Origin of the sequence: Coleofasciculus sp. F4-SAH-05, from assembly GCF_040222985.1 — a bacterium.
Taxonomy (GTDB): Bacteria; Cyanobacteriota; Cyanobacteriia; order Cyanobacteriales; family Coleofasciculaceae; genus Coleofasciculus; species Coleofasciculus chthonoplastes.
Map to the genome: position 1 here is coordinate 1 of NZ_JAVKBY010000037.1, position 57,671 is coordinate 57,671.

The window sequence follows — 57,671 nt, forward strand, 5'->3', positions numbered from 1 at the left end:
GCCTGATACCAAAACCCAAACCCCTGTAATCCTCATGTAGGGGCGAGCCGCTTGGCTTAATTAACAACACGACTCCATTTAATCCGATCGGCTCGCCCTGTTCTAGCGATCGCACCCTCGGTTATCGGGGTTGAATGGATATGCGATCGCGTCTGATTGCTGATAACCTTTAGGCAAAACCCGCCCTGACTCCGTTTTGATTTTTGCCCACAATTGCGGTGTGACACAGCTAAAATTGTGGAATAGATTTGACGATTAAATCGGGCGCAAGCATGAAAGCCCCTACGGTTTCTCTACATAAGCGGTAAAGCCAGACGCTGATGTCCCAACAAACACCTGGAATCACTCGCTACGTCTTGCCCAACCGGTTAAGCGCCAGACACTGATAAACAACGCCGCAGAAACCAAAGCGCCCAAATTCCACTTCACCGAATTCTCCAGCAACCGCAAAAACTGAGACTTCTTCTGGGATTGAGCTTGCTCCTGCATCCGAGTCTCACCCTCTTCCAAAAATGTCGAAAGCTGCTCCTTCACCTCAGCTAACTGCTCAGTGCCTTGAATCTGTGGTGTGCGCCCTTGACTATCCAATTGACTAATCAGAAACTGCATCTGTTCTACAGTCGTCGCTTGTCCAAGTGCCTCTTTAACCTGTTGAATCTGCTCTTGGCGCTGTTCAACTTGCCGAGTAATTTGATCCGTGTTCCGCGTTTCCAGTCGGATTGTGTTCACCACACCCAAGGGAACCAGTAAAAAGAACAAAACTCCCACTAGCAAAGCCAGCCAGGACAAAATATTCAGAACCAGAGGTTCCCATCGGGTGCGTTGATCTCGTTCGCCTAGAAACACCAGCGCCAATCCCAGCAACGGTACAGGAACCCGTTCCACCAATTGCCCGATTGTCTGAAACTCCCAAGCGGGATTCATCAAAACCGGAGGTACAAATATTTCCACGACATCGAAAAATGCCAAAACTAATAACCCATAGCCTACCCACCGCACTACTCCAATGGATTTGGATAAACCGGCACTAAACTTCCAGAGTTGGTCAATGGCGGGAACAAATTTATCTTTTTCTTCTGATTGCGTCATGGTTTTAATTATCGGTCATTTGTCATTTGTCATTTGTCATTTGTCCTTTGCTGGTTCCGACTCATGACATTTGACGTTCTATAGATTATCTTTTTTTCCCACCTCTGGGAACCAATTCTCTCATTTATGAGTGGTAAAAATGTAAAGAGGCGTCCTGGTGTGTCTCTACCGACGGCAGTAATGCTAACGACTCCAGCCTGGGAAGCCTAGCTGCTGACTTTCCTTGCCCTTTCTCAGCCAGGGTTGCCAGAATAACTTTCAGCAACACCACGAGAACAGCACCAAAAATCAGCGCTAACACAAAAATCCGCACCTGTTTCCAGGACATTACGCCTCCTCAGTCTCCGGAGAACTTGCATCCTCCAGCCGCAGTAGCAACCAGTAAAACACGCCGAAAACCATCACAGAAATCATCCCGAAGACTAGAGAACCTTCGCCTTCATGCCAGTATTTAAACGCTTCCATGTTTTGGGCATTTGCCAGCACCGCCATCAATGCCACTCGGAAGCTATTGACGACAAATCCGACAACCAACGCCATAATTGGCACGAAATACTGCTTGCGGCGCCCAATGGGAAACATGATCAGACAAATCACCGATAGTCCCAGCACATAGGTCATTGCTTCCATACCGGAACAGCCATGATACACCTTAACGCCACCATCAGGTAGGTTAATAAAGACCTTATCGTAGAGATAAACCTGAAAGCCCATATACCACAGCATGAACGCCGAAAATTTAGCTGTAATCGGCGAAATATCAGGTATAAATGAGGCAATTGTCGCCGGTCCACCGAGAAAAAAGAGGATGGTTACTTCTTGCCAGTATTGTTTGAATCCTTTAAACCCAGAGGCAAGTAAAGCTACACCGACGGCAGAAATAAAGGGAAGCAGCCGCAGTAGCGGTGCTAACTTCTGCACATTTTCGTTAATTAGCTTCAACCCACTGATGTGGGCGCTATAGGAGAGGACAAAGGCAATAAGTAGCGCCCCAGCAATACTGGGGACAACTCCACTTTCCAGATTTAACTCATGGCGTTTGCCCCACAGTAGGGAACCAACCGCTAGCCAAAACAAGACACTCATGCCGAGTTGGGCTTCATCTCCGGCTTTCCAACTGAGTGTCATATAGATGGCAACTAAGCCAGCCGCGATCGCAAGTAGCCAATAGGGGGGAATTTTTAATCGTTGCAGGGGTGTGAGGGATGTCGCTTTCATGGTGCTTTATGGGTAGAAACGATTAGAGAGAAAATTAGCCAAACTGAATGCCGATCATTACATCATTAAAGTCGATATCATTATCGTTTGTCAGGTCTTCCCAGGCAAATTCATTCGGGGACAGTCGCCAGAAGTTATCTATCCCATTGGGGTTAGCGGCAATTAATGAGAAAAAGGCTAAAGGCGAATTCCCCAGTAAATTGTCGGGGTTTTCCCGTAAAAACTGTTCCGTTGTGCCGTTTTGGATCAGATACCATCCTAAAATGCGATCGCTCTCCACATTCAGTGTTCGTTGCCCATTCCCCATCTCTCCCGGTGTAAGGATCACCTGGCGATTTAGCTGAGACAGGGCAGCCTTAGCATATCCTGGATCACCAGGGAATAAATTACCGATTTGTCCATTGGGCTGATCAAACAAAAATAAACCCAGTTCATGATTAATCAGGCGATCTTGTGCCATCCAGTTGACAATCAGGGCTCTCATCTCACCCGAATCCCCTGGCACCGTCCAATCCGCGTTACCTACGTTGAAGATAACATCATTAAAATCTTGATCGCCGCCACCGGTGAGATCTTCCCAAGCCAGTTGCACCATTCCATCCCCCAACTCGGTGCGTTGAACATGGTTAAACTGATCAGGATTTGCCGCCGTGACGGAGAAAAAGGCAATGGTTTCGCCATCTAGACGATTATCCGGGTTCTCGGCTAGCCAGTCTGCCCTGGTACTATCCTGAATTAAATAAAACACCCAATAGTCTCCCCCCTGGAGGCTCAAATCCACACCCTTACCTACAGCCTCACCCTGGGCAAATAATACCTGGCGTTCGGCGCTGGTTAAGGCTTGTTGGGCATATCCCGGATCACCTGGGCGCACGCCATTCACCGTCCCCATGGCATCATCGACTCGTAAAACACCAACTTCATTTTTAAACTGGGCTTCTCGGAATGTCCAGTCGAACTGTAAGCGCACCGCCTCTCCGGGAGTTCCGCCCACTTGAAAAACGCCCTGAGTTGAACCAATTTGTGCCAGATCCACTAAACCAACGGGTAGAGTGGGTGTAGGCATAGGTGTCGGGGTATCATCAACATCCGCGATCGCAATCTCAAAGCTCTCTTCAAAAGAGAAGCCATCGGCATCGGTACTGCGGACAGTAATCTGATGACTCCTGTTAGTCTCAAAGTCTAGTTTAGACCCATCAGCGACTCGTAACTGATTTTGTGCGATCGCAAACCGTCCTTCGGCATCATCAACTAACCTGTAGGTATGGCGATCATCCGTATCTGGGTCAAGCGTCGTAAGCTCACCCACAACCGTCCCCTCTGATGTATTTTCAGCAACCGTTTGATTATCTAAACGAATCGCTGTGGGCGGATTGCCAATCGGGGCAGATGGACTTTGCCAAACCGAGAAAAAGGCATCCTGATTCCCAGCAGAGGTTCCTTGAAGCGGATTAACCGTAATCATATTCGTACCAGCATTTGTGGACACCATTGCCCGGATATCTCCAAACACCGCCACCCCATTCACCTCAGAACCCGATGGATTACCTCCCGACCAAAGTCCCACCAGTTCCCGTTGCTGAAAATCCTTACTTACGGCAATGACTGCGCCCTCAAAGCCACTGTAGTCTCCCACAGTAGTCCCATTAATTCGCAACTGAGAACGATTCGGTAATAAAGCTGCCGCTTGACCCCCAATATAAACTCGGCCATTGGCATCCGCCGTAATCGCATTAACCGTAAACGAATTCCCTTTACCATCTGAGGAACGGCGGGTGAGGAAAATCTGACCTTGATCTAAATTCCCTGTCCCCGGATTCAATCGGGCAAAATAGGCAAATTTCCCACTATTGCTGTTCGAGGTGTTTGTGTAGTTGTCGATATTAACATTGCCAGCCGATTGGGTGATGAGTTGGGGATCGCGTTGAAAAACACTATTCCCTCCATCCAAGCTACCCGCAAAGTAAAGCTGATTATCTCGTCCAATTGCCACCCGTAACCCGCGAGTATCTGCGCCTAGCTTTTCTGTTGCGGCTTCATTGGCAGAAAAATTGTAATTTTCCCAGTTAATCTGACCCGTGTAACTGTAACTGCGGAGTAGGGGAAGCTGTAAATTGGTACTCACCTGTCGATATCCGGTGACAAATACCGATGAAGTATTATTGTCAATTGCCACATCTGCAATCTGGGTTCCAGCTACAGTAAAGTTACCGATGGGAGTCCCTTGGGGATTATAAACCGTCACCTGCTTATCTGCGAGGACAGCAACTTGACCCTGCCCCGCCACGGCGACTCGTTGGGCGCTACCGGGATTGGCACTCCAGAGAACCTGACTGGCGTCACTATTGAGGGTTTTAACGCCAAAGTCACCGACAACGGTGATGTTGCCATTGTTGCGATTGAGATCCAAGTCATCCACATCAGCACCCACCTGAGTTACTGAGAGTCTCGTTTGTCCCGTAGCATCCAAACGGATGACTGCCCCCTGTCCTGCTGCTAAACTCTGAGTCGGTGTTAGATCAAAATTCCCGCCAATCACAATGGTTCTGTCTGGGGCAATTTCCACCGCATTGCCACTGTCATCTCCATTTCCCCCCAAAAAACTGGCACTATTGACCGTGAGATTATTATCTACCGCATCCAGTACCGCCTGATACGCCGACTGCGCCCACTTATGCAACGCTACATCGGATTCAATCGTTCCCTGAGATACCTCCAACTCCCAATCCCCGCCCAAAGCAGCATTCCCCGTGCGATCGCTAGAAGCGGCTACATCTGCCCCTGTCAACTGACTCACCTGTTCGATGAACTGCTTTCCTGACGCAGTTGCTGCCAGATTACAGCCATAGAAGAGGATATCAGCCTCTGATGTTAACGCCCCTGCCCAAGTTTGCAACTGACTGGTATAAGTATTCAGCGTATCCAGGTTCAACTCTCCTGTACCCAATTGCAAACCAGCCGACACGCCATGGGAGATAATCTGAACACTGGATAATCCTTGACGTTGTGTTAATACCTGAGTTATTTGGCGAACCCCATCTTGATCCGGTGTCAGCATGACTACCTCAGCCCCAGGTAAAACCCCAGCCACTAAGGTTTCAGCGTCTGCAATCCCAGCGTCTACGAAGACCAAAGTACCACCGTTGGCGTTCCCCAGATCTAGCCCGGTGAGGATATCTCGCCCTGTTACTTCCTCTGAGTCAGCGTTTAATGTCTCTGGGGTTTCTTGCCGATATAGATGGCGTTCTCGGAATGTAATGTTTTGTTCAAAATCAATAACTGGACTATCTGGAAATGCCTGTAACTCGGGGATATACCCCTCACCGACGGGATCGCGGTTGGGGAAGCCATTGACTCCCTCGATTTGATTAAACCCTAGTCCCTCTGAGTATCCCGATAAAATGTCCGCCTCAGCGGATACTCCCAATCCTGTTCTTGGTTCGATCAGTTCCATCTGCACTCTCTCATCGCCATTGCCACTCCAATCTAGCCTGAGAAATCCGGGAATAAAAGAGTGTTGAGAGTATTGAGATGCTTCACAAGCGCGTCTGTCGGGGCGGGTTTCACGATGATCATTTTTATTTCCTGTTCCCTGTTCCCTGTTCCCTGTTCCCTGTTCCCTGTTCCCTATCTAATGACAACTTAAAGAAACGCAACATTAAAGAGAGTGCTTCGTAAGAATATTTTACATTTTTTTGCGGCAATCTTGGTTAAGCTGAAAATAACAGAGGAATTCAAGGAAAAATTATGAATGCTGTTTTTGGGAATAGCACAAAGCAACCCACCTGGCAAACGATTGCTCTGTTTGTCTTGGGTCTGTGGTTAAGTAGTAGCTTTATTCTAGACTTCGTGATCATGCCCACGCTGGGAACGGCTGGAATGTTGAACGACGCCAGTTTTGCCAGTGCGGGTTATTCGATTTTCTGGATGTTTAATCGGATCGAGTTACTCTGTGCCGCTTTAGTTCTAACCAGCCTTTTGGCAATACGTGGCACATCTAATCTCTATCATCATGTTCGACGCTGGTCGATCCTATTATCTGGGCTTCTGTTAGCAATTGCTCTCATTAATACCTACATCATGACGCCCCAGATGAGCGCTCTAGCGATGCAACTGAATCTGTTTGAGCCAGCAACAGGTATGGCAAGCGGAATGGTTGAGATGCATGAAGGGTATTGGTTGCTAGAAGCGATTAAATTAATTGTCGGTGCGACTGTATTGGCTTGGTGTTATCATGATTCGCGAGAAATCGCTTAATAGGTTTTACTGTTGAACCGAAATTTGTAGGGGCACGACACCGAAATTTGTAGGGGCACGACATGTCGTGCCCCTACTGGTGTGGTACAGCTAAAATTGTGGAATAAATTTGACCATTGAATCGGGCGCAAGCCTTGATTGAATCGGGCGCAAGCCTTGCGCCCCTACTACCGATATTATTCAACGTTCGACAATCGACAACGTTGAACGGCTCCGGCTGACTCTCCCCTGATTCGTCGGATAGCGACTTCCAATTCACTTAAGTCTTCTTGTAAACCACAATATTGAACTTGCAGAGTCTGTAATGTGTTAGCTTCCACTGTCTTGCGCTCTTCTAACTGACGCAGTTCAGTTCGAACCGTCGCGATTCGTTGTTCTGTGGTTTGGATTTCCGCTTGCAGTGTACTTAAACGCTGTTGTACGCTGCCGAATTCACGGCGAGAGACTTCCAGGCGTTCTTGAGCGGTTTCGATTTCCTCCCGTACCGCTACCCGTTGGGCTTCTAAGCTTTGGCGTTCACTTTGGAGTGATTCAACTCTGGCTTCGGCGGTGCTAACCTCTTGTCGAACTTCAACTAACCGTTGTTGAGATTGACGTACAGACACTTGAGAGGCTTCCAGGCGTTCTTGAGATGTTTCAATTTCCTCCCGTACCGCTACCAGTTGGACTTCTAAGGTTTGGCGTTCACTCTGTAGGGATGTCAGTTGGGCTTGAGCGCTGGTAACCTCTTGTCGCACTTCAACTAACCGTTGTTGAGAGCTTCGTACAGACACTTGAGAGGCTTCCAGGCGTTCTTGAGCGGTTTCGATTTCGCCCCGTACCGCTACCAGTTGGACTTCTAAGCTTTGGCGTTCACTCTGTAGGGATGTCAGTTGGGCTTGGGCGCTGGTAATCTCCTCTCGCACTTCGACTAACCGTTGTTGAGAGCTTCGCACAGACACTTGAGAGGCTTCCAGGCGTTCTTGAGACGCCTCAATTTCCTCCTGTATCGTTACCAGTCTCGCCTCTCGACTTTGGCGTTCACGTTGGAGTGATGTCAATTCAACTTGGGCGGTGTTAATTTCTTGTCGCACTTCAACTAACCGTTGTTGAGATTGACGTACAGACACTTGAGAGGCTTCGAGGCGTTCTATATATGTTTCAATTTCCTCCCGTACCGCCACCAGTTGGACTTCTAAGCTTTGGCGTTCACTTTGGAGTGATGTCAGTTGGGCTTGGGCGCTACTAACTTCCTCTCGCACTTCGACTAACCGTTGTTGAGATTGTCGCACCGCCGCTTGAGCGGATGAGAGTTGGGCTTGGGTGGTTTCAATTTCTTCTCGAATGGCGACTAACTGTTGTCGAGATTCCCGGATTTCGACTTGGGAGGATTGGAGTTGAGTTTGGGCGGTTTGAATTTCTTCGCCCAGGGCGACTAATCGCTGTTGCGATTGACGCATCGTGGATTGGGAGGATTCAAATTGGGCGGTGACGGTTTGGCGTTCATTCCGCAACGTCTCTAATCGGGCTTCGGCGGTGCGAATTTCGGCTTGCAGCGCTACAAGTCGCTGTTGGGCGCCACGAACTTCGGTGGTAGATTCGCCAGAGGTGGTAAGAATAGAGAGTAAGGTGGTTACTTCTAAATCTGTGCCGTTAAAACTCGCCGCTCGTTCTAAAGACGCGATCGCTTGTTCGTAACGTTCTAATTGATATAGTGCTAATCCCCGTCGTTTCCAGGCGAGAGCGTTTCGCGGTTCAAGTTCTAAGGCTTGATCACAACTGGCTACGGCGTCTTGATACCGTTCGAGTTTATACAGGGCGGCGGCGCGATCTACCCAAACTGATGCTATCTGCTCATCAATTTGCAAAAGTTGATCATAGATGGAGAGCGCCTGATTATACTGTCGCAACTCATAAGACAGCACTTGGGCAATTTGCTTGGGTATGACTGTAGTAATTAAGGTTTGTTCATACTCCGATTCGGCGTTTAAGCGTAAGGTTTGTTGCCAAGTTGTCACCGCCGCCTGATAGCGTTGGAGTTCGTATAAGGCTTGTCCTTTCTTATACTGAGCTAAAAGATAACTGGGTTGAAGTCGAAGCGCTTCATCGTAGGATGCGATCGCACTTTCGTACTGTCCCCAACTACTGAATATCTCGCCGCGCCAATACCACGCCAAGAACGCCTCTGGCTGAATCTGCACAATTCGTTCTAGGATGGCTATTGCTTCACGATATTTACCCACACCCCGTAACTGGCTCACCTGTTGCCACAATTGATCTAGTAATTGAGCTTGCGCGATCGGCATCGTGGTGGGGGTGCGATCGAACTTTAGAGGTTCAATCGGTGTTTGCACCGTCGCACTGGCGATACCACCAGTCATTAATGTAGCTAAGGCTACGCCTATCTGAACCGGGATTTTCGACATACTGACTCCTCAAACCTTAAGATCCCATCAACGAGAATAACTCTGTTGATAGCTTAAATAATGTATAACATTATCAAGTTCTTTGTTTATATACTACTTTGGCTTAATAAATCCGTAATATCTTAGCAGAAGTTTAAGAAGTAGTTATCCCTAAAGACGTAGACTGTTTTTTCAACAACGCAACCAGCATCATTTTTTATTGGCTCCTATTGACAGGCAAACGCAATTCCCCCCAACGCGATCGCTCCTGGTTAAGCTGTCACGCATTTAAATTGGGAATGGGTAGTAAGCTGGCTGGCTCGCATTACAACGATTTGGCAGTTGTTGACATTAAGGTTTAAATGCCGAACACCTTAATCAAGTCAGCATCCTACCTGTGCTACAGTAGTATTATGTCAGATTTGACATAATTAATGAAATTATTAGGAACGGAAAACAGGTATGTGGTATTTAAAGCATGAATTATCCCAGCGAGAGCAAGGTTGTTGTTTGGCTCAGAGTCTTTCAAAAGATTACCCAAAAAACGCCTAAGCGTGTGATTGAGAATTGTAAGAGACGGCTAAAATTGTATGATGAAATCTCAGGGATGACATAATGGAGAGCTAATGATGGATGCAGTTAAGCGTCAACGTTTAGAAGCAGCGGGTTGGCGAGTTGGCAATGCAGAGGATTTTCTAGGACTTTCACCGGAGGAGGTAGCTTTTATTGAAATGAAGCTGTCTCTGAGTAAACGATTGAGGGAGCTTCGTCTGAGTCAGAAGCTCTCTCAGGAGAGTTTGGCGAACAGAATTAATTCGAGTCAGTCGCGGGTAGCAAAGATGGAAACAAGTGATCCATCAGTGTCTCTTGATTTGATCGTGCGGACGTTATTGGCAATGGGAGCAACTCGTGAAGATGTGGCAGGAGCGATCGCCTCTTCCTCTTCCAGTTTATTACTCTAATTCCCAATAAGGAGTGACAGTGGAAATGCTTGAACTTTACCAGCGCGTCGTTCTATCTCGCCACCTTCCAGAACATCATATGCAAAAAGGTGATGTTCTCACCCTAATTGATTATGTGCCTCACTCTAGTGGCGGCGAAGATGGCTATATTTTGGAACTTTTTAATGCTGTAGGTGAATCCATTAATGTAATTGCTGTGCAGATTTCCGCTGTACAAACTTTGAAAAATAATAAAATACTTACCGTTCGGAGGTTTGGACAAAGGAGTGACAGTAGAAATGTTTAAACTTTACCAGCGCGTCGGCTCTCACGTACTTGTGGTGATAACGCAAGCTTATAATCTAGCAATATCAAAGTTTTCAACCTTTATTTATCCAGTAATATGTATAATATGCTACTTCTTAAACCAAGCATTCGGAGAGCCTAAAATGCCTTATTGTTGATTTGCTTGATAACATTAGAAGGCACTTCATTTTCAGAAACAGGATATCCATGAAAGCCATCCATATTGTCTGATTGAAATTCATAAAATTGCCCTTTAAAATATCCATAAATTTGTCTACCACTGACAATTCCTGTATCCAAAACTTGTTGTGCTTCTTCATCCGTTAAATCCATGAGCGTACCCCAACCACCTGGAGCGTGCTTAGGACTGGTTATATATTGCGGTCGTAGCTTCTTTGCTTGGGTTACATTAGTTAGGTTAAGAATTTCTCTATCTTCACTTACATCGCTATCTATACTAAACTTTACATAAATGTACTCAACTAAAAAATCAGATGCCTTTTGTAGGCTTATTAAAGTTCCTTTCAGATAAGCTGCTCCTGCCAATGAACTCCCCAAAACATCTTGATTATTAAACTTGCATTCGTAATATTCCACTTTTTCGTCTAAAATTTCATCGATAAAAGGGCCATTATTCATTAATTTAATAAATAACAATCGACTATTTTCTTGTTCTTCCCCTATAGAGGATTTGGCTTTTTTATATAACCAGCCACTGACACTAATGGTTGCAGATATATTACACCCAAAAAAACAACTATGAGTGAGTATAGGCTCTTTACCTCGAATGGGTTCTAGTTCCTTGATGATTTCAAGTAATACATTCATGAGTTTGTCAGCATCTTCATCATAGTTCGCCTGCCCAATAAAAGAGCATTCATTGATCAGGAAGCGCATTCAAATTAACTCCATCAAATCTTTCTCCATTTGATCGAAAAAGCCATCGGGCCATTGATCAATTCTTCCATTAGCTCGAATCTTGGGGGAAACTACTTCTATAAAATCGTACCCTTCTTTTTCTTGACGCTGAAAATAGTGAAGTTGTACATTTTGATAATCTAGTTTTCCACCATGAACAGCTAGACGAATCCCATTTAAAACATGGTCACTATGAGTTTCTATGACAACTTGAACACCACAACTAGCAGCAAGTGCTAATAATTCACCCATTTTTGATTGCCCTTTAGGATGAAGATGGGCTTCTGGATTTTCTAGTAAAATTAATGTGCCTGGAGGAGATGAAAGTACGGCGACAATAATGGGTAGGGTGTAGGTAATTCCAAAACCAACATTGGTAGCACGGTAGGGATTGCTGAGTCCGTAAGAATATTGAAAATTCACTAAATCCATATCTTGGTTTGACTTGATTTCAATTCGTGTACCTGGACTAACTTCTCCCATCCATGCCTCGACCTGATCTTTCAGATTAAGTGACTTTGCCTCTGGATGGCTCAAATTACTGTTAGGAATATCTTTATCTCTATAAGTTGAGAGAAAATGTGCTGTGTATTCCCCCCTAGTGCCAATTTGCTCATGTTGTCGTACTTGAAAATCCGATATCTCGAAGTATGTCCGGGGACCAATCCGTTCTGCTTGAAGATAGTGGAACTTATCGCTGAAAAGACTTGATTTATAGACCTCAGGAGCAGTTTTTGGTGAGGAAAGAGCTATTACATCTGCCTCGCGGTTGTAGTCGAAACGCCATCTTCCCTGTGTGTCATCTTCCAAGAGAAGATCAAAACCGATCACATCATCTTTTGCTGCCTCAAAAAGTGCATCTTGAGCTGTACCAATACAAACCAAGTCACCATTCAAAGCTAAACCTATGTCTGGTAATAAACTTTGTTGGTAGGATTGACGTAGCAAAAGAAGTGCTTGAATTACTGAGGATTTCCCGGTGCTGTTAAGACCAGAAAGCAAAGTTAGATGTCTAAACTTAAGTTGCTCAAACTCAAATGGTTTAAAGTTTTTCAAGACCAGTGAACGAATCATGTCAGCATTTCCTTTATTAACTTTTCAATAGCACTAAATCGATGTTTTACTTGATTGATTTTACCAGTTCCCTGAGAAATAGAGCCGACAAATTCTTGATCAGTTTCGATGATGTCAATAAAATTTTTATTTAGGTCGTTTTTTCTTTGTTTTAGTAAATTTAATTCTTTCGGACTAAGTTGAGCAAGATTGACTGACCAAGATTCAAATAAAGCCTTATTAATTGGATATTTCCTTTTTAGATTAGCTTTAGACCGCTTCCGAAAAGCATATTTGCCAAAAATATCATTTGCTGCATTCATTGCTCTTATAAATTCATACTCAAGACTATTTAATTGTTCATCACTCATCTTGTTTAATTTGAGCATTGTTTCGTTAAGAAATTCATCTAATATTTTAAAGTTATAATTGTTGTAACTATTAATCATAAAAGCTAAAAACCTCAAGACAAACTCATGATCTTCCATGCGGATTTTACTTCTTCTTGTAATTCCTGTCGTTTTTTTAAACTCTGTACAATCAGCTAACTTAGCCAAAAAAATTGTTGATTTTCCTTGATTAATAGCATGACGTATTTCTTGTGGAGATAGAGGCAAGCCACCAGTATTAATACGTTTAAATATATTGAATTTAACTTCAGGAGGTGTGCCTTTATCAATTAGATAAACTGTGAGTTGAGTCTCCTGAATTCTACGCTGATATTTTCGAGGAAGTTCATCATAACTATTACTTTCTATTTCGTTGAGATACTCTAGTCCTATTAGCCTAAGTTTCTTATCAAGAACAAACTGTTTTAGTGCAGTTAATCGTTGTAAACCATCTACAACTAACCATTTCTCCTCATTAGTTGCATCCATGTAGAATGCTGGTAATGGAATACGAATTAAGATAGACTCGATTAGTCTGCTTTTAGCAGCATCAGTCCAGATTCCTGCTCGACGTTGAAAATCAGGTGCTAAGTCAAGTTCATGATGCTCAATTCGTGAAAGGACTAAGTCAATAGTCATTTGTCTGGTATCAACCCTAATCTTAGTTGGATCAAAAGGTTCAGTGGTTTCTTCTTCCTCTGGCTCAATCTCCTCTTCCTCGGACTCGCTCCAGTTGTCATCATCAATATCGGTGTCTTCTTCAGAGAATTCTGCGTTTAGGTTTTTCCGCTCCGTCACGACACTTACTCCTTATTAACTCCATTGTCAACTGACTACGATCACAGCCAACCTCGTTCTTGCAGACTCTTAAGATCTTCTTGAAACTCAGCAACATCGTAATGAATGCAAATATTACGATCAGCTAACAGTCGCTGAAATCGAAGTTGATTCATCCCTACTAACTCACTGGCTTTTCCCAAAGATATTTTATCCTTTTGAAAGAGTAGAATGACTAACTCTAACATCAACTCTTCCGCTGACATCCCACTAGCTTTGACGATTTCATTGGGAATCACAATACTCATTGTCCTCTTCTTCTCCTGTCTGTGATAGTTCCTGTCCTCTACAATTACAGCAGATTCAACAGCGGTGCGATCGCGTCCTATTGAAGTTGCCTCTGAAATCCAGTCCTGTCTTAGGATAACGCGGTTGATGACCCTTACTTTCACGGTATCTGCTTTAACGTAAGTGTGAATTGTGTAGGGGCGGGTTTCACGACTATCTTTTCGGTTGAACCCAGATGTAACTAAACCCGCCCAGACGCGCCATGGCGCGTCTCTACAATAGCCCAGACGCACCATGGCGCGTCTCTACAATAGTTTCTAGACTTTCCGTGAAAAGTCAGGTTGATCACCTTGGTTTATCCTTAAGCAGTTATCGATAAACTTTTTGAAGCCACTAAAGTGGCTACTACAAACGACAAATAAACCCCCCGGAATCCGGAGGGTTGGAGAGATCTCAAAGGAGGAGAGATCAAACCTTCGCTTCTTCTTTCACCAACTTATCCCAACCCAAATCTTTCAGGCTGTTATTGCGCCGCAGGGGACGAGTGGCTAACTCCAGAATGTCCCGCGCATTGGTAAAGCCGTGGATCTGAGCAAATGTAAACTCAACGGACCACTTGGTATTAATTCCTCGCGCTTCTAAGGGATTCGCATGAGCCATTCCGGTAATTACTAAGTCCGGATTCAACTCATAAATCCGCTGAATTTGATTGTAGTTATCCGGCTTCTCGATAATCTTCGGTGTCGGTACTCCCATCTCATGGCAGGTTTTCTCCAACAGATCCAATTCCGCTTTCTGATACCGCTTATCCATATAGGGAATGCCAATTTCTGGACAAGTCATTCCACAGCGAATTAAGAAACGAGCCAGGGAAATTTCCAGTAAGTTATCCCCCATGAAGAAAACCGATTTACCGCGTACTAACTTGACATATTCTTCCAGGTTTTCCCAAATATGTGCTTCCCGTTCGTCTAACCCTTTCGGTTCAATTCCAAACACCGAACAAATCTTCTCAATCCAGGCGCGAGTTCCATCGGGACCAATGGGGAACGGTGCGCCAATTAATTTACACTTACGGCGACGCATTAAGGTGGTGGCGGTGCGGCTTAAGAAGGGGTTGACACCAGAGACATAATACCCTTCTTCAATCACTGGGAGTTCAGTGTATCGCTTGGCGGGTAACCAACCAGAAACTTTAATTCCTTGCTTCTTCAGTTCTAGGGTAAGGTTTGTCACCACGGGGTCAGGTAACGATCCAAATAATACCAGGGGAGGATGATCCACATACTCTGATTCTTCCGCCGCAACGTCTTCTTTCTGGCGTCCGAAGTTGAGGAGTTTGGAAATTGCATTCCGTTCTTCTTTTTCCGCTTCTACTTTGGGTGCTTCTTTCGGACATTTGTGCGCCATCGCTGCGAGAACGGTATCTTCCCCTTGAGTGAACGCATAGTCCAACCCATTCGCCCGCGCTGTAACAATGGGAATCCCAAGCTCCGCTTCCAGCTGCGGCGCTAAGCCTTCCAAATCCATCTTAATGATTTCCGTGGTGCAAGTGCCAATCCAGACAATTACACTAGGGTTGCGATCGCGCTTAATCTGTAAACATAACCGCTTCAGTTCTTCATAGTCATTTAATTGGGCGGAAATATCTCCTTCTTCCAATTCCGCCATCGCATAACGAGGTTCAGCAAAAATCATCACCCCCATGGCATTTTGCAGAAAGTAACCACAGGTTTTCGTCCCAATGACTAAGAAAAAGCTATCTTCAATCTTCTGGTAAAGCCAAGCTACACAGCTAATCGGGCAAAATGTATGGTAATTTCCAGTTTCACATTCAAACTCTAGCGATTGGGGGGTTTGATCTGTAGTCATAAAAAGTTCTTCTCTCCTCGTTTCTCAGGTAAGTTTCTATCTATAAGAAGTCCAACGTCTTATGGTAGGGCTGGATTCAGCCACAATTATAGGGGCGGGTTGTAGGGGCGGGTTTAGCCACTCAAACGACTTGTTACTGATCAATGAACAACAAAACCCGCCCTACCTCACCGATAACTTGCTTCTCAAGGGAGCGAGTAGGACAAAGGACAAATGACCAATTACACCATCATCAGGTCAAGTTCTTCTTCCTCTGACGTTACCTTAGGTTGTTGGGGATTCAGGTAGAAGTCAGACAGTAAGGAGAACAACTCGCGATCGGGGGAGTCATTGGGAACGACACCTTCGGGACGTGCCAATACTTGATCGGCAATATTCAGATAGTAATCACACACAGGTGTCAGAGACGGATCAGTTTCTGCCATTTCAAAAATGGTTTTCCCTTTAACCCGCGAAATGCGAATATCCTCAATTAAGGGCAGAATCTCCAACACGGGAATGGGTACAGCTTCAATATACTTGTCGATCAGATCCCGCTTCGAGGTACGATTGCCAATCAGCCCAGCTAGGCGCAAGGGATGGGTGCGGGCTTTTTCACGCACAGATGCGGCAATTCGGTTCGCCGCGAATAACGCATCAAAGCCGTTATCCGTAACAATCATGCAGTAGTCGGAATAGTTCAGAGGCGCAGCGAATCCACCGCAAACTACGTCACCGAGAACATCAAACAGAATAATATCGTACTCGTCAAACGCATTAAGTTCCTTGAGTAGCTTCACCGTTTCACCGACAACATAGCCACCGCAACCTGCACCAGCAGGGGGTCCACCAGCTTCGACGCAATCAACGCCGCCATAGCCTTTATAGATAACGTCTTCGGGCCAAACGTCTTCGTAGTGATAATCCTTTTCCTGAAGCGTATCGATAATCGTGGGAATGAGAAAGCCTGTCAGGGTAAAGGTGCTGTCATGTTTCGGATCGCAACCAATTTGCAGCACCTTTTTGCCGCGTCTGGCTAACGCTACGGAGATATTACAGCTTGTTGTGGACTTACCAATACCGCCTTTTCCATAAACTGAGAGTTTCACGCTTCGTTGTCTCCTATCGTTTGGATCAAAACTGAAATGTTGTCGTAGCTGTTAAATATGCTGGCATCTATGCTTGGGCTGAGTTGCCAGCCGTTGCTTTCTGCCTGCTAATCGCATTATTTACATAACTCCCTGAGAAATGAAAGGGGGTTTGGGAATGGGATGGGCTTTAAATCTGAATAAAATTATGCCTAGCTATGGATAAACTGTTTTATTGCTTCAGAGTGACTCTGAAGCGAATTTAATCAAATTATTATAATTTTGTGTATTTTTTTTATATAAATATGAACAAAAGCAAAAAAGAGGGTCAATTGACTTCCAGCCTGACTAAGCTGGCTCACGTTAGCCACCTGACTCCAGCTCAACGCTGATGGGAAATGGGAGATATAGATGGGGTTTGGCGCGATCGCATCCTTTCAGTCTGATCTGCCCTGATCGCCAAAAACCCTAGATTTACGTCAGTCAGAGAAGGCGCGATCGCAGGTTTGGTTAACTCAGGAAAGATTGTTGTAAATAAAGATTAATTTTTGTGGCAGTGATGACATTCGCCGCGATCGCAAACCCCTGGCATAGGTTAAAGTCTATGGTTGCGATATAAATGTACCTATCCTCAAAAAACCAATGGTGTTGAGATTGTTCACCGGAGAAAGGCAGGGCGGGTTTAGTCACATCTGGGTGCAACCAAAAAAGATAATAGTGAAACCCGCCCCTACGCACGCGCCAGGTTCCCTATTGTTTTTTTGATAGCATCAGGATAACCACAACCCAATAGAAAAGCCATGACGCTGGTTTACTACTAAAATAAGATTACTAGCGATCCTTTAACTTCAGGCTTAACCGGGATAAACCTATGAAATTTATCAGCCCTAAAGTCGATTATGCCTTTAAAAAAATATTTGGTTCTGAACAGAGCAAAGATATTTTAATTAGCTTTCTCAACGCGATTATTTATGGAGGAAATAAAACTATTCAATCGTTAACCATTGTCAATCCCTATAATCCGGGTCAGGCAATGAGCATAAAAGATACTTATTTAGACATAAAAGCTGTTCTAGCTAATGGTTCAGTCGTTATTATTGAAATGCAAATAGCGCGGGTAACGGCTTTTAGTAAACGAGTCGTGTACAATCTGGCTAAAGCATATAGTAATCAATTAGGAATCGGAGAAAATTATTTAACTCTAAACCCAGTGATCGCTGTAACAATAACCGATTTTGTTTTGTTCAATGTTAGCCATGATGTAATAAATCAGTTTGTTTTTCAGGAAAAAAATCATAAGTTTGAATATCCTGATCCAGAATTACAGTTGATTTTCGTAGAACTCCCGAAATTCCACAAAAGCCTATCAGAGTTAACAAGTTTGAGCGATAAATGGATTTACTTCCTTAAAGAAGCAGCTCATCTAGATAACATCCCTGATAGTTTAGGGGAAGTAGCTGAGATAGAAGTGGCTTTAAACATTGCCAACCAAGCCAAAATGACCTCAGAAGAGTTAGACATCGTGGAACGGCGAGGGATCATGTTGCAGGATGAGAAAGGGCGGATAACGTATGCGGCAGAACAAGGGGAAGCAAAAGGACGTTTGCAAGAAGCGATCGCTCTAGTTATGCGTCTACTTAAAAAGCGTTTTGGAGAACTGCCAGAGGCGATAAGTACCAAAATTGAAACTTTGCCTTTACAAGAGTTAGAAAATTTAACCGAGGAGATTTTAGATTTAAATCGTTTAGAGGATTTGGAACGTTGGTTAGACGAACATTCGCCGTCTTAATAAGAATGGCACTGAAATAAGCATTTTTGGATCGACGAAACCTTGATATACCGTAGGGTGGGCATTGCCCACCAGCATAAGCTGTCAGTGCCATTCGTCTTAATTTCGTCTTAATAAGGTGTGCGGACATGATATTAGTAGCGAGCAAGATGCTCGTACTACAAGGATGAAAACCAGGTTTAAATGCCGAACAGCTTATTGTTTCCTGGAAATTGTCTGCCCTCTACCTTGTTCTTTTATACACCCGAACTAACGTTTCAATCGTTTACGTCGAGTACGACGTCGCAAGACTTGTGCTAACACAGTGGCTTCCCGTTCAGCTTTGACTAAAGCTCGTTCCTCGCTACCCATTTCCAATTTAAATGCGTGAGAGCTTATTAACCCTCTGTCAATCAATAAAGAACGCCACAACTAAGAATCCCCCCTTTTACTAGAAAAGAGGGGACTCCCAAGGAATAGATTTAGGATTAGATAGACAGTTCAGTTAGTGTTTCTGTATAGGATTCGCTGGTTGAATAAGTGAGTTGAACTTACCAGCACTTTTATAGTAAGCCCCTAATTAGCTGATTGACAATAAAAATCGGTCATCTTTATAAAAACTTTATAGATATCTCGATTTGCTTTATCAGAACTTTACAAAGATGAAGATTTCTTGACAGGCGAGTGAGAAAAAGCCACAAAACAGAGGGATGGGGCAAACTGTACCTTGCCTACCCTCTGCTCACACTGGTGATGATCATTCTGCTTCACCAGACAGCTTTCGGAGTCTAACCTTGTTCGTGTTGACCACGACGACGCTTGATCAAGTAAAGACTTAATAATCCTAGACCACCTAAGACGGTAGGCTCAGGAACATCTTGTACAGGTGCTTTGGTAATTTTGCCAAAAACCGCAGCTGTGGTTGTTGCATCCTCAAGCACACGGAACTCGTCAACTGTTGTTGCACCACCATCCTGACTAAACCCAGTTAACTCAAGCGTGTAGTCCATTCCATCAAAACTAAAGCTGCGATCGCCAAAGCTACTCATGGGGAAGACAAAATCAGCACTTTCCTCTGGATCATTAGTGTTAGGAATACTAACAATATCAAAATCAAAGGCAAAACTTTCGGTGAAGCCAGTAGGATCGGTAAATGCTAGTTCGACGTTTAGGGGTACTGAATCAACTGCCGTATTGATTGACGTTGACCCGTTGAAGTACGTTAAATCACCCACTTGGAATAATGTGTCAATATTGGTGGAAAACGCATTGCCAGCAAAACTGAGTCGGTTTTGAGGCGTGCCAAAACTTGCTTGTCCCCACTCAAACGTGTCAGTACCAACACCGGAAAATAAAGGGCTGGTGTTCGTCCCTGGATCAGGAGTGCCCCAAGTTCCACTAGAGTTCCCCACAAAGGTTTGAGCTTGAGCGCTACTGGATAAGCTAACAGACGCTAAAGTAGCCAAAGCAACTGTGGAGACTAGAGTCGTTAAAGAATTGAGTTTCATGCCCATGTACCCAGTTTTCATGCCCATGTACCCAGTTGAATAATTTATATGTATTTTTACTTGTATAAAGTTTAATGGGTTTCTGAAGGATTTTCGGCAAATTTTCCTCATCTTTACACAATCTTGATGAAGCTTGACACAACTTCATGAAAGCTTTATGAAAAAATTAGCATCAGATTTAAATGTACTGATGCTAACCCCAAAAATTTTTTTACCCTATTTTTCCAGTGAATGCCGGACTTCATCCCATTCCGAAGACCGTCCATGTTGAGCTTATGTGGGGAGGTCGGCGGGTGATAACGTATTGTCGAGTGGGTAGAAAGAGGTGCAGTTTCTACCCAAGAGCCGTGAGAACGCTTTCCTGCAGCACGAAATGCTGCTGCCTGCGGGTTTAAGCTGAACTTTTAAGGTGCTAAAGCATTTCCGCGCAACAGACTACCAATCGTCTTGGCAGTAATTTTAAGCTGCACTAAAGGATTAGCTGGTACAACCGTTTTGTACAAATAACTGTCAAAAGTGAGTCGCTGCACATCTAGATCAGAACACATCTCTACAAACGCTTCACGAGTCGCATCGGAGCGATAGAAGACGGTTTGCAGAATATCCAGCACCTTATAGGTGATGCCATACTTCTTATCCCAGCGCTTGAGATAAAGCTTGAGGTCAGCTTCGGTGGGAATGCGAGTTCCACCATTAGAGGTTTCAACAATGGTTTCGGCACACATCCGGGCGGATTTTGCCGCAAAGTAAATCCCTTCACCCGACGATTTCGTCACCGTTCCCGCCGCGTCTCCAACTAAAGCCACCCGACCCACGACTCGGCGAGGTCTGGGATGTTCTGGAATGGGGTGTGCCTCAACTTTGATGATTTCACCACCGACAAGTTTCTTGGCTGCACGAGCACGAATCCCTGCTTGTAGCTTTTTAATTTTGGCTTGGTTCACCTTCATCGTCCCCGTGCCAACGGCAACGTGGTCGTATTTGGGGAAAACCCAAGCGTAGAAGTCAGGCGAAACGTCGTTACCTACATACATTTCTGCCAGGTCTTCATAATAGTTCATCATGTCCCCTGGCAGGCGAATCCGCTCTTGGAACGCGATCGCATAATTGTAGTCCCCAGCGTCAATTGCTTTAGCCACGCGGGAATTCGCGCCATCAGCACCAATCACTAGGTCTACCTTTAGGGTTTTTTGTACCCCATTGAGACTTCCGTCGGAATGATCAGCGTAGTGAAGGGTATAGGGTTCTGTATTACTTGTGGGTATATCGAGTTTATGAACAGTGCCATTAATTAAATTTGCACCCAGCTTGGCAGCGCGGTTCCGCATGAAGCCATCGAGGACTTCGCGGCGACACATGCCAATATATTCGTCTTCTTTTACCAGGTTGATGTCCACCTCTATATTCGATGGCGAGATCATTTTCATCTTTCTGACTCGCCGATCAATAATTTCAGGTGGCAGGTCAAATTCACTAACCATACAGAGCGGAATGGCTCCGCCACAGGGTTTAGCATTGTCTAGCTTACGCTCAAACAAGTAGGTTTCGATTCCAGCTTTTGCTAGAGTCTCTGCGGCAGACGAGCCAGCAGGTCCTGAACCAACAACCGCAACCCTTAGTGCAGGCATTTTTTCTCCCAATCGTTTTCGAGGTACGGATTGCATGGTATCACGGACGTTTGGTGATTTCATCCGCAATGTGCGATCGCGGCTCATTTTGAAATACAGCTTAACAATTGCCTTCACAAAGCTTAATATTTTGTCCGTTGTCCTTGGTCTTTTGTCCCAGGACAACTATCTGCATCGTTAAAATTAGGACAACTGTTGAGTCCCCTACTGATATGTCAGCACCACCCTTGTCACCACAACCGACAAGACAAATACTGGTATGTCAGCACCGTACTTGCCGTAAACAAGGTGCAGCCAAAGTCTTGGCAGCATTTCAAGCTTTACCTATCAAGGGGGTTACAGTTGGCGGTAGCCCTTGTCTGGGAGAATGTGGCAATGGTCCGATGGTCGTGGTTTTACCTGAAGAAACATGGTATTGTCGGGTTCTCCCCGATGAAGTTCCCGCCGTAGTACAACGACACCTCAAAGACGGACAACCCGTAAAGGCGATGCTGTATCGAAAGTATCATTGACCTCTATAGGTTGGGAAAACGCAAGGAAACCCAACTCCAAGATCAGCAGAATGAAAGAAGGGCGGGTTTTGTTGAAAGGTTATCGGTAGGATACAACAATTAAAGGCTAAACCCGCCCCTACTGACTTCCATGGTACTCGTGGGTTAAGAAGGGAACATCCACAACTTCACCGTTAACCTCTCCCACCTGAACTTTCAGCCCAACGCCTCCGGCTTTAGTGCGGATATAGGCTAAACCGATGCAACCTTGTTCCGTTGGCGTACAACTGGTTAACTTACCCACTTTTTCCCCATCCATGGTGATGACGGTTCCCGGTTCCACCGATACTGGTAAACGCACTCCTCGCAACTGCTGTTTGACACCTTTGTAAGTATTTAATCGCGCGATCGTTTCCTGACCGATATAACATCCTTTATCAAAGGAAATCGTATTCCACAAGCCAGCTTCTAGGGGATTATAATCCTCTGTCAGTTCATAATCGGGAAGTGGGCGCCCTTGTTCAATTCGCAACTGCTGCCAAACGCGATCGCCCATTGGTATAGCATTAGCTGTAGTTAAGATTTGCCATAACTTTGCCCCATCGCTGGCGGGGACAATTAGGGTATATCCGGGAAGTGCTAAACCACTTCCTCTAGCGATTCGCACGTCTATATCTTTTAGATTGAAATGTTGATGACTAGCATACGCCTCACCAATCGACAACTGCACACCAAATTTAGTCAAAAGGGCATCACTTTCGGGTCCAACTAGGCTAAAAATAGCATTATCCTGGGAGATATCCGCCAATTCCACCTGATCCATGGGGAAGATATAGCGATCAAGCCATTCGAGTAACTGTTGACGCCGATTGGGGGATACCAATAGTAATACCGCCTCTTCCGTGACGTAAGCGGTTACCAGATCAATAGTACGGGCAGTTGAGGTCACAAAAACCGTATCACAACCCTGTCCCGGTGTCAGCTTCTGGAAATCATTGGTACTTTGATTATGCAAAAAGCGCAGTCTATCCTCATCAGAGATTTTCAGCAATCCCCAATGGGATAAGTCAACTAAAGCCACCCCTTGACGCGGGGCTTGTCGGGCGACTGCATCATTGCCGAAACTGGCTGGCACTTGTACCTGGGCTGGATCAAAGGTTGCTCCTGCACTACGCTGCATCTCTTGTAAGGCTTGGCTCATACGTTAAATCCTGTTGCTCACCCAATACGGCTTGGTTAGTAAGAATTGTAGAGGAAAAGATGAACCGGGAAAACAGTCGTTCGTTGGCAATTTGAGAAAAATCAACCGCTAAACCTTTTTTTTTGTTTGCAGGTGAGTGACTAGATGATGTACTGTTGTTGATGGGTTATTACTTTCTGATAACTGCTTTTCTAATTTTTGAGCATTCGCAATAGCTTGATTAATTTTTAACTTAAGTAAACCGTAGTAACCTGATTTACTTTTATCATAATCTTCAATGCCGACTTGCTTCAATTCCCTATTTAACTGCTCGATCACTTGTTTGCAATTTTCAAAGGGACTACTCGTATAGCGGTAATGCAGTAAAAACCAGAACTCAAAACAGGGAATCGACAGAATTGGCTTAATTTTGTAGACTGAATAGCGATTAGCATCCTTTATAGCTTGCTTATATTCTGGTCTATCCCCATCAAAGAGGCAAAAAACTTCATCATATTTTGGCTTGCCCTTCTTCTGATTATCTCTCTGGTTTGTGTCACAAAGTTTAATAGCATTTTTCACGATATCGATACAAGAGCCACCAGAACCTGAAACTACCTTTATCGTAGTTGTCGGTAATTTCAAATCCTGCTTTAATTCAGAAAAATAATTGTATTCGGTTTCTTGACCTTCAACCACAATCAGAATTAATTTACTGGGTCGCCTAAACTTTTTTTTTCGCCTGAGTTCTTGTTCAGACTTTCCTCGCTGCTTTGGCATGGTTTAAATATTGAGTCCACCGACGAATGGAATAGCTCCATATCGACCTTTCAGATAACCTTTTTGTAGGGATTCATCCTCACAAGGCTTAAATTCATGTAATGAGTAGAGCTTGGTCATACTTTTGTCTTTTTCCGTAAACCATATCTGATCGGGACGGAAAATTTCTCCATCGAGAAGACTCGTATCATGAGTTGTGAATATTAATTGAGCCTGGTTTTTATTGATGTCGGGATTATTAAACATTCTAGCTAAGGCTGTTGACAAAATTGGATGTAGGCTTCTATCCAGTTCATCAATTATTAAAAAATCTCCATCTTGAAGAACGTTTAACCAATGTCCAGCGAGTTCAAATAAACGCTTGGTTCCTTCAGATTCGTCAGCCATATCCAGTGGTACGACTTTTTCAGAATCTATCATCTTATGCAAAGATTTAATTCCTATTTCTATCAGATGAAAATTTTCTGCACTAAATTTTGGAATTGTGCTTTGGAGAACTTCTTTCATGTTTTTAATTTCTGTTTTTATTTTATCCGGCAAAGATAAATAAGAGTGCATTTCCATCTTGATATTTATATCCGATATACCGATATCGGCTTGAATAAGAAGATTAACGACTTTTTGACAAAAGTCTTCGTCTTCCTGACATCTATGAGCAGTGTAGTCACTGGAAAAATCTGGAGTAATTATATTTAAGTTTTTTCTAAACCACTGAAATACTTCTGTAAGCTGAGGATGATTATTTTGGGCAGCATGAGAGAGAAATAAAGAATTGTAACGCACAAACTTTTTAATTCGTTCCTTTTCTCCTTTTAATCCTGTTCCAAACGACCATTCATAGCCATCATCTTCCTTGAATTCTGGATTTTCTGGATTGTAGGCACGAGAAAACCAAGTCTGAGTACGTCCTTTCGGATAGGCAAGTAGCCACTCTTCATAAACTCGCTGTTCGTCTAAACTCAGTCCGTATTCATAACGAATTTGATTATCTATAAAAATAACTTCCAAGCCAGTAGGTTGCTTTTGAGATTCAGCATCAAACAAAAATGGTTCAACATCAAACTTATCACCCATTTGCATTCGAGAGGCTGAACTAACCACAATCTTCTGTAATGTCTGCATAGCTCGCAGGAGATTACTCTTACCAGAGGCATTTGCACCATAGATGACAGCACTGGTGAGTAAGTGTAGATCCTTCGTCTTCGGCATAGGGAAACTATTGCTACTGAGCATCGCTTCATCTTCCGAAGCCACCATACTTAAGGTTTGCCGTTCTTGAAATGAACGATAATTTTCTACACTGAATTCAACCAGCATAACTGATGTCTCACTTGATTAACTATCGAGTCTCATTCAAACATTACACCCAAAACTCTCTTGAAATTTGTGCGCACCTCGGTGTCAAAAAATAGGTGCGCCCCGTAGGGACTAATCCATTAACTGTTGACGTTGACTGGGGATACCAACTTACTCTCCCTCCTCTGTATCAGTATCAATTCCCATAGCTTTTAATCGTTGTGCTAATCTTGTCGCTTTTTGCTCGGCTTGTTCAGCCCGTCGGGATTCTTGTTCAGCCCGTTGATGTTCTTGTTCAGCTCGTTGATGTTCTTGTTCAGCTCGTCGGGATTCTTGTTCAGCTCGTTGGCGTTCTAACTGAGCGCGTTCTTCTCCAATTAATAAAAGATTACCTTCACTGTCCCACCAACGCAGCCAACGTTGGGTTTGATTTTGATAGGTTCCTTGCCAGAGTCCGAGTTCTACTCCTAATGGAGGAATGGGATAGTGACCCCGTTCATTGGGTGAGATTTTTTGATAGGAAAAATCTCGCCAGTGATAGACTTCTAACTGGCTAGTTTTGATTTCATAAATGGCGTAGTAGGGAATGCGAATAATCCGTTCATAAACCCAAAATTTACCGGGTTTAGTGGTTTCTCCTTCAGGGGAAACGGATAAGGGGGTAGCATCCCGTTCCTCATCTCCATTGCCACTGGCAAATTCTAAAGCAATCATCGGTGCAATTAATTCCCGCCAGAGGACATAGGAACGGCGAATTTCACCATTAAGTAATGGGGGAACATTGGGAACATAGAACCAATCGGGAGCCTCTGCACCTTTTTCTGGAGGTTTAGTTTCGCGCCAATAGATACCACAGTCTTGTCCAATAGCGTATTGACCATCAGGATGGAGTTGCTGCAAAACTGAACCAATGGAATCTGTCAAAATCAGGCTTTGAGGATGTTCTTGGAAATTTTTCACAAACGTACCATCGGACTCGGGCAGTTGGGTATGATCAGGAAAAGGAGGGGGTACGTCAATTTTGGTAGTAGTCATTTTTTTAGGGAATAGGCAATAGGTATTTTATCGCAAAAGGCTCCAAGGCAAATGAAGCTGGGGGAGCAATGTAGAGACGTAGCATGCTACGTCTGGGAGCTGGGGAAGATGTTAAGTGCCTAAGCAAAATTAATTGTATATCCCAATCTTCTGCAATCCTTACAGGATAAGGACTTTGATTTTGGAAAATGTTAAATTAATTTTGCACACCTACTTAGCTGTTGGCGTTATTTCTGCCTTCTTGCACTAGAACGTCGGTCAAGTATTCCCAGAAACTGGGTTTCTCCCTCGGAGGACAACGAAATGTTAGCATTTTACCTTGCATAACCGGGTTTATTGACCGATGCTCTAGTCAATTCCGTCAAAATGCTGCCACTAATCCACTATGACGCAGCAACGGTTCCGTACTCGGTTCCCGTCCCCGAAATTCCTTGAATACCTCCATCGGTGGCACACCACCGCCTAATGCCAAAACTGTATCCCGATACCGCTTTCCTGTATCCGCCACAGCCGTTTCATTCTCTAAACCCACTTCCTCAAAGGCAGCAAAGGCATCCGCACTCAGGACTTCTGCCCATTTGTAACTGTAATACCCAGCCGCATAGCCGCCAGCAAAGATATGGGAAAAGGCACAGAGGAAGGAATCTTCCGGTAAGGGTTGTAACACAGTGGTGGTTTTGGCAATCCGGTGACGGACATCACTGGGACTTTCTTCTCCACCTGGCTGATAACGGTGGTGCAGTTCGATATCCACTAAACTAAAGTGCAATTGCCGTAACATAGCACTACCACTCATGTAAGTCCGGGCTGCCAAGAGTTTCTGATAATAATGTTCGGGCAGGGATTCCCCAGTTTCGTAGTGCTTCGCCATACCCATCAGCGTGGGGCGATCGTAACACCAGTTTTCCATAAACTGGCTGGGCAGTTCCACGGCGTCCCATTCCACATTATTAATTCCGGCTGCACTAGCATAATCCACTTTGGTGAGCATGTGTTGCAACCCATGACCAAACTCGTGGAATAGGGTTTCGACTTCACCAAAGGTCATTAAACTGGGTTTACCATCAATCGGTGGCGTTTGGTTGCAAATTAAATAGGCAACAGGTAAGCGCGTCGTCATTGTCCCCGCTTCCGTGAGTTTGGCACGCCCCACACAATCGTCCATCCAAGCGCCTCCACGCTTCTCAGCGGGACGACTGTAGGTATCTAAATAGAAGAATGCGATCGCACTCCCTGTTTCATCGGCGACTTGGAAATAGCGGACATCCTCATGCCAAACGGGGGCTTGTCCATCCGCAGGCGTAACTATCACCCCAAACAGTCGCTTGATTAAGCCAAACAAGCCATCCAGCACTTGAGGTAACGGAAAATAAGGACGCAATTCCTCAGCACTGAAGGCAAACTTTTCTTCCCGTTGACGTTCTGACCAAAAACTGATATCCCAGTGTTTCAAATCATTGGCTTCGGGGACACCTTTAGCCGCCGCAAACGCTTTCAACGCCTCTAAATCCTTAACCGCCGCATCGTAACTAGCACCACGCAGTTCTTCGAGTAATCCCTCCACCGCCTCAACATTGGGTGCCATTTTGCTGGCAAGGCTTAATTTGGCGTAACTTCTAAACCCTAAGATCTGGGATTTTTCTTGACGCAATTCTAAAATCCGCTCAATCAGAGGACTATTATCCAACTCCCCGGAAGAGGCGCGGCTGACAAAGGCTTTATAGAGTTTCTCCCGCAAATCCCGACGGGTACTGTGTTGCATGAACGGAACATAACTGGGATAGTCTAGGGTAATGCGCCAAGGACCTTGTTCCGGAGTCGCCTTTTCTTCCCCGGCAGCACGGGCGGCTTGAGCGGCTAAACTCTTTAGGCTAGGGGGTAAACCCTCTACTTCGTCTGGACGGGTTAGGGTCATGCTAAATGCCTTGGTTGCATCTAACACATGGTTGGAGAACTTTGTGGATAGTTCTGCCAACTCCATCTGGATTTGATTGAAGCGCGATCGCACTTCTCCTTCAAGTCCGACACCAGAGAGTTCAGCATCGCGAATGGCAGCTTCGACGATCCGTTTTTGGGCTGGCTCTAAGCTACGCCATTCATCCCCATCTTGTAAGGCTTTAAAGGCTTTGTATAAGGGTTGGCTTTGGTTAAGGGTGTTGATAAATTGAACGACGTTAGGTTGAACCGTTTCGTAAGCCTCACGCAGTTCGGGACTATTTTTCACCCCCATCAAATGACCCACGATGCTCCAACTCCACCGGAGGCGTTCGGTTAAGCCTTCTAGGGGTTCGACTAAACCGTCCCAGGTTGGTGTTACCCCCTCCTCTAGGGCGGCTAATTCCTGCTCAAGTTCAGCGAGTAGCTGTGTCATCGCAGGCACAATATGGTTTGGCTCAATCTGGTCAAAAGGGGGGAGTCCCTTGCCACGGCGTAATAGATTCTCAGTCACAGTTGGGTTGGCAATCATGGGTCGTATCGGGTTACAAAATCAGACTGAAACAGCATGTAATGGTGATACAAGGCAAGCAGCTCTTGCCGCCCGACTTGTATCAAACTAACGCCTGAAGCTTCCCTGGGGAACTTGTAAGGCGCGAAAATTAAATACTTAGCAAGAATATTTTGTTCAGTCAGTGATCCTTATCATCGTGAAGATGGATTCAAATGGTAGAAGGCAAGGAGTAGAGACGTAGCATGCTACGTCTCTACGTCGGGGCGGGTTTAGTTCAATCTGGGTGAGGTAAAAAATGATAGTAGTGAAACCCGCCCCTATATACACAAAACTAGACTCTTTGAGCGAAGCGAAAGGTCAAAACTTCTCCAATCACCTACTGACGCTGAAGTAATGATGAAAAACGTTCTTTAACTTGGCTGACAGCGGATTGAATCAAATTCCCTGGCGTTCCTTGGGGACGAGTTGCCACAACGATGGGTTCGTCCTTAAACTCTTTGAGTCGATGACCATATTCCAACTCGCTTTGGCGCTTCCGCAGTTTGGGGAATAGCCGAAATATTCCTTTGAGTAACTCCTCTTCTTGCTGAAATAACGCCTGGTTGATTTGACTGCTGCGATTCACTGCCATTGAGCCAGCCGGTAACCAGTTTTTCTCTCCCTTAATCCGGACATAGATATTGAATTCCGGTAATCCCGACTTTTGCATTTCATCATACTTGTGGGAAGCGGATGCCCGTTTGACTTTGTTTTTCTTGGCTTTCTGTTGTTTGGGTTGGACTTTGCCAAAGCCGAGTTGGGTGGTCATATTCAGTTACTCCGATACTCTCTTAACAAAAGTTTACATCATTCTCAGGAAACTTGTGCCGCCTAGGTGTGGTGATGCCTCTGAAAGACAGACACCACATAAAATAAAGGGCGCACTGACGTGCGCCCCCACAGATAAAAATTTTTTAAGTTGAACCTAGGGAAGCTTAAGGAGTGGCGATTATGCCGCAGAACAGCTATTTTTTTGCTAAAGTATGCTAATTTAATCTCTGAAGAATCAAAATTAGCCTATTTTTGCCAACCAACAGGAGACACTTAGATTTTTTCTTCCTGGCAGACTCAGACACTGGGAAACTGATCTAGAATTCATCAAAATGAAAATAAACCCATCTAAGTTGCATGAGCGAGCATGAACCGTTGGCAGTTTACCGAAGCCTTTGAGGGATTGACACCACGACGCAGGCAAGTGCTGAAATTGCTATTGGCTGGCGTTTCGGATCAGGATATCGCTCAATCGTTACATATTGAAACATCAACGGTGAGAAAACACGTTGAGAATATCTGTTCAGCTTGTCAGTTGGTTCTGAATCCGGGAATAAAGCGGATGAAAAAATTGCCCTGAAGCAGGGCTATCCGGCTGACAATCATGCCTCTGTTTACTTCTTCAGCCGGGAAAGGGTCAAACCCAAACCTATTGTGATTAACGATGCCTCTCAAGTTTGGAAGCTGTTCGTCAAAAATAAACCAAAAACCAAAACCTTTGTTGCTCCGACTTTAAACCATTGTGTTAACACTTGGTTAACTGAAGGCAAACCTAATGGGAAAGGAGCCTTTTTTATTATTTATACTGATGGTCAATTTGATGACGAAAAGCAATTTGTTCAATGTATTGCTTCAGCCTGTAGCAAAATTGAAAATCATAAAGATATCAAGTTTTTTGTTTTGGGATTAGGTAAAGATATTGATGTTGAACATTTCCTGGCGCTAGACTTCAATGTCAATCAAACGATGAAATTTAATATTTTTGTCTTTGATTTGGTCAATGAAGTCGATGATATTATTGAGCTTTTACAACGTCAGCTAACGGATGATCCCTATCTAGCGTTTCCGGATTGGGTCAAAATTCGTCATCCTGATTTAGTCGAGAAGGTAATTCAAGATAACAGGTAACAGGCGTGATGGGGAAGATGGGGAAGATGGGGAAGATGGGGAAGCTGGGGGAGTCATGTAGAGAGGTGTCATGACATCTGTGTGTAGGGGCGGGCGCGAGGGACTAATATTGATTGTTATCGCTAGCTTGGCGGCAAAACCCGCCCCGCCCAAAAGACAAATGACTAAAGACCAATTACCAAAGAACAAAGACAAATTAAAAATGACAAATGACTAATGACCAATGACCAATGACCAAAGACTAATGACTAAAGACTAATGACTAATGACCAAAGACCAATGACCAATGACCAATGACCAATGACTAATGACTAATGACTAATGACTAATGACTAATCAACACACTCGACGTCCCATAATTACCAAATCACGCTCAATGTGACCCATATCCGCTATTTGAGGTAAATAACCCCAACGTTGGAAGCCATGTTTTTGAAAGAGTTGTAGGCTGGGTTGGTTGTGAGCAAAGATTAAGGCAACTAAGGTATTGAGTCCTAACTTAGGAGTCTGTTTGATGGCGCGTTGCAGCAGTTGTTGTCCTATTCCTTGACGCCGAAAATCGGGAGACACGTAGACGCTAAGTTCAGCCGTTGCATGGTAGGCTGGGCGTACTAAGAAAGCCTGAAAACTGAGCCAACCAGCAATTTGACCTGTAGAATTGGATCGTTCATGGCAGTCCATGACCCAAAGAGGGTAACGGTTTGGTGTATGTTCTTGATACCAAGCGATACGGCTTTCGACTGAGATAGGTTCTAGATCGGCGGTGGCAATGCGACTGGGAACAGCCGAATTGTAAATTTCCACGATCGCGGGCAAATCTACCTCAGTGGCATCACGGATATACATTAAGGCAGGATTAGGGCGACAAACCATAGAATATTAGTGCTAAAGGGTGATCAGTGATTAAACAGGCTTCTTTGTGTGGCACTATTGATTTTTCTGTTCACGCTTATCCTGATTATCTGGCAACTGCGAGGATTGGGCATCGGATTGGGTGCATTAGACAGGGGGATGTTTACTCTGGTTAGCGGTGTGTCCTTAATGGACGAACTTAGAGTTAGTGCAACCGTTGGCAACACTGTACTCACATTGATTGCCCTACTCATTCTGTGCCGGATTCTGGATGAAGCCGGGTTTTGGCGAGGGTTAGCGCTACAATTAACGGTTTTGGGGATAGGTCAAGGGCGTCTGCTTTTCCTTTTGTTCGGGTTTCTGGGAGCATTGGGAACGATTGTTTTGACCAATGTGGGTATGGCATTAATCTGGATTTCTCCGGTGATGGAGATCCTTTGTTTACTACGCCTCAGGGCTAAAACCGTTTTCGCTGTTGTATTTACGGTTAGTTTTATCACTGAAGCAGCTAGCTTATTGTTCCCTGTGAGCAATCCGGTCAATCTGCTTGCGGTAAACTATAGCGGCGCATCCGGTTTTCGCTATTTTCTGGTGATGATGCCGGTGACACTCGTCGCGATCGCAACCAGTTTAGCGAGCTTCTGGTTCTACTTCCATCGGGACATTCGATGCACATACAAACTTACTCACCTGCCGCCACCACGCCAAGCCATTCGTGATCCCTTGGTTTGTCGATGGGGTATGGTTATTTTAGCCAGTCTACCTCTGGCATACTGGATTGCCCAAGACCATTCTCTGCCGACTTGGATCGTGCCTGTGATCGCGGCGTTGATTCTGCTAGGATTGGCGAGACGGGGGTTTCTCCCAAATACCACACCGATTATTTCTGTGGGCAAAGTTTGGCAGGAAATTCCCTGGCAATTGATGGGGTTAAGTGTCCTGATGTATGGTGTCGTCCTGGGTTTAGGTCAAGTTGGCATGAGTCATGTCATTACCAATCAGCTAGACGCCCTCTCTAGTTGGGGGTTCACCCTGACAGCAATAGGCACAGGTTCTCTGGCTACTGGGCTGTCAAACCTATTTCACAATTTACCCACTGTGTTGCTGAATGCTATAGCAATTTCAGACACAACCAGTGATCCAGCGATTCGGGAAATGATGGAGTACGCTAATGTGATTGGATGTACCCTGGGAGCAAAAATTACTCCTCTGGGTAGTTTATCAACGTTAATTTGGTTCAAGGTTTTAGCACGTAAAGGTTTGCGCCTGCATTGGTTTTACTATATTCGTCTTAGCTTGATTCTGACTTTACCGATTCTATTTCTCAGCTTACTGAGTTTAGCCCTCTGGTTTCCCTGGCTAATTGTCTAAGTTTTGATTTGTCCTTTGTCTTTTATATTTAGAGAATATATAGTAGAGAATAAACTAGCAATAACGATCGAAAAGCTTTATCATACCCTAGGGTGTATCTGCTTGCCTGACCACAACAGCGTTTGACAAAAAATAGATAGACTTCAGAGGTCTAGCTGTTATTCGGCTTTTCTAGATAATATAGTGACTCAGCCAAGTCGGTTTAGGTATTTGAAAGACCTGTAGTATCATTTTGAGTTTTTCTCACTCGCACAATTGAGTCTTATCAATCAGGTAAGTAATCGATGATCATCCAAACAGCAGAACCCCCTATCCCTAAGTCTCAGGGAGATACAACACAAAATAACCATGCGTTTTGTAGCAATCAAGACAAATTTTTAACCCTGACCCTCGATCTGTTTTTCATTGCCAGTCCTGATGGCTATTGGCAGCAAGTCAACCCCATCTGTGAGCAAATCCTGGGATATAATAGCCAAGAATTTAAAGCCCGCCCCTGGATTGAATGGGTGCATCCAGAGGATCAGCAGATGACCTTGGCGCAACTGCAAAAGCTCAGGGACTGTGAGGAAATTGTCTCCTTTGAAAATCGCTACCGCTGCAAAGATGGCTCCTATAAATGGCTCTCATGGAACATCACTCTATGCCCCAATCAGCACTTAGTTTATGCGGTTGCTCGCGATAATACCCAGCGCAAGGAAGCCGAAGCCGCACACCGGGAAAGCGAAGAGCAGTTTCGCTTATTAGTCGATGGCGTCAAAGACTATGCCATTATCATGCTCGATCCAGAGGGTAAAATCGTAAGCTGGAATCCGGGTGCCGAACGAATTAAACAATATCGCGCCGCAGAAATTCTGGGTCAACATGTCCGTTGTTTTTATACCCCTGAAGATATCGCCCAGGGACAACCGGACAAGTCCTTAAAAATAGCTGCACAGCAAGGTCGTGTTGAAGAAGAAGGGTGGCGAGTGCGTAAGGATGGCTCAACATTCTTTGCGAATGTTGTGATTACTGCCTTACGGGGAGAAGACCGACAATTACGGGGTTTTGCTAGGGTAACACGAGATATTACCGAACGCCAATTCGCTCAGGAAACCCTAGAACGAACGAATGATGAGTTAGAAAAACGAGTCGCTAAACGAACGGCTGAACTGTTGCAAATCAATGAGCGGCTGAAACAAGAGATTGCTCTGCACCAGCAAACAGAAGTGGCGTTGGCAGCGGAAACTCACTACGTCACTGATTTATTACAGAAGCTGCAACAAGCTCAAACCAAACTGATTCACACAGAAAAAATGTCAAGTTTGGGGCAAGTGGTTGCCGGGGTTGCCCATGAAATCAATAATCCTGTCAGTTTTATTTACGGCAATATCGATTACGCCATCTGTTATCTGCGCGATTTAATGCAGTTAGTCGAACTCTATGGCATTCATTATCCCCAACCTGTAGCCGATATTCAGACACGAATCACAGAAATTGATCTAGATTTCTTGATGGCAGATATGCCAAAACTACTGAATTCCATGAAAGTCGGAGCTAACCGGATTCGGCAGGTGGTTTTGTCCCTACAAAAATTTCTCAAGGTTGACCAAACTGAAATGAAGTCCGCCGATATTCATGAAGGACTTGAAAGTACTCTTTTGATTTTGCAACATCGCCTGAAACCTAGCGTTGAGCATCCCGAAATTACTGTGATTCAAGACTATGGCAAATTACCCCCAGTCGATTGTTATGCAGGGCAAATCAATCAAGTGTTCATGAATTTACTCACTAATGCTGTAGATGTATTGGAAGCTTCAGGTGGAAAGACTCCTCATCAAATTAAACTTAGCACTGAGGTTCAGGATATTAGTGTTGAGAAACCTGGAGCAAGTTATTGTCAAAAAATACCTCATGCTGTGATTCGGATTGCCGATAATGGTCCAGGGATAAGTCCAGACGTCTGCCAAAAACTTTTTGATCCATTTTATACCACCAAGCCCCTGGGTAAAGGAACTGGATTGGGTCTATCGATTAGCTATCAAATTATTGTAGAAAACCATGGGGGTCAGTTAACTTGTCGGTCTCAACCCGGTGTCGGATCAGAGTTCATTATCGCTATTCCGATTAATCAAATAATCACCAGACATCCTGAACTGTCACTTACGCCAAGTTAAGAATTGGTCATTGGTCATTGGTCATTGGTCATTGGTCATTCGTCATTGGTCATTGGTCATTCGTCATTGGTCATTGGTCATTGGTCATTGGTCATTGGTCATTGGTCATTGGTCATTCGTCATTGGTCATTGGTCATTTGCTCCCCCAGCTTCCCCATTTTTATTATCTCTTTCATCCCTCATCCCTCATCCTTCCTCGTGATTCCATAAGTGTAGCTTCAAATGGAATAACTCCTATTATTTCACTCCGAATAGAACGAGCGGCTTGTCGGGATAAATCCAGAGTTCTACCCGGAATATAAGGACCGCGATCATTAATGCGAACAATTACACTATGACCATTTTCTAAATTTTTGACCTTCAAATAGGTATCAAATGGTAAGGTGGGATGAGCGGCTGTCAGATCATGCTGATCGTAAATTTCCCCAGTAGCTGTGTACCGACCGTGAAAATAGGGTCCGTACCAAGATGCTATGCCTTCAATGGTACTCGATGTTTCAACTAAGTTGTACATCTGCTTTTGGGCGTCTGCCAAACTTAATGGCGATTGTCCTAACGCTAGACGCAAGTTATTTGCCCATTCAATTGCCAGAAGTTCTCGATGCTGATCTAAGTCTTTGGCTAAAGTATCATCTACTTTAAATAATACGCGATCGCCTGCTTTCACCACAGGTATTCCATCAGACAGGATAGCTCGTACCGATGAATTTATCTTAGATACATCTGATGAGTCACAGAACAACAGCGTGAGACTTTGCGCCATCTGTTCAGCTTGCTTTTGAGTCGGCAATTGGGCAATCGTTCGCCCTTTCACCACAACCTGGAATTGCTGCTGTTCAGCCGAATGGTCTAATTTATTACTCCTTTGGGTATATTGCAAAAAGCCCCGTTTTTCCCTTATTGCCTGACTCTTATTTCTGCCACGAGGTCGTGTTTGAGAGTGAGCGCTGATTATGACTACGGATTCAGCCGAGGTTTTTTCTTTGGATGCAACGGGTTGACCCCAAGAAAACAAATTCTCGATCATTTTCCAGATTTTCTGGGGTAGACTAGCGTTTGAGAGATGGTTGGCAGATGAATAATTTCCTAAAGCCGATGAGGAATCATGGTTAGGTTGGGATTTGCCCCCATCATCCAGGGAATCTGACTTGGCTGGACAAGAAACTGATTGAGCCGTGTCCCTGAATGGATGAGCCGCGACAGTAGCAGTCTGGGCGAATGGAAATGGTAAACTGCCTAAATCATTAGCTAATCCTGAATTGGCGAGTGTTGTTACTGAAGATTTGTTAGACCAGACGTTTGAATAAACTGGAGATGAAAAAAAAGGAGATATTGGTTGTTCGAGTGGGCTGTTAACAACGGATAAAACTTTAGTCGGCAAAGCATTGGTGATGTAGTCGGGTACTCTTAATAGACCCTGGCTGGATGCCAGCAAACAGCTTACCCATGATGTTGTCCAAATTAGTCCAAAAAATGGCATAATGTAAAATAATTCTGCTGTAGAATGCACTGTCATGACTCACACAGTCATTCAGTATACATAAATCTGTAGTTTTTCGATCCCTTTTAAGCAAAACTAATCTCTAGAGGCAGCAATGAACAAAATTTATTACTATGACTTATCAATAGGAAATTCTAATTGCTTTAATTGCAATTGATTAATTAATAAAACCTCAATAAATTAATTTTTATAATAAAAAAATTAATTTTGGCTTGAGTCAGTGATATTCGTCTTATATCATACTCGCTCCCGAAAAGAAGCAAGCTACGTCATTCGTCATTCGTCATTCGTTGACTTCCCCATCTCCCTCATCTCCCTCATCTCCCCCATCTCCCAGACGCGCCATGGCACGTCTCTACATTGCTCCCCCAGCTTCCCGGCTTCCCCTGCTGCTTAGGCAATGCTAGGATGACATTTGCCACTTCTGATGAGGTATTGATGGCAGAAACACTTTTTTTTAATGCGTTGCGTGCAGCTATTGATGAAGAAATGGCTCGTGATGACGCGGTATTCGTTCTCGGTGAAGATGTGGGTCACTACGGCGGGTCCTACAAAGTGACCAAGGATCTGTATAAAAAATATGGTGAACTGCGAGTTCTGGATACTCCCATTGCCGAAAATAGTTTTACCGGTTTAGCCGTGGGCGCAGCAATGACGGGGTTGCGACCGATTATTGAAGGCATGAATATGGGTTTTTTGCTCTTGGCATTTAACCAAATTGCCAATAATGCTGGGATGCTGCGTTACACGTCTGGCGGTAATTTCAAAATTCCCATGGTGATTCGTGGACCCGGTGGGGTGGGGCGCCAACTGGGTGCGGAACATTCTCAACGACTAGAAGCCTATTTTCAAGCGGTTCCGGGTTTAAAGATTGTCGCCTGTTCCACTCCTTACAATGGCAAGGGATTGCTCAAAGCGGCGATTCGGGATGATAATCCGGTTTTGTTCTTTGAGCATGTTCTTCTTTATAACTTAAAAGAAGATTTGCCAGATGAGGAGTATGTCCTACCTTTGGATAAAGCCGAGGTTGTCCGAGAGGGTGAAGATGTCACCATTCTCACCTACTCGCGGATGCGTCACCATGTCACCCAAGCGGTGAAGTCTCTAGAGCAAGAAGGGTTTGATCCAGAGGTGATTGACTTGATTTCTCTGAAGCCCTTGGATTTTGAAACCATTGGCGCGTCGATTTGCAAAACCCATCGGGTGATTCTTGTGGAAGAATGTATGAAAACTGGTGGTATTGGGGCGGAGGTGACGGCATCAATCAATGATCGGTTCTTTGATGAATTGGATGCTCCTGTCTTGCGACTCTCGTCTCAAGATATTCCTACTCCTTATAATGGCACTCTGGAAAGCTTGACTATTGTCCAACCTCAGCAGATTGCAGAGGGGGTAAAAAAGATGTTGGCACTTCAGATTTAACTCAGATCTTGCACCACTCACCTTAAACCGCCTTGGGTTCAAACCCAAGGCTAAAAGCTAAAGTCAGCTAAAGCTGACTGGAATGGATTTCGCTCCACTAAGCGTGGGCAGTGGCTTGCTGATCAAGAATTTGAGTTCTTGGCAGATAGAGGAGCTGACTGAAAATGGTGCAAGATATGAAAGAAACAGATTAAGATAGCATTTATTGCGGCGGGTCACAGTTATGCAAAGACAGCGTTCGTTAGTAGCCCTGATTCTAGTTCTGATCATTCTGGCAATTGTGGTGCTGGTGAAGATTCCTCTTCAGCAGGGACTGGATTTGCGGGGTGGCGCACAACTGACAATTCAGGTGAAAACCACAGAGGAGATTACTGAAATTGCGCCAGATCAGTTGGAGGCTGTTAAAACTGTGGTTGACCGTCGAGTGAATGCTCTCGGTGTTTCTGAATCTCAAGTTCAAACCATTGGCTCAGATCAAATATTGGTACAACTCCCCGGTGTGAATGATCCGCAACAGGCGGAACGGGTGCTAGGGGGAACTGCACAACTGGATTTCCGTAAGCAAATACCAGGTACAGAAGCCCAGCTTCAGATTGAGCAACAATTGCGCCAGCAACTGCTATTTGAGCAAGCCGCTCTACTGGAGACTGAAGAGGGTGGTGATCAAAAGGCGATCGCAGAAAATCAAGCGGCTTTAGAACGCTCGAACACCGCGATCGCACAATTGTTTGAGAAGACAAATGTAACTGGGAAAAACCTGAAAGACGCCTTCGCGCAACCGACTCAAGCGGGTAATGGTTGGCAAGTCGCCATCCGTTTTGATGCTGAAGGGGGACAAGGATTTGCGGAACTGACTAGAGACTTGGCAGGTACAGGGCGCAGTATTGGGATTTTCCTGGATGACTCCCTAATCAGCGCCCCCACGGTGGGTCCCGAATACGCCGAAACGGGGATTAGTGGCGGTAGTGCGGTGATTACCGGGAATTTTGATGTGCAACGGGCGAGTGACTTAGCCGCCCAACTCAAAGGGGGTTCGTTACCGTTACCCGTGGAAATCGTGGAAAATCGCACTGTCGGCGCTACCCTGGGACGAGATAGTATTCAAAGCAGCATTTATGCTGCCATTGGCGGTTTAATTTTAGTGTTGCTGTTTATGGCAATCTACTATCGTCTCCCCGGTTTAATTGCGGATGTGGCGCTGAGTATCTACGCTCTACTCACCCTAGCCGCCTTTGCCCTGATTGGTGTAACGTTAACTCTACCAGGAATTGCTGGGTTTATTCTCAGTATTGGTATGGCGGTGGATGCGAATGTGTTAATTTTTGAACGGACGCGAGAAGAATTACGTGAGGGGAAAACCCTCTATCGCTCTGTCGAATCTGGTTTTTATCGAGCATTTTCCAGTATTTTAGACTCGAACATAACCACGTTAATTGCTTGTGCGGCTCTATTTTGGCTAGGGTCAGGTTTAGTTAAAGGCTTTGCCGTTACCCTAGGGATTGGAGTTGTGATCAGTCTGTTTACTGCCGTTACCTGTACTCGCACATTTATGCTGTTATTGGTTTTAAGCTTTCCTGGGGTGCGCCAGAAGCCGCAACTGTTTTGTCCGAATCTGTCACCATCTCGGTCATGAGGGAGAATTAGAACAGTTGTAGGGGCGGGTTTTACTACTAACGTTTGGTTGTCACCCTGATATAACTAAACCCGCCCCTACACACGCTAACGAATGACGAATGACGTAGCTTGCTTCTCGCGCTCTTCGAGTATGACGAATGACGAATGACGAATAACAAATGACCAAATTTAGTGTAATTAAACAGCGATCGCTCTGGTGGATCATTTCCGCCGTAATCATCTTGGCTGGTATCGCTTCCATGGCGATTTCTACGGCACAGCTAGGAGCGCCTCTGCGTCCTGGTCTCGATTTTGTCGGCGGGACACGCCTGCAAGTTGAACTCGATTGTAGTGTACCCGGTAACTGCGACGAACCGATAGAGCTGGCAGAGGTGCGCGAGGTTCTCAATGAACAGGATCTGGGTAATAGTACGATTCAGCGTATCGGTGCTGCACAACAAGGGTTGACGATTCGGACGAAAACGTTAGATGTTGAACAGCGCAGTCAGTTACAAGCAGCCCTAAGTGAAAGGATTGGGGAATTCGATCCAGCCGCGACTCAAATTGATACGGTAGGTCCAATCATCGGACAACAGTTATTTACATCCGGTTTACTGGCATTACTCGTCTCCTTTGCTGGGATTCTGGTTTACCTCTCGTTCCGGTTTCAGTTTGACTATGCTTTTTTGGCGTTTATCGCTTTACTTCACGATGTCTTGGTCACGTTGGGCATTTTCTCCATTTTGGGTTTAGTCCAAGGGGTAGAGGTTGATAGCCTTTTTGTTGTCGCTCTCTTGACAATTATTGGATTTTCTGTTAATGATACCGTAGTTATTTACGATCGCATCCGGGAAGTCATTGCCAAGCATCCCGACCAACATATTGATCAAATAGTTGATGATGCGATTAATCAAACCCTTACCCGGTCAATTAATACCACGTTAACTACGGTATTAACGTTGGTGTCTATTTTCTTGTTTGGCGGAGAAACGTTAAAATATTTTGCCCTAGCCCTAATTGTGGGGTTTATCGCAGGTGCATATTCGAGTATTTTTATTGCCAGTACCCTATTAGCATTGTGGAGAGAACGCACGGGTCAAACCAAAGCCACTCAGGTTATCGAAGCTGAATTTTTGGATAAAGCATAAATTGGAATTGTCTTTAATTATAATGGAGCCGTCAGACACTCAGACTTCTCACAACACTCCAGATCACCTTGATCCGACAATAAAGGTAAAAGTTCAGCGCCTGCATCAACTTACGGTGTATGGTCGTTGGTTATTCGTGGGTATTCTTTGGATTAGTGTTGCTCCGCTGAGTCTTTGGGGTTGGCGTTATGAGTTATTGTTGTTGCAAGAGCATTTTACCTGGTCAGGTTTACGATATAGTATTGCATTTAACCGTCTGCCTATTTTGGGGCTAGCTATCTGTATTGGGATGACGACAGCGGTTTTAGTTTGGCAAAGTCGCAACATTTTATTTGGAATTCCGCCCGCTGAAAAACAACGCTTGGTGCATCAGGTGCGTCGGATATCTGATCAAGGTCCGAGTCATCCGCTGTGGAAATGGGTTTGCGATCGCGGTTAAAGTTTTCGTCATTCGTCATTTGTCATTTGTCATTTGTCATTTGTCATTTGTCATTTGTCATTTGTCATTTGTCATTTGTCATTTGTCAAAGAACAGGCAACAGGCAATAGTGTAAGGTAGAGTTTTGAGTTAACTCACGACTTCCCCAGCTCCCTCTGCTCCCCCAGCTCCCTCTGCTCCCCCAGCTCCCTCTGCTCCCCCAGCTCCCTCTGCTCCCCCAGCTCCCTCTGCTCCCCCAGCTCCCTCTGCTTCCCCAGCTCCCTCTGCTTCCCCAGCTCTCCATCACCCCATCACCCACTAAACCGTTTCAACGCTCCCGATACCATCATTGTGGCTTGGGTTGCAGATATGTTTAAACCGGTCATTTCCAGTGCAGGTAGAGCCGCTCTCAATTCAAATTTGAATTGAGCATCCTTGAGTTGAAATAGGGGAACAACTTGCTCGACGATTTGAATCTCAAAGATTTGTTCGAGTTGTGCGTTATCCAAGACTCCGTAACTTTTGAGCCATAACCCCAAGGGTTGGTGATTCAGGGAGCAACGCTGTAATAATTTGCTTAAGACGCGATCGCTTACCCATTGATCCCGTCGAATCAGGGATATCAAACCCTGTCCATCGAACCGATTAGCGGCGGCGACTATTCGACCTTGAGCTATCCAGATGTAGTGATTGGGGAAGTGTTGAATGTGTGGAGACGAGTTGATCTGCTTTGTGATCTGCTTTGGTTTTGCTACAGGTGGTAACGTTTGTTCAATACTCGTCCCGACTGATTCTTGAGACGTTCCATGGCGCGTCTTGAGGGTTGACGCCCTATCTTCCTCATTTCCCGTGTTTCCTCTAACGTCTACATTGGAGTGCAAGTTTGTATCAGACGCGAAGCGGACAGCGCTGAAGGGTTGAATCGCTAGTACACCAGTTTTCTGCCCTTTCTCAAGCCACTGAAAAATCGCTGGTAGAGGGAAATCAGTTAACTTGCCTTGAGTACCCATTATTTTAATCCTGATAATCAGCAAAAGTAAAGTAAAACGTTGCACCCTGATTGAGTTTAGATTCCACCCAAAGTCTACCACGATGATTGTCCACTATTTGCTGACACAGGAGTAAACCAATTTCTATTCCTGGATACTCTGTTTGCTATACAGGCGTTTAAAAAAATGGCAAATTTGGTGGCTATGTCTCAGAGTAATTTTTATGCGATTATTTCTGACCGAAACCAAGCATTTATTGTCTTTGAAAACGGCGTCAATTAGTCCCTAAACCATTTTAAAAATTATTTGATCTAGTTTTTCACTTTTAGTCATGAACATTTTGAGGTTTTTGACGTAATAAAATGTATTTTTAAACGTGGTTCTGTGGTTTTTTTATATAAAAATCACAACTCTGACTATTTTCATTTTTCAGTATACTGCTCCCATTCTATCTTGTCTGTTGGATAATGTCCTATAATTTCCGCTCTGGTGTTCAGGATGAACCCAAATAGACATTTTTGTTGGAAAATGTTGGTTTTTGGCACTCTGTCCTCTAAAATAAACTTAAAAAGGCTGAGTTAATACAATACATAATGATACTCAATGAATAGTATAGAAGCGCTAGCTGTCCTGAGTGCGATGCTTCGTGAGCCGCCACTGAGTAACATTCAAGAACAGGTCTTTCACTTGACGTGGCAAGGGTTAACCTATACGGAGATTTCGGCTAACATTGGATATGAAGAGAGTTATATTCGAGATGTTGGTGCTAAACTTTGGCAACGCCTTTCTCAGATTATTGGAGAAAAAGTCAATAAAAATAATATTAATACTGTAGTTGAGCACTATATCATCAACCGTAAGGAAGATATCTCAGCCCCATTCCCTCTCAGCCACTCAAGCACTACTATGTTAAACCAAACTAGAACATCAGCTCGGTTAGAATTCCCTGGTAGTCCTCTGCCACTTAACTCCGAATTTTACATCAATCGCCCCCCTGTCGAAGAACTCGCTTACGCAGAAATTGGCATACCCGGCAGTATCATTCGGATCAAAGCGCCCTCAAAGATGGGGAAAAGTTCTCTGCTGCAACGGATTATTGCTCAGGCTAAGGCGCAAGGATTCCACATAGTTAATCTGGACTTCCAACAAGCTGATGAATCGGTTTTTGTCAACCTGGATAAATTTCTGCGCTGGTTCTGTGCTAACGTCGCTCGGCAGTTGCAGCTCCCACCTAATCTGGATGACTATTGGAATGAGGATATTGGCAGTAAAGTTAGCTGCACTTTCTATTTTCAAGGATATCTGCTGGAGCAAATTGACACGCCGATTCTCCTGACATTGAATGAAGTCAATCGGCTGTTAGAGTATAACAAAATCGCCAAAGACTTTCTGCCGTTAATGCGTTCTTGGCATGAAGAAGCCCAACTGGATGAGGGGTTTGAGCAACTGCGCTTTGTTGTGGTGCATTCGACGGAAATTTATACGTCATTAAATATTAATCAATCTCCCTTTAATGTGGGACTACCCTTGGTTTTGCCGGAGTTGACGTTAGAGCAAGTGCAGGAGTTAGCCCGTCGTTATGAACTCGATGGGATTGATGAGTCTCAAGTCGGCGACTTAATGGCAATGGTGGGAGGACATCCTTATTTAATTCAACTGGCATTTTATTACCTGCGTTACGCGGATCTCACCTTACCGCAGTTATTAAAGGAAGCACCAACCCTGGCGGGAGTTTATAGTCATCATTTGCGGCGTCAATTCGCCACGGTGGAAAAGAATCCAGAGTTAGTTGCGGCGTTGCAACAGGTGGTTATGGCAACAGAGACTGTGCGTTTAGACGCGATCGCGGCGTATAAATTAGAGAGTATGGGGCTGATAAAACTACAGGGAAATCAGGCGACAATCCGCTGTGAGTTATATCGGCTTTATTTGAGAGAACAACTCTCCCTGGAATCGCCAACCGATCCGCGTATTGGACAGTTAGAGCAAGAGAATCAACAGTTAAAGTATTTATCAAGAATTGATGACTTAACCAAGCTGGCGAATCGCCGCGACTTTGACGATCACCTTGCCCAAGAATGGCAGAGATTAGCGGAAGAAGAGGTTCCCCTGGCATTGATTTTAGCAGATATCGATTTTTTCAAGCTGTTTAACGATGCGTTTGGTCATCTGACAGGAGATTTCTGTTTACAGCAAATCGCCCAGGCAATTCGGGAGTGCGTCAAGCATTCAGGGGCTTTGGTTGCTCGTTTTGGTGGGGAAGAATTTGCCATAATTATGCCACAAATAAATGGAGAGCAAGCGGTACAATTAGCAGAGCAAATCCGAGAACGTGTCAAAGCATTAAATATTTCCCATGATCCCTATCGGATGTGCGGATATTCCTCAATTATCACCCTGAGTTTAGGGGTTGCTTCAATGATTCCCCATCCAGAGGATGATCCCTTAAATCTGGTGCAGGCGGCTGATGAAGCACTATTTGAGTCAAAACGACAGGGGCGCGATCGCGTGACGATCCGGTAGAGAGGTTCCGGTAGAACGTCTGTGATATCATGTCCGGTCAAACACCCCGAATAAAAACGCCTGAAACCCGTGTTATTACGGCATTGCAATTATGGGCAATCGTCAGGACATGATATGAATCAATTGTAGGGGCGGGTTTAGCCACTCAATCTTGAATCCCACCGATAATGTATGTAGCAAAACCCGCCCTGACTAACATCAAAGATAAGACGTAGAAGGGCGGGTTTTGAATAAACCTGATCATCAATAGCGAGAAGAAAGTCCCTAAACCCGCCCCTACACCTATAATTAATAAAATGGAATCTTTTTTTAATAAGACGTAGAAGGGCGGGTTTTGAATAAACCTGATCATCAATAGCGAGAAGAAAATCCCTAAACCCGCCCCTACACCTTTAATTAATACAAATGACAAATGACGAATGACGAATTACCCACTTAATCACCAATCACAAACAACGCCCGATAAACGGGTTGTCTACAGGCTATTGTGTAGGTTTCTCGTTCGGTGGGAACAGGTAGAGGATTCGTGGCTAACCACTCGGTTCCTTGACGTTGAAAGGCTGGATTCTCGGTAAAGCGATCGCACATTTCCTGGGCTACGGCTTCAACGTCAGACTGGATAATAACTTCGCCGCCTTTGACCAAATATTTTGCCAAAGTAGTGACCAATTCCGGTTTAACCACACGGCGTTTAGCATGTCGTTTTTTGAACCATGGATCAGGAAATTGAATGGTTACGCGCTTTAATAGTCCCTGGGGCAAAGAGGCTAAAATTGGCGCTAATGAGTTATCGACATTGCAAAATATAAAATGAAGATTATTTAATCCTAACTCCGCTACCAATTCTTGGGCTTTCTCAACTAAAGATTCCCGAATTTCTAATCCCAGAAAATTCCAATCGGGTTGCTGGGTTGCCATGTCTAACAAAAACTCACCCCTAGCACTACCTATATCTAGATGTAGCGGTTGCATGGGTTGATGATATACCTTTTCCCACGGGGGAGGCGTTACAGGAGTCAGGTATTTTTTACTCAAGGGATTGACATGTTGGCGCACACGAACTCTCGGCAATGGTTTCACCTCCTTATTTTGGTCATTTGTCATTTGTCATTTGTCATTGGTCATTTGTCAAGTCGGGGCGGGTGTAGGGTGCGTTAGCGAAGCGTAACGCACCATTTCAAACGATAGTAGTGAAAGTGAACCCCTACACAATTTCCCCATCTGACACCTATCTTCCCTATCTTCCTCATCTTCCCTTCATTAACCAATCGGAAGTTCAACGATAAACTCAGCCCCTTCTCCAGGGTGAGACACACAACATAACTGTCCGCCGTGTTTGTCCACGACAATTTCATGACTAATCGATAATCCTAACCCCGTTCCCTTGCCAAAGGGTTTGGTCGTGAAAAAGGCTTGGAATAGCTTTTCTTGTATCTCTTCAGGGATACCAGGACCATTATCAGAAATACGGATTTCTACTCGCTGTTTATCAATCCCTCTGGTACGAATCCAGATGGTGGGAAGCGCGGGGGTTGTATTACTTTCTGACATTTTCTCTGAATTTTGCTTTCTAAATTCGGCTTCTTCTAAGGCATCAATTGCATTCGCCAGAATATTCATAAACACTTGGCTCAGGCGTCCAGGATAGCATTCAATGGGCGGTAACTTACCATATTCTTTAATCACTTGAATGCCTAAATGTTTCCCGGAGGGTTTGATCCGATGTTGCAAGAGAACCAGCGTACTATCTAACCCCTCGTGCAAATCAACCATCATCATTTCGCCCGCGTCGAGGCGAGATATATTCCGCAAGCTTTTAATGATTTGACAGATGCGTTCGATGCCTAATTCCATCGACTTAAAGGTTTTGGGTAAATCTTTTACCAGAAAATCCTTGTCAATTTTTTGAGATTTGTCTTGAATTTCGGGAACTGGATTCGGATAATGTTGAGCATAGATTTGCAGGAGTTTGAGTAAGTCTCGGCTATATTCGCTGGCACAGCTTAAATTGCCATGAATCGAAGTAATGGGATTATTAATTTCATGGGCAACCCCGGCTAACATTTGTCCCAGACTGGACATTTTTTCACTTTGAACTAGCATGGCTTGGGCTTGTTGCCAATTGTTGAGGGCTTGGGCAAGTTGATTAGTCCGTTCTTCCACCCGTTGTTCGAGTTCCTGGGTCAATGTTTGTAAGGCGGCTTCTGCTTTACCCCGTTGTTCAACTTCCTCAACTAATCGGGTATTCTGTTCTTCTAGGGTTTTGGTTAAGGTTCGCAGTTTCAAATGCACCTTCACTCGTGCTAATACCTCTTCCTGCTGAAAGGGTTTGGTGATATAGTCTACAGCGCCTAAATTTAACCCCTTAACTTTATCAATGGTATCGGTCAAAGCCGTCATAAAAATGATCGGAATCTCGTGAGTGTCAGGATTAGCTTTTAGGCGTCGGCATGTTTCAAATCCGTCAATTCCTGGCATCATCACATCTAACAAAACTAAGGTCGGTGGATCATAGGCAATTTGCTCAAGCGCGGTTTCTCCATCAAGAGCAACGGCAATTTCAAATCCAGCGCTAGTCAGGGTTTCTGAGAGTATTTCTAGATTGTTGGGACTATCGTCAATAATTAGAATAATCGTTTTATTTAACTTGTCTATCATTGCCTTGTTGCGTTGTTCGATCCGGTTCAATGTAGTAGATTTAGACTTAAGCATGGCGATAATTTCTAGGTGTTAGCGATAGGTTAATGGCGTTTAGTGAATGCACCGATTTTTTTCAATAAAATCTCGTATTTTTTTTAATTGAAAGCCTTTAGCGAGCTGGCGTATATATTGAGAAAATGGGGCGAACTTATGATCAGAACTCTCGATACTATCAATTTTTTCGAGGAGAAGTTTAATCCGACCTTTCATGGCTAAATCCCAGAGAATGTCTAACTCCTCTTCCGGAAAAATAATCGCTTCGGGTTTGCCCGGTTTTTGTGGCTCGTATGGTGTTACCTTAACCGCCGCCGACTGACTACCATTCCCTGATGCGGGTTCATAAATCCAGGTCAGTCCCAAATGTTGTTGTAATGTCTGGAGTAGCTCATCAATTTGAACGGGTTTGGGCAGAAAATCATTACCCCCGGCTGCCAAACTGTGATGCCGATCCATCTCAAAAACACTGGCTGACGATACTACGATTAGCATATTTTTCAGGGTTTTGGACTGGCGAATGTGTCGCATCATCTCAAAGCCGTCCATAATCGGCATGATCAAGTCACTAATGATCAGATCCGGTGAGGCTGTCATGGCGATATCTAATCCTTCTCGACCATTATTCGCCTCAATGACATCAAATCCTAAGGGTTCGAGCAAATTGACGATGACTGAACGGTTTTCCCAGCGATCATCGACAATGAGAATGGTTCGGGGTTTGCCCTGATAACCAATAATTCTACCTTGAGTAAAGGCGGGAGTCGTTTGTATCCATTCTTTGGCTTCTCTTAAGTCTAAATCCACGGTAAATACACTCCCTTTCCCGATTTTACTGTGGACTTGAATGGTACTGCCCATGAGTTGTACAATCTTGGTGCTAATCGCTAAACCTAGTCCAGTTCCTTCCGCCTGACGTTTGCGATCGCTCACTTGTTCAAAGGGTAAAAAGATGCGTTGCAATTGTTGGGGACTCATCCCTACGCCGGTATCTTCGATTTGAAAGCGGATTCGGTGATCGGGAGGGGTTGATGTTTTGGGTTGACGAGATACTCCTTCTGTGCTATACCCATTCATTACCCCGATACGTTGAAGGGGTTGAGTATCCGCATAGCCGACTCTAAAGGTAACGCCGCCAGCATCGGTAAATTTAATCGCATTGCTGAGGAGATTAATCAGAACTTGTCGCAGTCGCTTTTCGTCTACGTGGATACCAGCAGGAAGGGATGAAGTCGGTTGATAGATAAAGGAAATGCCTTTTGCATCCGCCCGAATCCGGCAAATTTCGATAACGCCACGCAGGAATGAGGGAAAATGAATATCGCTGCCATGGAGTTCCATCTTCCGGGCTTCAATTTTCGCTAAATCGAGAATATCATTAATCAACATCAGCAAATGAGAACCGCACTGATGGATAATCCGCACCCCATCCAATTCGCGATCGCTCATCGTTTTTGATCGTTGCAGAATTTGGGCATAGCCTAACACCCCATTCAGTGGCGTTCGCAGTTCATGACTCATATTTGCCAGAAACTCACTCTTGGCTTTATTCGCCGTATCCGCGTCTTCTTTTGCTGTTTTCAATTCCGCTGTACGTTGTTCTACCCGCAATTCCAGTTCAGCTTTGGCATCTTCCAAGGCGGTAAAGGATTCCTGCAACTGCTGCGCCATTTGGTTAAAGGATTTAGATAAAATCCGCAGTTCATAAATCCCTTCGACTTTGACTCGTTGATCAAGTTCCCCACTCGCGATCGCACAAGATGCCATACTCAATCGTAAAATGGGTTGACTAATCCAACGTGAGGTCAAGAATCCCAAAAGGGTGGCAAGAATCAACGCCGCTACACATAGCCGAATGGTTGTGCGCGTGTTGGCGTGGATACGTGCCATAAATTCCTCTTCGGGCACCACGACAACAATTAACCAATTGAGTCCTTTATTGTCTTGAAAGGAGAGAACTTGGACAAATTGCTTCTTCTTATCTAACGTAAAATCTAACTGATATTCCCCTTGGATATTCTCAAAGCTGCCAAACTTTCCCACCAAAAAGTCCGCCGTCGCCTTAATCAAGGGGTTATCACTGGTAATCGAGTCATTCCGTTCTGATTTAGTATGATTATTGGATACCACTGTATCTTCACTCATCGATGTGGCAACTAATATTCCTTTCCCCTTCGGTTCTAAAATAAACGTCTGTCCAAATTCGCTAATTTTCAAAGTTTTCAGGAAGTCTCTAATATGAGACAGAGACAAAATCGTACTGGTTACGCCCAGCAACGTATCATCCTCACGGTACAGGGGCATACTCGCCGCGATCGCTAATGTGTCTTCATGTTCATAGCGAAAAACCTCACTCCAGGTTGCTTCACCTGCTTCTACAGCCTCTTCATACCAAGGTCGAGTTCGGTGATCATCGTAGGCAGAAGTTTCTAATACCTTGATCCGATTTCCTTGCTGATTCGTCTGATAAATATTTTTAGTATAATTAACTGATTCATGAATTTGAAATTCCCCCTGTTTTTGCCGCATCACTTCCAAATATTTACCATCTTCTGTACCAATTGCTGTAGCGCTAACCGGAAAAACTTGCATCTGATGCCAGAACGTTTTCTCACAATTGATTAAACTCCCTAATTCTAGCTGCGTCAGACAAGTCTCATTGGCATTTAGTTGATTGAATGCATGGGGTATCTGCAAATAACTGTCGAGTTTCTGTTGAATCCGGGCAGCGATTTCTTGACGTAAATCACTGGCAAGTTCATTAACCGCTTGTTCCCCATTGCGTAAGGAAAGCCAGCCTGTTAATCCTACCGCCGCCGTAATTTGTAGTAGGAAAGGAATGACAAGGACTAGGCGCAGGGGCATTTTGAACGAGGGTTTTGGCAAAAAACTGGGTAACATCCGTTAGTGTTAGTCTACGAGTAATGAGTGGATTGACGACTCAGATGCTACCCTAATCTATTAAGAAATGTATTCAAAATTTGGTGATCCTTTTACCCAATCTCCGACTTTTTACATAAATCGGGGATCGACTTGATTAACTCTTACAAAATTGACAAGAAATGTTCTCGAATTACCTGTTGCCTATTGGTTCGGTTTTTCTCTGTTGATGATAAAAACTAACTGACGTTCTGAGCAATATCTGAATTATTAGTCTCAGAATATTTTGGGACAAACAGTTTAGGGAATAGCAACCCCGAACGAGCTTTATAGTCAGCAAATTCCGGATAACGGGAGAGTGACTGGTCTTTTTTCAGCATATTGGGAATAAAAATACCCGCAATAAACCCGGCTAAAATTAAAAACGGTAACCAGTGCTGAGTTAACAGAGCAAAAGCTCCATAGATTAAGATTTCTCCCAGATAGTTAGTATTCCGACACCGGGCAAAAAATCCTTCGGTAATCAGTCCAGAATGATACTTGAGCGTATAATACTTTTGAGCATCACTGCTGTAATGGAGAAAGACACCCATGAGGTTAATCGCAATCGCCGCAGCAATCAGGGGAGGAGTCGGTTCTGAGCCACTACTAATCAAGATAAACGGAGCAACCCAGTAGAGCAATAGAACCCCAAAAAGAAATAAACCCCTTCCCAAAGAGATGTCTTGCTCCCACTGTTTATCGGGATAGATGCGGCTTTTGAGTATCCACATATACCCATACATACTATGCAGGGCGAGATAAACCCAAGAACCGATGGTGAAATTTTGATACGCCACCATCAAGGCTAATATCACCGGAAACGTTAGTCCTTTATGCAGATCAATGAAATGCTTGATTTTCATCCGTTTAATCAACTCCTTCAATTGGGGCAAACCCCTGACGCTGAATATTTTCCGTAATCGTGCGCGGTTCTAAAAATTGGAGTAAATAATCGGGTCCCCCCGCTTTAGAACCTACCCCTGATAGTTTAAACCCACCAAAGGGTTGGCGCGAAACAATCGCCCCGGTAATCGTGCGGTTAATATAGAGATTGCCAACTTCAAACTCGGTAGATGCCTGATCAATATGGGACGGTGTGCGAGAATATAATCCTCCCGTCAGCGCATAATTTGTCCCATTTGCCACAGCCAGGGCGTCTGGAAAATCTTTAACCCGAATCACCGCTACCACAGGACCAAAGATTTCCGCTTGGGCAATTTTGGCATCCGGTGAAACGTTGGTAAAAATCGTGGGACTCACAAAATAACCCGTTTCGGGGACTTCACATTCCACCGCAATTTCTGCCTCTTGCCGCCCTTTTTCAATATAGTCCTGAATCCGATTTCTGGCAGTAGCATCAATCACTGGACCAACTTGGGTACTGGGTAATTCCGCCGCACCAATATTGAGCGATCGCGTGGCTTCGATTAATCGTTCGACAACGGTATCATAGATAGGGTCGAGCACGATTACCCGTGAACAGGCGGAACATTTTTGACCACTATACCCAAATGCCGACTTCACCACCCCCGCCACGGCTTGATCTAAATCCGCACTCTCATCGACAATAATCGCATTCTTTCCCCCCATCTCGGCAATCACCCGTTTCAGGTGATTTTGACTCGGTTGAACTATCGCAGCATCGGCGTAAATCCGACATCCCACCTCTTGGGAACCAGTGAAGGCGATTAAATGAGTATCGGGATGCTTCACCATATACGCCCCCACAAGGGAACCCTTACCGGGAACATATTGAAACACACCGGGGGGAATTCCCGCTGCGACTAAAATTTCTGCCAGTTTCGCTGCAATCACGGATGAGGTTTCGGCGGGTTTAAGTAAGGTACAATTTCCCGTGACTAATGCGGCTACCGTCATTCCTGTGGCAATTGCCAAGGGGAAATTCCAGGGCGAAATAACCACCGCAATTCCTCTGGGTTGGTAGACATAGCGATTAGTTTCCCCAGCCACATCATAGATATACCCACCTTCTAGCCGTTCCATTTCATCCGCATAGTAACGGCAAAAGTCGATGGCTTCGGAGACTTCTCCATCGGCTTCCCGTAAGGCTTTGCCGACTTCTAAGCATATCCAGGCGGAAAGTTCTTCCCGACGCCCTTCCATTAATTCCGCTGCTTGACGCAGAATATCCGCCCGTTGTTTAACCGGGGTGCGACGCCATCCGGGAAAGGCGGCTTTGGCGGCGTTTAAGGCAGTTTCGGCTTGGTCGATGGAGAGTAATCCGACTTTACCAATAATTTCACTGGGATTGGCAGGATTAACGGAATCAACGGTTTCGGTGGTGGGTTGATAGTCGCCGTTGATTAAGGGATAGTAGGTTTTACCCAATTGTTGGCGCACGGTTTGCAGGGCGGTTTGGGCTTTTTCCCTGGCTTCGGCTTGGGCGTAATCGGTATCCGGGGCGTTGGCGAATGGGGGATGGGGGATGGGGGATGGGGCGGGTTTAGTCAAGTTATCGGTTTTCGCTGTAACGTTATCTGTAAAACCCGCCCCTACAGCTTGGTTTCCAGACGCGCCATGGCGCGTCTCTACAGGTTCCTCATCCACAACCGGGGGTGCGATTAATTCGTCAACGGGGCGTTCTTCTAAACTTTGACGCAGGAAGGAACTATTGGCGGTATTTTCTAGTAAGCGGCGAATCAGATATGCCATTCCGGGTAAGAGTTCCCCGTAAGGTGCATAAACCCGCACCCGATGTCCCCGTTGTACTAAGGCTTTTGCCAGTTGATCTCCCATTCCATAGAGAACTTGCATCTCGAAGTGGCGACGGGGGATATTTAACTGTTCTGCAATGGCGATGGCTTTGGCTTGCGATCGCACGTTATGTGATCCGATGGCAGCATAGAGATACTGGTGATTTTCTAGCAATAGCTGAGTCATTTCCTCAAAATTGGCATCGGTGGCGCTTTTTTGGTTATAAACCGGTTGTTGCCAATGGTTTTGTAAGGATTTAATCGTTTCCTGATCCCAATATGCCCCTTTAACTAAACGCACGGTGAGGGGATTGCCCCGTTGTTTTGCCCAGGTGATAATATCGTTTAAATCCCCTTTAGCGTCTCGCAGATAGGCTTGCAGGGTGATACCTAAATCCGTGCGATCGCGGAATTCGTTTTCCATCAACAATTCTTTGAGAATGCCCAGAGTCATGTCCTTATAGACATACTGTTCCATATCAAAGTGAACCGCCGCCCCCAATTCCTTAGCACGACGTAACAGAATCCGGATGCGATCGCACACCTGTTTTTTGCTACCCTCTGGATCTAGGGGGTCAAATTGGGAATAGAATGCGGTTAACTTGACAGAAACTTGAACTCGTGGTAATTCTTCCCCATCGGCTTGGTCAATTGGCGGCATCGTTGACCAATTTTTCCCTTCCTGAGTCAACTGTTCCATCAAATCCAGATAGCGTTCCAGATACGACTGGGCGTCGGCTTCCGTAATCACGGCTTCCCCCAGTAAATCTAGGGTAAATGCCATCTTATCTTTCCGCAGGCGTTCAATTGTTTTAATTACCTGCTTAATCGTTGCCCCAGCGATATACTTATTCGCTAAGGTTTCCACCGCCGTGGATACCGTTGACGCCGCTAATTGTCCCGGCATCGAGTCAGGATTAGCAAAGTTGAGTAAATTTTTCAGGGCAGTGGGAAGTTCTACGGATTCATCCCCTAAATAGTCTTGCAAATGACGGGCAATCTCAGTCTTACTCTGGAGGGCGGGTAAGGCATCAATGAAGCGAAAAAGCTGCACCCGCAAACCCGGATTACTCATTGCCCAAGCTAGGAGTTTATCATCCCAGCGCATATTGTCACGCATTTGGGCAAAAAAGGAGCGTTTTTGCCGAGTGGCGTCGAGAAGCTGTTTGGCAATTTCGATGGTTTGGGTTTCGTAGATGCTGTTGGCGACTTGTACAACCACGGGCGGGTAGACTCCTAGATTCTGGGCTAAAGCATTTATCTCGAACTCTTTATTATATCCGGCTAGAGCCAATCGTGCAGGTTTGTCGCCTAATCGGGATTCATATCATGTCCATGCGCTCAACCTTCCCTTGACAACAGCAACAGAGGAAGTAAAAGCGAATGCTATCCTAGTCTGGCTTAATCACCTTGCTTAGACGCGATCGCAACTTAGTCTACCAACTATCACTCAAACTGCACTCAAACACACTATACTCCATCCACCACCCCATACCCACCACTTAAGCTGAGAACCAAAGCTTAAAGTAATTGTACTCAACTCATTACAAGAAACCGTAGGGGCGCATGGCGTGCGCCCATAAAATCGACAAATCCAATCCATCATTCGTCAATATCGACCCCTATGGAATAGTGTTATCGATGGCTTTGGAAATCATGATCCAGGGATTAACCGTTATGGACAACTCCTGGCTGAATGGGACACCTTGCACCCAGGTCGAAGTTGGGAAAGAAAATGGCAGGGTCAACGTCCTAATCGTGATCAACTAATCGAAAAGATTCAAAACTATTTTGGCTGACGCAATTCAACCACCGATTCGTATAATCGACAAGCATTATCCGCTTTGGTAACCCGCACATTTGACTGAATAATACTATTTCCCACGCGAGTATCTCGTGGCGTGTTTATACTGACAAACTCAAGACCCGACTGTTTAGCAATTTTACCTAAATAAACATCGGTGGGGAACATGACTCCTTGCAAAATACTATTTCCAATCACCACAAATGCTGAAGCACTCGGCTTGAGAACGTATCGAAGTCCCTGAACAAAATGATAACAATCATTAAAATAAGAGGCGGCATAGTTAGCCCATCCATTGCCACCATAGATACCTCGCTGTGTATTAACTGTACGCAGATACTCGATTTTGTCAATAAGTTCGGCTGGTGGATTGGGAAAATTTAAGTTCACCTGATCTTGAACTCTCACAGTTTGCCAATATTTGCCAAAATTTTGCTGTTCCAAAATCTTAGTGTCATCAGGCTTGTTGACAAACCCTAGCCAATAGAGATGGGGGCGGGTGTTGCGAATGTAATGGTAATTATTTAGATAAGGGGGTGATGTAACTGCAAGATCAACTGAATTCGGTTTAAGATACTGTGGGCAATCAAAAAATGATGCGTTGATAATCTTGTTTTGGAATGAATGACGGGGCAAATTTTTAGAAAGCCATTTAACATCCAAAGCAATTTGATTAAGCTTTTCCGTGATTAATTCAAAAACGGCAAAATCCGCAATATTCTTTTTACCTGCTGCACGTCTGGTTCCTAAACTAGGTTCATAGGAATAATTCGAGTAATGAACCATCGTTGACGCAAACGCCAATCTAAACATCTCTTGAATCTTCTCATCATCCACAGAATCAATAAAATCCTGAACAATCAGGACTTTTCTTAACACAGTCGGACTATAGAATGCTTGGCGGGTTCGGAATCCCGATGGTGGCTGACTCATCGGCAAATATCCACTCGTCACGCTATAGTCATAAAACGTTTGGAATCGCCCTATCTCTCTTTGAATATCTTCTGGATTAAGTTTATATGCATTGACTTTAACTCGACAAGCAAAAGCCGCGTAGGGATTAATCTCAAAACCAACACCATTATGTCCGATTAATGCTGATTCAACGAGGGTTGTACCCACACCCGCAAAGGGATCAAGAACCGTTCCCGGTTGAGGAAGCTTAGTTTCTACCACGCCGCGCACAAAAGAACTGGAAAAGCCAGCAATCCAAGGTATCCACCGATGTACGGGTAAAAGCTTGTTGCTGGCAAAACTCGGATCACTGAACACCGATTTATCTTTGGCGTTCGAGGTTTGAGTCTCTGGAAAAAGTGACAGTTGCATTCGATTGATCAGCTTGGCTAATTTTGATGTCGTGATGTTAGTGTAAAGCCAATCAATTTACGGTGCAAGTTCCCTATTTTAAGATGTTACCTTTAAGCTATCTTAGTTAACTTCTTAAATTCAGCCATATTCAAGGATTCTTACTTGTACAAAACAGCCTCTCTCAATGTTGAGACACGCTCAAGCACGCTGGTGATTTCCTCTTGTGTAAGTCCATACTCAGCCAGTGATTCACCCAAGTGACTGGCAATTGATTCAAAGTGTTCCGGTTGTAAGTCTAATCCAGCGTGGGCTTTTTCCATGGAGCGTCCGCTATATTGATTAGAACCTCCCAACGCATGGGAAACAAAAGCGGTTTGATGACGCCGTTGCTTTTCCATATCAGTGTTAGCAAAAAAGTGATTAACGGTATCATCTGCTAACACACGCTTGTAAAAATCATCCACAATTTGAGCAACAACTGGCTGTCCGCCTAGCTTCTCGTATAAGGTGAGGGTTGGTGGTGTATGCATATCCATTTCTAAAACTTAGCAATTTACACCTGATATTTTATCTTGGGGTTGAATTACTTTACATCTCTCTAGGGTACAGCGATCGCGGAGTGACGTATCTGCCGTAAGTTGGATTAAAAAAATTAAATTTTATAGGCTATTGTTTTATTTTAAAACAATAAAAAATTACCACTATGGACTGAAATCAATATCCCGTCAGCTAAAGCTAACTTGAGTTCTTAGCTTTGGGTTTTAACCCAAGGTGGTTGGTGAGACTGAGAATTACCCATTGTATCCGTTGATAGAGGAGAATTGCGGAACATTAATGTATAGATATCAGTGGGCATTTCGATATTTGCCTGTTGCAGTGCTTCTTTTATACGTTGACTGACTTGAGATGTCATCGTCAAAAACCCTAATCGTCGCGAATCCACCCAAAACCGCACTTCCAGATTCACCGTACTCGCCGCTAATTCCATTACCAAAATTTCCGGAGGCGGCTCTTTTTCTAATCCTGCAAGTGAGGCAAGAGCCGTTTGAATCACTTGTTTGGCATGAGTAATATCAGCATCGTAGTCAATACCAACCATCACCGAACTACGACGGCGCGGTGAAGCCGTATTATTAATAATACTGGCAGAAAATACTTCTTGATTCGGAATATAAACTAACCGCCCATCATAGGTTCTCATCGTGGTTGCTCTGAGGTCAATATGCGTAATCGTACCTTCATAATCACTAATCACCACCTGATCATTAATACCAAAAGGTCGAGCCGCGAGTAAAATCACCCCAGAGATATAATTACTCAAGACATCTTTGAGACTGAAACCAATCGCCACACTGGTGAGTCCTAATGCCCCTAATAATGCGCCAAAATTTAGTCCTAAAACCCCTAAAGCAACAACTGAACCCAGTACCCAGACGCCACCATAACCCAAACGTCCAATCAGAATTTCCGTACTGCGATCGCCTTCCGTCCGTTGCGCCCAACTAAAGCCAATAAACTGCACTGTTTTCGCTATTCCCCAGGTAATCCCAACCATAACCAGCGCCCCTAATAAAGAGGGGAGATTTGTCACCGTATCCCGTAAAAG

Annotated in this window: 52 protein-coding genes and 1 pseudogene (1 of these 53 running past the window's edge); 18 read left to right on the top strand and 35 right to left on the bottom strand. The window is 44.6% G+C overall.

The genetic code is table 11. The annotated features are described in order from the left end of the window. Positions 1-56: 56 nt before the first annotated feature. The 5 genes from RIG27_RS03745 to RIG27_RS03765 form a co-directional block, all read right to left on the bottom strand. On the bottom strand, positions 57-227 hold the full coding sequence (locus tag RIG27_RS03745; RefSeq protein ID WP_446342567.1) for a hypothetical protein: 171 nt from the start codon (positions 225-227) through the stop codon (positions 57-59). Between the two features lie 115 nt (positions 228-342). Then, positions 343-1,089, bottom strand: a complete 747-nt coding sequence (gene hpsJ-A / locus RIG27_RS03750; protein WP_446342569.1) for an HpsJ-like protein, cyanoexosortase A-associated — start codon at positions 1,087-1,089, stop codon at positions 343-345. Between the two features lie 124 nt (positions 1,090-1,213). Beyond that, positions 1,214-1,417: a hypothetical protein gene (locus tag RIG27_RS03755; protein WP_446342571.1), complete on the bottom strand. Its 204-nt coding sequence runs from the start codon at positions 1,415-1,417 to the stop codon at positions 1,214-1,216. Continuing rightward, positions 1,417-2,307, bottom strand: coding sequence for a cyanoexosortase A (gene crtA / locus RIG27_RS03760; protein ID WP_446342573.1), 891 nt, complete (start codon positions 2,305-2,307; stop codon positions 1,417-1,419). The genes RIG27_RS03755 and crtA overlap by 1 nt, the downstream gene beginning before the upstream one ends. A gap of 34 nt (positions 2,308-2,341) precedes the next feature. Then, positions 2,342-5,761: a DUF4347 domain-containing protein gene (locus RIG27_RS03765; RefSeq protein ID WP_446342575.1), complete on the bottom strand. Its 3,420-nt coding sequence runs from the start codon at positions 5,759-5,761 to the stop codon at positions 2,342-2,344. 293 nt (positions 5,762-6,054) lie between these two features. Here RIG27_RS03765 and RIG27_RS03770 point away from each other — a divergent pair, with 293 nt between their 5' ends. Next, complete coding sequence (locus tag RIG27_RS03770) at positions 6,055-6,564, top strand: DUF4149 domain-containing protein (protein ID WP_446341870.1); 510 nt, start codon at positions 6,055-6,057, stop codon at positions 6,562-6,564. Between the two features lie 176 nt (positions 6,565-6,740). Here RIG27_RS03770 and RIG27_RS03775 read toward each other — a convergent pair whose 3' ends face one another. After that, positions 6,741-8,969 (bottom strand): tetratricopeptide repeat protein, encoded by a 2,229-nt coding sequence (locus RIG27_RS03775; RefSeq protein ID WP_446342577.1) that lies wholly within the window; start codon positions 8,967-8,969, stop codon positions 6,741-6,743. A 608-nt stretch (positions 8,970-9,577) separates the two neighbouring features. Between RIG27_RS03775 and RIG27_RS03780 the strand changes: the two genes are divergently transcribed. Together RIG27_RS03780 and RIG27_RS03785 are read left to right on the top strand one after the other, a co-directional pair. Continuing rightward, positions 9,578-9,910, top strand: a complete 333-nt coding sequence (locus RIG27_RS03780; protein ID WP_446334925.1) for a helix-turn-helix transcriptional regulator — start codon at positions 9,578-9,580, stop codon at positions 9,908-9,910. A gap of 25 nt (positions 9,911-9,935) precedes the next feature. Beyond that, positions 9,936-10,196 carry a DUF4926 domain-containing protein gene (locus RIG27_RS03785; RefSeq protein WP_446342704.1) on the top strand — a complete coding sequence of 87 codons (261 nt, stop codon included), beginning with the start codon at positions 9,936-9,938 and terminating at the stop codon, positions 10,194-10,196. Between the two features lie 137 nt (positions 10,197-10,333). Here RIG27_RS03785 and RIG27_RS03790 read toward each other — a convergent pair whose 3' ends face one another. The 7 genes from RIG27_RS03790 to RIG27_RS03820 form a co-directional block, all read right to left on the bottom strand. Further along, complete coding sequence (locus RIG27_RS03790) at positions 10,334-11,092, bottom strand: hypothetical protein (protein WP_446342579.1); 759 nt, start codon at positions 11,090-11,092, stop codon at positions 10,334-10,336. Further along, on the bottom strand, positions 11,093-12,187 hold the full coding sequence (locus RIG27_RS03795; protein ID WP_446342581.1) for an AAA family ATPase: 1,095 nt from the start codon (positions 12,185-12,187) through the stop codon (positions 11,093-11,095). It lies immediately after the preceding gene. Next, positions 12,184-13,353, bottom strand: coding sequence for a DUF262 domain-containing protein (locus RIG27_RS03800; RefSeq protein ID WP_446342583.1), 1,170 nt, complete (start codon positions 13,351-13,353; stop codon positions 12,184-12,186). The genes RIG27_RS03795 and RIG27_RS03800 overlap by 4 nt, the downstream gene beginning before the upstream one ends. A gap of 41 nt (positions 13,354-13,394) precedes the next feature. Beyond that, positions 13,395-13,640, bottom strand: a complete 246-nt coding sequence (locus tag RIG27_RS03805) for a UPF0175 family protein (RefSeq protein ID WP_446341879.1) — start codon at positions 13,638-13,640, stop codon at positions 13,395-13,397. A 448-nt stretch (positions 13,641-14,088) separates the two neighbouring features. Further along, positions 14,089-15,492 (bottom strand): ferredoxin:protochlorophyllide reductase (ATP-dependent) subunit N, encoded by a 1,404-nt coding sequence (locus tag RIG27_RS03810; protein WP_446342585.1) that lies wholly within the window; start codon positions 15,490-15,492, stop codon positions 14,089-14,091. Positions 15,493-15,713: 221 nt separating this feature from the next. Continuing rightward, on the bottom strand, positions 15,714-16,580 hold the full coding sequence (gene bchL / locus RIG27_RS03815) for a ferredoxin:protochlorophyllide reductase (ATP-dependent) iron-sulfur ATP-binding protein (RefSeq protein ID WP_446342587.1): 867 nt from the start codon (positions 16,578-16,580) through the stop codon (positions 15,714-15,716). Between the two features lie 489 nt (positions 16,581-17,069). After that, positions 17,070-17,249 (bottom strand): hypothetical protein, encoded by a 180-nt coding sequence (locus RIG27_RS03820; RefSeq protein ID WP_446342589.1) that lies wholly within the window; start codon positions 17,247-17,249, stop codon positions 17,070-17,072. Between the two features lie 181 nt (positions 17,250-17,430). Here RIG27_RS03820 and RIG27_RS03825 point away from each other — a divergent pair, with 181 nt between their 5' ends. Next, on the top strand, positions 17,431-18,348 hold the full coding sequence (locus RIG27_RS03825; protein WP_446342591.1) for an Rpn family recombination-promoting nuclease/putative transposase: 918 nt from the start codon (positions 17,431-17,433) through the stop codon (positions 18,346-18,348). 767 nt (positions 18,349-19,115) lie between these two features. Here RIG27_RS03825 and RIG27_RS03830 read toward each other — a convergent pair. Together RIG27_RS03830 and chlP are read right to left on the bottom strand one after the other, a co-directional pair. Beyond that, positions 19,116-19,835 carry a choice-of-anchor K domain-containing protein gene (locus tag RIG27_RS03830; RefSeq protein ID WP_446342706.1) on the bottom strand — a complete coding sequence of 240 codons (720 nt, stop codon included), beginning with the start codon at positions 19,833-19,835 and terminating at the stop codon, positions 19,116-19,118. Between the two features lie 404 nt (positions 19,836-20,239). After that, the gene (chlP, locus tag RIG27_RS03835; protein ID WP_446342708.1) at positions 20,240-21,499 is read right to left on the bottom strand and encodes a geranylgeranyl reductase; all 1,260 of its coding nucleotides are present in this window, start codon (positions 21,497-21,499) and stop codon (positions 20,240-20,242) included. A gap of 176 nt (positions 21,500-21,675) precedes the next feature. Here chlP and RIG27_RS03840 point away from each other — a divergent pair, with 176 nt between their 5' ends. Continuing rightward, positions 21,676-21,975, top strand: a complete 300-nt coding sequence (locus RIG27_RS03840; RefSeq protein WP_446342593.1) for a (2Fe-2S) ferredoxin domain-containing protein — start codon at positions 21,676-21,678, stop codon at positions 21,973-21,975. 118 nt (positions 21,976-22,093) lie between these two features. Here RIG27_RS03840 and ygfZ read toward each other — a convergent pair whose 3' ends face one another. From ygfZ to RIG27_RS03870, 6 genes are all read right to left on the bottom strand, one after another. Beyond that, a complete protein-coding gene (gene ygfZ, locus RIG27_RS03845; RefSeq protein ID WP_446342595.1) occupies positions 22,094-23,155 on the bottom strand; it encodes a CAF17-like 4Fe-4S cluster assembly/insertion protein YgfZ in 1,062 nt (353 codons plus the stop codon). A gap of 108 nt (positions 23,156-23,263) precedes the next feature. Further along, positions 23,264-23,914: an RloB family protein gene (locus RIG27_RS03850; RefSeq protein ID WP_446342597.1), complete on the bottom strand. Its 651-nt coding sequence runs from the start codon at positions 23,912-23,914 to the stop codon at positions 23,264-23,266. Between the two features lie 3 nt (positions 23,915-23,917). Next, positions 23,918-25,231, bottom strand: a complete 1,314-nt coding sequence (locus RIG27_RS03855; protein WP_446342599.1) for an AAA family ATPase — start codon at positions 25,229-25,231, stop codon at positions 23,918-23,920. Positions 25,232-25,381: 150 nt separating this feature from the next. Then, positions 25,382-26,245, bottom strand: a complete 864-nt coding sequence (locus tag RIG27_RS03860) for a Uma2 family endonuclease (RefSeq protein ID WP_446342601.1) — start codon at positions 26,243-26,245, stop codon at positions 25,382-25,384. A gap of 361 nt (positions 26,246-26,606) precedes the next feature. Further along, positions 26,607-28,712, bottom strand: a complete 2,106-nt coding sequence (locus RIG27_RS03865; RefSeq protein ID WP_446342603.1) for a M3 family metallopeptidase — start codon at positions 28,710-28,712, stop codon at positions 26,607-26,609. 358 nt (positions 28,713-29,070) lie between these two features. Next, on the bottom strand, positions 29,071-29,502 hold the full coding sequence (locus tag RIG27_RS03870) for an HHL1-like protein (protein ID WP_446342604.1): 432 nt from the start codon (positions 29,500-29,502) through the stop codon (positions 29,071-29,073). Between the two features lie 369 nt (positions 29,503-29,871). Between RIG27_RS03870 and RIG27_RS03875 the strand changes: the two genes are divergently transcribed. Next, positions 29,872-30,084 (top strand): response regulator transcription factor, encoded by a 213-nt coding sequence (locus RIG27_RS03875; protein WP_446342606.1) that lies wholly within the window; start codon positions 29,872-29,874, stop codon positions 30,082-30,084. Continuing rightward, the gene (locus tag RIG27_RS03880) at positions 30,033-30,632 is read left to right on the top strand and encodes a hypothetical protein (protein WP_446342608.1); all 600 of its coding nucleotides are present in this window, start codon (positions 30,033-30,035) and stop codon (positions 30,630-30,632) included. Before RIG27_RS03875 ends, RIG27_RS03880 begins: the two co-directional genes overlap by 52 nt. Positions 30,633-30,968: 336 nt before the next feature. Here the strand turns inward: RIG27_RS03880 and RIG27_RS03885 are convergent, their stop codons facing one another. Continuing rightward, a complete protein-coding gene (locus tag RIG27_RS03885) occupies positions 30,969-31,505 on the bottom strand; it encodes an N-acetyltransferase family protein (protein ID WP_446342610.1) in 537 nt (178 codons plus the stop codon). Between the two features lie 48 nt (positions 31,506-31,553). Here RIG27_RS03885 and RIG27_RS03890 point away from each other — a divergent pair, with 48 nt between their 5' ends. From RIG27_RS03890 to RIG27_RS03900, 3 genes are all read left to right on the top strand, one after another. Beyond that, positions 31,554-32,855: an ArsB/NhaD family transporter gene (locus tag RIG27_RS03890; protein ID WP_446342612.1), complete on the top strand. Its 1,302-nt coding sequence runs from the start codon at positions 31,554-31,556 to the stop codon at positions 32,853-32,855. A gap of 284 nt (positions 32,856-33,139) precedes the next feature. After that, positions 33,140-35,008, top strand: a complete 1,869-nt coding sequence (locus RIG27_RS03895) for a PAS domain-containing sensor histidine kinase (protein ID WP_446342614.1) — start codon at positions 33,140-33,142, stop codon at positions 35,006-35,008. Positions 35,009-35,011: 3 nt separating this feature from the next. Further along, complete coding sequence (locus tag RIG27_RS03900; RefSeq protein WP_446342616.1) at positions 35,012-35,218, top strand: hypothetical protein; 207 nt, start codon at positions 35,012-35,014, stop codon at positions 35,216-35,218. On the opposite strand, the gene RIG27_RS03905 is transcribed toward RIG27_RS03900, so the two are convergent. After that, positions 35,181-36,524 (bottom strand): septal ring lytic transglycosylase RlpA family protein, encoded by a 1,344-nt coding sequence (locus RIG27_RS03905; protein WP_446342618.1) that lies wholly within the window; start codon positions 36,522-36,524, stop codon positions 35,181-35,183. The genes RIG27_RS03900 and RIG27_RS03905 overlap by 38 nt on opposite strands. A gap of 205 nt (positions 36,525-36,729) precedes the next feature. Between RIG27_RS03905 and RIG27_RS03910 the strand changes: the two genes are divergently transcribed. The 6 genes from RIG27_RS03910 (at position 36,730) to RIG27_RS03935 (ending at position 41,242) form a co-directional block, all read left to right on the top strand. Further along, positions 36,730-36,906 (top strand): hypothetical protein, encoded by a 177-nt coding sequence (locus tag RIG27_RS03910; RefSeq protein ID WP_446342620.1) that lies wholly within the window; start codon positions 36,730-36,732, stop codon positions 36,904-36,906. A gap of 41 nt (positions 36,907-36,947) precedes the next feature. Then, complete coding sequence (locus RIG27_RS03915; RefSeq protein ID WP_446342710.1) at positions 36,948-37,931, top strand: pyruvate dehydrogenase complex E1 component subunit beta; 984 nt, start codon at positions 36,948-36,950, stop codon at positions 37,929-37,931. A 223-nt stretch (positions 37,932-38,154) separates the two neighbouring features. After that, on the top strand, positions 38,155-39,564 hold the full coding sequence (gene secD / locus RIG27_RS03920) for a protein translocase subunit SecD (protein WP_446342622.1): 1,410 nt from the start codon (positions 38,155-38,157) through the stop codon (positions 39,562-39,564). Positions 39,565-39,724: 160 nt separating this feature from the next. After that, entirely contained in the window at positions 39,725-40,693 is a 969-nt protein-coding gene (gene secF / locus RIG27_RS03925; protein ID WP_446342624.1) for a protein translocase subunit SecF, read from the top strand. 22 nt (positions 40,694-40,715) lie between these two features. Continuing rightward, positions 40,716-41,132 carry a hypothetical protein gene (locus RIG27_RS03930; protein WP_446342626.1) on the top strand — a complete coding sequence of 139 codons (417 nt, stop codon included), beginning with the start codon at positions 40,716-40,718 and terminating at the stop codon, positions 41,130-41,132. After that, positions 41,105-41,242 carry a hypothetical protein gene (locus tag RIG27_RS03935; RefSeq protein ID WP_446342628.1) on the top strand — a complete coding sequence of 46 codons (138 nt, stop codon included), beginning with the start codon at positions 41,105-41,107 and terminating at the stop codon, positions 41,240-41,242. The genes RIG27_RS03930 and RIG27_RS03935 overlap by 28 nt, the downstream gene beginning before the upstream one ends. A 180-nt stretch (positions 41,243-41,422) precedes the next feature. On the opposite strand, the gene RIG27_RS03940 is transcribed toward RIG27_RS03935, so the two are convergent. Both RIG27_RS03940 and RIG27_RS03945 read right to left on the bottom strand, forming a co-directional pair. Then, positions 41,423-42,121: a DUF4388 domain-containing protein gene (locus tag RIG27_RS03940; protein ID WP_446342630.1), complete on the bottom strand. Its 699-nt coding sequence runs from the start codon at positions 42,119-42,121 to the stop codon at positions 41,423-41,425. A gap of 4 nt (positions 42,122-42,125) precedes the next feature. Beyond that, the gene (locus RIG27_RS03945; RefSeq protein ID WP_446342712.1) at positions 42,126-42,248 is read right to left on the bottom strand and encodes an ATP-binding protein; all 123 of its coding nucleotides are present in this window, start codon (positions 42,246-42,248) and stop codon (positions 42,126-42,128) included. 455 nt (positions 42,249-42,703) lie between these two features. Between RIG27_RS03945 and RIG27_RS03950 the strand changes: the two genes are divergently transcribed. Next, a complete protein-coding gene (locus RIG27_RS03950) occupies positions 42,704-44,623 on the top strand; it encodes an AAA-like domain-containing protein (protein WP_446342632.1) in 1,920 nt (639 codons plus the stop codon). A 145-nt stretch (positions 44,624-44,768) separates the two neighbouring features. Here the strand turns inward: RIG27_RS03950 and RIG27_RS03955 are convergent, their stop codons facing one another. The 7 genes and pseudogenes from RIG27_RS03955 to RIG27_RS03985 all read right to left on the bottom strand — a co-directional run. Beyond that, complete coding sequence (locus tag RIG27_RS03955) at positions 44,769-45,035, bottom strand: hypothetical protein (RefSeq protein WP_446342634.1); 267 nt, start codon at positions 45,033-45,035, stop codon at positions 44,769-44,771. Between the two features lie 23 nt (positions 45,036-45,058). Continuing rightward, positions 45,059-45,727 (bottom strand): tRNA (guanosine(46)-N7)-methyltransferase TrmB, encoded by a 669-nt coding sequence (trmB, locus tag RIG27_RS03960; protein WP_446342636.1) that lies wholly within the window; start codon positions 45,725-45,727, stop codon positions 45,059-45,061. 156 nt (positions 45,728-45,883) lie between these two features. After that, positions 45,884-47,335 (bottom strand): hybrid sensor histidine kinase/response regulator, encoded by a 1,452-nt coding sequence (locus RIG27_RS03965; protein ID WP_446342638.1) that lies wholly within the window; start codon positions 47,333-47,335, stop codon positions 45,884-45,886. A 39-nt stretch (positions 47,336-47,374) separates the two neighbouring features. Next, positions 47,375-50,218 carry an ATP-binding protein gene (locus tag RIG27_RS03970; protein WP_446342640.1) on the bottom strand — a complete coding sequence of 948 codons (2,844 nt, stop codon included), beginning with the start codon at positions 50,216-50,218 and terminating at the stop codon, positions 47,375-47,377. Positions 50,219-50,436: 218 nt separating this feature from the next. Further along, entirely contained in the window at positions 50,437-51,102 is a 666-nt protein-coding gene (locus RIG27_RS03975; protein ID WP_446342642.1) for a methyltransferase family protein, read from the bottom strand. Between the two features lie 4 nt (positions 51,103-51,106). Beyond that, positions 51,107-54,175 (bottom strand): L-glutamate gamma-semialdehyde dehydrogenase, encoded by a 3,069-nt coding sequence (gene pruA, locus RIG27_RS03980; protein ID WP_446342714.1) that lies wholly within the window; start codon positions 54,173-54,175, stop codon positions 51,107-51,109. A 172-nt stretch (positions 54,176-54,347) separates the two neighbouring features. After that, a pseudogene (locus RIG27_RS03985) lies at positions 54,348-54,443 on the bottom strand (CRISPR-associated endonuclease Cas2); the annotation flags it as partial. 147 nt (positions 54,444-54,590) lie between these two features. Between RIG27_RS03985 and RIG27_RS03990 the strand changes: the two are divergent. After that, entirely contained in the window at positions 54,591-54,752 is a 162-nt protein-coding gene (locus RIG27_RS03990) for an Eco29kI family restriction endonuclease (protein ID WP_446342716.1), read from the top strand. Here RIG27_RS03990 and RIG27_RS03995 read toward each other — a convergent pair. From RIG27_RS03995 to RIG27_RS04005, 3 genes are all read right to left on the bottom strand, one after another. After that, positions 54,740-56,083, bottom strand: coding sequence for a site-specific DNA-methyltransferase (locus RIG27_RS03995; RefSeq protein ID WP_446342644.1), 1,344 nt, complete (start codon positions 56,081-56,083; stop codon positions 54,740-54,742). The genes RIG27_RS03990 and RIG27_RS03995 overlap by 13 nt on opposite strands. 140 nt (positions 56,084-56,223) lie before the next feature. Beyond that, positions 56,224-56,595, bottom strand: coding sequence for a group I truncated hemoglobin (locus tag RIG27_RS04000; protein ID WP_446342646.1), 372 nt, complete (start codon positions 56,593-56,595; stop codon positions 56,224-56,226). Positions 56,596-56,813: 218 nt separating this feature from the next. Next, positions 56,814-57,671 carry the 3' portion of a mechanosensitive ion channel family protein gene (locus tag RIG27_RS04005; protein WP_446342648.1) on the bottom strand. It continues 507 nt past the right edge of the window, so only the last 858 of its 1,365 coding nucleotides appear in the window; its start codon lies beyond the right edge, outside the window; its stop codon occupies positions 56,814-56,816.

Coding starts and splice junctions, on each gene's coding strand:
- RIG27_RS03850 (WP_446342597.1), bottom strand. CDS start 23,914: ATGCCAAAGCAGCGAGGAAAGTCTGAACAAGAACTCAGGCGAAAAAAA.
- RIG27_RS03875 (WP_446342606.1), top strand. CDS start 29,872: ATGAACCGTTGGCAGTTTACCGAAGCCTTTGAGGGATTGACACCACGA.
- RIG27_RS03860 (WP_446342601.1), bottom strand. CDS start 26,245: ATGACTACTACCAAAATTGACGTACCCCCTCCTTTTCCTGATCATACC.
- RIG27_RS03840 (WP_446342593.1), top strand. CDS start 21,676: ATGTCAGCACCACCCTTGTCACCACAACCGACAAGACAAATACTGGTA.
- RIG27_RS03785 (WP_446342704.1), top strand. CDS start 9,936: ATGCTTGAACTTTACCAGCGCGTCGTTCTATCTCGCCACCTTCCAGAA.
- secD (WP_446342622.1), top strand. CDS start 38,155: ATGCAAAGACAGCGTTCGTTAGTAGCCCTGATTCTAGTTCTGATCATT.
- RIG27_RS03870 (WP_446342604.1), bottom strand. CDS start 29,502: ATGACCACCCAACTCGGCTTTGGCAAAGTCCAACCCAAACAACAGAAA.
- RIG27_RS03940 (WP_446342630.1), bottom strand. CDS start 42,121: ATGGGTACTCAAGGCAAGTTAACTGATTTCCCTCTACCAGCGATTTTT.
- RIG27_RS03810 (WP_446342585.1), bottom strand. CDS start 15,492: ATGACTACAGATCAAACCCCCCAATCGCTAGAGTTTGAATGTGAAACT.
- hpsJ-A (WP_446342569.1), bottom strand. CDS start 1,089: ATGACGCAATCAGAAGAAAAAGATAAATTTGTTCCCGCCATTGACCAA.
- RIG27_RS03755 (WP_446342571.1), bottom strand. CDS start 1,417: ATGTCCTGGAAACAGGTGCGGATTTTTGTGTTAGCGCTGATTTTTGGT.
- RIG27_RS03915 (WP_446342710.1), top strand. CDS start 36,948: ATGGCAGAAACACTTTTTTTTAATGCGTTGCGTGCAGCTATTGATGAA.
- RIG27_RS03780 (WP_446334925.1), top strand. CDS start 9,578: ATGGATGCAGTTAAGCGTCAACGTTTAGAAGCAGCGGGTTGGCGAGTT.
- RIG27_RS03855 (WP_446342599.1), bottom strand. CDS start 25,231: ATGCTGGTTGAATTCAGTGTAGAAAATTATCGTTCATTTCAAGAACGG.
- ygfZ (WP_446342595.1), bottom strand. CDS start 23,155: ATGAGCCAAGCCTTACAAGAGATGCAGCGTAGTGCAGGAGCAACCTTT.
- RIG27_RS03930 (WP_446342626.1), top strand. CDS start 40,716: ATGGAGCCGTCAGACACTCAGACTTCTCACAACACTCCAGATCACCTT.
- secF (WP_446342624.1), top strand. CDS start 39,725: ATGACCAAATTTAGTGTAATTAAACAGCGATCGCTCTGGTGGATCATT.
- RIG27_RS03965 (WP_446342638.1), bottom strand. CDS start 47,335: ATGCTTAAGTCTAAATCTACTACATTGAACCGGATCGAACAACGCAAC.
- RIG27_RS03995 (WP_446342644.1), bottom strand. CDS start 56,083: ATGCAACTGTCACTTTTTCCAGAGACTCAAACCTCGAACGCCAAAGAT.
- RIG27_RS03770 (WP_446341870.1), top strand. CDS start 6,055: ATGAATGCTGTTTTTGGGAATAGCACAAAGCAACCCACCTGGCAAACG.
- RIG27_RS03975 (WP_446342642.1), bottom strand. CDS start 51,102: ATGAAAATCAAGCATTTCATTGATCTGCATAAAGGACTAACGTTTCCG.
- crtA (WP_446342573.1), bottom strand. CDS start 2,307: ATGAAAGCGACATCCCTCACACCCCTGCAACGATTAAAAATTCCCCCC.
- RIG27_RS03865 (WP_446342603.1), bottom strand. CDS start 28,712: ATGATTGCCAACCCAACTGTGACTGAGAATCTATTACGCCGTGGCAAG.
- RIG27_RS03805 (WP_446341879.1), bottom strand. CDS start 13,640: ATGAGTATTGTGATTCCCAATGAAATCGTCAAAGCTAGTGGGATGTCA.
- RIG27_RS03765 (WP_446342575.1), bottom strand. CDS start 5,761: ATGGAACTGATCGAACCAAGAACAGGATTGGGAGTATCCGCTGAGGCG.
- RIG27_RS03885 (WP_446342610.1), bottom strand. CDS start 31,505: ATGGTTTGTCGCCCTAATCCTGCCTTAATGTATATCCGTGATGCCACT.
- trmB (WP_446342636.1), bottom strand. CDS start 45,727: ATGACAAATGACCAAAATAAGGAGGTGAAACCATTGCCGAGAGTTCGT.
- RIG27_RS03830 (WP_446342706.1), bottom strand. CDS start 19,835: ATGAAACTCAATTCTTTAACGACTCTAGTCTCCACAGTTGCTTTGGCT.
- RIG27_RS03775 (WP_446342577.1), bottom strand. CDS start 8,969: ATGTCGAAAATCCCGGTTCAGATAGGCGTAGCCTTAGCTACATTAATG.
- RIG27_RS04000 (WP_446342646.1), bottom strand. CDS start 56,595: ATGCATACACCACCAACCCTCACCTTATACGAGAAGCTAGGCGGACAG.
- RIG27_RS03970 (WP_446342640.1), bottom strand. CDS start 50,218: ATGTTACCCAGTTTTTTGCCAAAACCCTCGTTCAAAATGCCCCTGCGC.
- RIG27_RS03795 (WP_446342581.1), bottom strand. CDS start 12,187: ATGATTCGTTCACTGGTCTTGAAAAACTTTAAACCATTTGAGTTTGAG.
- RIG27_RS03950 (WP_446342632.1), top strand. CDS start 42,704: ATGAATAGTATAGAAGCGCTAGCTGTCCTGAGTGCGATGCTTCGTGAG.
- RIG27_RS03790 (WP_446342579.1), bottom strand. CDS start 11,092: ATGCGCTTCCTGATCAATGAATGCTCTTTTATTGGGCAGGCGAACTAT.
- RIG27_RS03905 (WP_446342618.1), bottom strand. CDS start 36,524: ATGACAGTGCATTCTACAGCAGAATTATTTTACATTATGCCATTTTTT.
- RIG27_RS03825 (WP_446342591.1), top strand. CDS start 17,431: ATGAAATTTATCAGCCCTAAAGTCGATTATGCCTTTAAAAAAATATTT.
- chlP (WP_446342708.1), bottom strand. CDS start 21,499: ATGCAATCCGTACCTCGAAAACGATTGGGAGAAAAAATGCCTGCACTA.
- RIG27_RS03895 (WP_446342614.1), top strand. CDS start 33,140: ATGATCATCCAAACAGCAGAACCCCCTATCCCTAAGTCTCAGGGAGAT.